Source organism: Cloacibacillus sp., assembly GCF_020860125.1.
Classification (GTDB): Bacteria; Synergistota; Synergistia; order Synergistales; family Synergistaceae; genus Cloacibacillus.
In genome coordinates this window covers 1-57,671 of record NZ_JAJBUX010000037.1, presented here as the reverse complement: position 1 = coordinate 57,671, position 57,671 = coordinate 1, and the positions used below count along the sequence as shown (strand labels likewise).

At 54.5% G+C, this 57,671-nt stretch carries 45 protein-coding genes and 2 tRNA genes; 36 read left to right on the top strand and 11 right to left on the bottom strand.

Features of this window, described 5'->3' with window-relative positions; all coding sequences use genetic code 11:
- Positions 1 to 42 precede the first annotated feature (42 nt).
- The 4 genes from LIO98_RS04880 to LIO98_RS04865 are packed head-to-tail and all read left to right on the top strand — an operon-like array spanning position 43 to position 2,791.
- On the top strand, positions 43 to 243 hold the full coding sequence (locus LIO98_RS04880) for a 4Fe-4S binding protein (RefSeq protein WP_066744806.1): 201 nt from the start codon (positions 43 to 45) through the stop codon (positions 241 to 243).
- Positions 244 to 245: 2 nt separating this feature from the next.
- Positions 246 to 1,376, top strand: coding sequence for a 2-oxoacid:acceptor oxidoreductase subunit alpha (locus tag LIO98_RS04875; protein WP_291953694.1), 1,131 nt, complete (start codon positions 246 to 248; stop codon positions 1,374 to 1,376).
- Positions 1,377 to 1,378: 2 nt separating this feature from the next.
- The gene (locus LIO98_RS04870; protein ID WP_291953692.1) at positions 1,379 to 2,209 is read left to right on the top strand and encodes a thiamine pyrophosphate-dependent enzyme; all 831 of its coding nucleotides are present in this window, start codon (positions 1,379 to 1,381) and stop codon (positions 2,207 to 2,209) included.
- Positions 2,210 to 2,221: 12 nt separating this feature from the next.
- A complete protein-coding gene (locus LIO98_RS04865; RefSeq protein WP_291953689.1) occupies positions 2,222 to 2,791 on the top strand; it encodes a 2-oxoacid:acceptor oxidoreductase family protein in 570 nt (189 codons plus the stop codon).
- 157 nt (positions 2,792 to 2,948) lie between these two features.
- Here LIO98_RS04865 and LIO98_RS04860 read toward each other — a convergent pair whose 3' ends face one another.
- The 3 genes from LIO98_RS04860 to LIO98_RS04850 all read right to left on the bottom strand — a co-directional run bounded on the left by LIO98_RS04860 (position 2,949) and on the right by LIO98_RS04850 (position 9,796).
- Positions 2,949 to 3,719, bottom strand: coding sequence for a C39 family peptidase (locus LIO98_RS04860; protein WP_291953687.1), 771 nt, complete (start codon positions 3,717 to 3,719; stop codon positions 2,949 to 2,951).
- A 94-nt stretch (positions 3,720 to 3,813) separates the two neighbouring features.
- Positions 3,814 to 8,112 (bottom strand): response regulator, encoded by a 4,299-nt coding sequence (locus LIO98_RS04855; RefSeq protein WP_291953684.1) that lies wholly within the window; start codon positions 8,110 to 8,112, stop codon positions 3,814 to 3,816.
- Complete coding sequence (locus LIO98_RS04850) at positions 8,102 to 9,796, bottom strand: diguanylate cyclase (RefSeq protein WP_291953682.1); 1,695 nt, start codon at positions 9,794 to 9,796, stop codon at positions 8,102 to 8,104. The genes LIO98_RS04855 and LIO98_RS04850 overlap by 11 nt, the downstream gene beginning before the upstream one ends.
- Before the next feature lie 526 nt (positions 9,797 to 10,322).
- Here LIO98_RS04850 and LIO98_RS04845 point away from each other — a divergent pair.
- Genes LIO98_RS04845 through LIO98_RS04835 form a run of 3 tightly spaced genes read left to right on the top strand, consistent with a single transcriptional unit; the run spans position 10,323 to position 12,692 of the window.
- A complete protein-coding gene (locus tag LIO98_RS04845; RefSeq protein ID WP_291953680.1) occupies positions 10,323 to 11,195 on the top strand; it encodes a hypothetical protein in 873 nt (290 codons plus the stop codon).
- A 57-nt stretch (positions 11,196 to 11,252) separates the two neighbouring features.
- A complete protein-coding gene (locus LIO98_RS04840; RefSeq protein ID WP_291953678.1) occupies positions 11,253 to 11,876 on the top strand; it encodes a histidine kinase in 624 nt (207 codons plus the stop codon).
- A gap of 3 nt (positions 11,877 to 11,879) precedes the next feature.
- Positions 11,880 to 12,692: a response regulator gene (locus LIO98_RS04835; protein ID WP_291953675.1), complete on the top strand. Its 813-nt coding sequence runs from the start codon at positions 11,880 to 11,882 to the stop codon at positions 12,690 to 12,692.
- Between the two features lie 5 nt (positions 12,693 to 12,697).
- Here the strand turns inward: LIO98_RS04835 and LIO98_RS04830 are convergent, their stop codons facing one another.
- Entirely contained in the window at positions 12,698 to 13,159 is a 462-nt protein-coding gene (locus LIO98_RS04830) for a signal peptidase II (protein ID WP_291953673.1), read from the bottom strand.
- 22 nt (positions 13,160 to 13,181) lie between these two features.
- Positions 13,182 to 15,281 (bottom strand): EAL domain-containing protein, encoded by a 2,100-nt coding sequence (locus LIO98_RS04825; RefSeq protein ID WP_291953671.1) that lies wholly within the window; start codon positions 15,279 to 15,281, stop codon positions 13,182 to 13,184.
- Positions 15,282 to 15,385: 104 nt separating this feature from the next.
- On the opposite strand from LIO98_RS04825, the gene rlmD reads away from it, so the two are divergent.
- The 23 genes from rlmD (at position 15,386) to LIO98_RS04710 (ending at position 40,072) form a co-directional block, all read left to right on the top strand.
- The gene (rlmD, locus tag LIO98_RS04820) at positions 15,386 to 16,756 is read left to right on the top strand and encodes a 23S rRNA (uracil(1939)-C(5))-methyltransferase RlmD (RefSeq protein WP_291953669.1); all 1,371 of its coding nucleotides are present in this window, start codon (positions 15,386 to 15,388) and stop codon (positions 16,754 to 16,756) included.
- 246 nt (positions 16,757 to 17,002) lie between these two features.
- On the top strand, positions 17,003 to 18,787 hold the full coding sequence (locus tag LIO98_RS04815; protein WP_291953667.1) for an alkaline phosphatase: 1,785 nt from the start codon (positions 17,003 to 17,005) through the stop codon (positions 18,785 to 18,787).
- 25 nt (positions 18,788 to 18,812) lie between these two features.
- The gene (locus tag LIO98_RS04810) at positions 18,813 to 19,331 is read left to right on the top strand and encodes a hypothetical protein (protein ID WP_291953666.1); all 519 of its coding nucleotides are present in this window, start codon (positions 18,813 to 18,815) and stop codon (positions 19,329 to 19,331) included.
- Positions 19,328 to 20,008, top strand: coding sequence for an ABC transporter ATP-binding protein (locus LIO98_RS04805; RefSeq protein ID WP_291953664.1), 681 nt, complete (start codon positions 19,328 to 19,330; stop codon positions 20,006 to 20,008). Before LIO98_RS04810 ends, LIO98_RS04805 begins: the two co-directional genes overlap by 4 nt.
- Positions 20,005 to 21,231 (top strand): ABC transporter permease, encoded by a 1,227-nt coding sequence (locus LIO98_RS04800; RefSeq protein ID WP_291953662.1) that lies wholly within the window; start codon positions 20,005 to 20,007, stop codon positions 21,229 to 21,231. Before LIO98_RS04805 ends, LIO98_RS04800 begins: the two co-directional genes overlap by 4 nt.
- A gap of 155 nt (positions 21,232 to 21,386) precedes the next feature.
- Positions 21,387 to 22,586, top strand: a complete 1,200-nt coding sequence (locus LIO98_RS04795; RefSeq protein ID WP_291953660.1) for an efflux RND transporter periplasmic adaptor subunit — start codon at positions 21,387 to 21,389, stop codon at positions 22,584 to 22,586.
- A 12-nt stretch (positions 22,587 to 22,598) separates the two neighbouring features.
- Positions 22,599 to 25,736: a multidrug efflux RND transporter permease subunit gene (locus tag LIO98_RS04790; RefSeq protein ID WP_291953658.1), complete on the top strand. Its 3,138-nt coding sequence runs from the start codon at positions 22,599 to 22,601 to the stop codon at positions 25,734 to 25,736.
- Entirely contained in the window at positions 25,737 to 27,236 is a 1,500-nt protein-coding gene (locus LIO98_RS04785; protein WP_291953656.1) for an efflux transporter outer membrane subunit, read from the top strand.
- Positions 27,237 to 27,296: 60 nt separating this feature from the next.
- Positions 27,297 to 27,372, top strand: a tRNA-Gly gene (locus LIO98_RS04780).
- A gap of 6 nt (positions 27,373 to 27,378) precedes the next feature.
- Positions 27,379 to 27,454, top strand: a tRNA-Thr gene (locus LIO98_RS04775).
- 661 nt (positions 27,455 to 28,115) lie between these two features.
- The gene (locus tag LIO98_RS04770; protein WP_291953655.1) at positions 28,116 to 28,775 is read left to right on the top strand and encodes a hypothetical protein; all 660 of its coding nucleotides are present in this window, start codon (positions 28,116 to 28,118) and stop codon (positions 28,773 to 28,775) included.
- Positions 28,776 to 29,035: 260 nt separating this feature from the next.
- Positions 29,036 to 29,863, top strand: a complete 828-nt coding sequence (locus tag LIO98_RS04765) for a DUF1848 domain-containing protein (protein WP_291953653.1) — start codon at positions 29,036 to 29,038, stop codon at positions 29,861 to 29,863.
- A 171-nt stretch (positions 29,864 to 30,034) separates the two neighbouring features.
- Positions 30,035 to 30,739 (top strand): histidine phosphatase family protein, encoded by a 705-nt coding sequence (locus LIO98_RS04760; RefSeq protein ID WP_291953650.1) that lies wholly within the window; start codon positions 30,035 to 30,037, stop codon positions 30,737 to 30,739.
- 72 nt (positions 30,740 to 30,811) lie between these two features.
- Entirely contained in the window at positions 30,812 to 31,417 is a 606-nt protein-coding gene (locus tag LIO98_RS04755) for a sigma-70 family RNA polymerase sigma factor (protein ID WP_291953648.1), read from the top strand.
- A gap of 44 nt (positions 31,418 to 31,461) precedes the next feature.
- Positions 31,462 to 32,076: a hypothetical protein gene (locus tag LIO98_RS04750; protein ID WP_291953646.1), complete on the top strand. Its 615-nt coding sequence runs from the start codon at positions 31,462 to 31,464 to the stop codon at positions 32,074 to 32,076.
- A 116-nt stretch (positions 32,077 to 32,192) separates the two neighbouring features.
- Positions 32,193 to 34,016 (top strand): POTRA domain-containing protein, encoded by a 1,824-nt coding sequence (locus LIO98_RS04745; RefSeq protein WP_291953643.1) that lies wholly within the window; start codon positions 32,193 to 32,195, stop codon positions 34,014 to 34,016.
- Between the two features lie 49 nt (positions 34,017 to 34,065).
- Positions 34,066 to 35,271 (top strand): hypothetical protein, encoded by a 1,206-nt coding sequence (locus tag LIO98_RS04740; protein ID WP_291953641.1) that lies wholly within the window; start codon positions 34,066 to 34,068, stop codon positions 35,269 to 35,271.
- A gap of 16 nt (positions 35,272 to 35,287) precedes the next feature.
- Positions 35,288 to 36,334, top strand: coding sequence for a UDP-3-O-(3-hydroxymyristoyl)glucosamine N-acyltransferase (lpxD, locus tag LIO98_RS04735; RefSeq protein WP_291953639.1), 1,047 nt, complete (start codon positions 35,288 to 35,290; stop codon positions 36,332 to 36,334).
- On the top strand, positions 36,321 to 37,139 hold the full coding sequence (lpxC, locus tag LIO98_RS04730; protein ID WP_291953637.1) for a UDP-3-O-acyl-N-acetylglucosamine deacetylase: 819 nt from the start codon (positions 36,321 to 36,323) through the stop codon (positions 37,137 to 37,139). The genes lpxD and lpxC overlap by 14 nt, the downstream gene beginning before the upstream one ends.
- A 45-nt stretch (positions 37,140 to 37,184) precedes the next feature.
- A complete protein-coding gene (gene fabZ / locus LIO98_RS04725; RefSeq protein WP_066744773.1) occupies positions 37,185 to 37,652 on the top strand; it encodes a 3-hydroxyacyl-ACP dehydratase FabZ in 468 nt (155 codons plus the stop codon).
- A 5-nt stretch (positions 37,653 to 37,657) separates the two neighbouring features.
- A complete protein-coding gene (gene lpxA / locus LIO98_RS04720) occupies positions 37,658 to 38,479 on the top strand; it encodes an acyl-ACP--UDP-N-acetylglucosamine O-acyltransferase (RefSeq protein ID WP_291953633.1) in 822 nt (273 codons plus the stop codon).
- Positions 38,472 to 38,948 carry an HAD-IIIA family hydrolase gene (locus tag LIO98_RS04715; RefSeq protein ID WP_291953632.1) on the top strand — a complete coding sequence of 159 codons (477 nt, stop codon included), beginning with the start codon at positions 38,472 to 38,474 and terminating at the stop codon, positions 38,946 to 38,948. Before lpxA ends, LIO98_RS04715 begins: the two co-directional genes overlap by 8 nt.
- Positions 38,949 to 38,974: 26 nt before the next feature.
- Complete coding sequence (locus LIO98_RS04710; RefSeq protein WP_291953631.1) at positions 38,975 to 40,072, top strand: LptF/LptG family permease; 1,098 nt, start codon at positions 38,975 to 38,977, stop codon at positions 40,070 to 40,072.
- A gap of 281 nt (positions 40,073 to 40,353) precedes the next feature.
- Here LIO98_RS04710 and LIO98_RS04705 read toward each other — a convergent pair whose 3' ends face one another.
- Complete coding sequence (locus LIO98_RS04705) at positions 40,354 to 40,827, bottom strand: Lrp/AsnC family transcriptional regulator (RefSeq protein ID WP_066744765.1); 474 nt, start codon at positions 40,825 to 40,827, stop codon at positions 40,354 to 40,356.
- Between the two features lie 209 nt (positions 40,828 to 41,036).
- Here LIO98_RS04705 and LIO98_RS04700 point away from each other — a divergent pair, with 209 nt between their 5' ends.
- Entirely contained in the window at positions 41,037 to 41,237 is a 201-nt protein-coding gene (locus LIO98_RS04700) for a hypothetical protein (protein ID WP_291953630.1), read from the top strand.
- 77 nt (positions 41,238 to 41,314) lie between these two features.
- Here LIO98_RS04700 and selD read toward each other — a convergent pair whose 3' ends face one another.
- Together selD and LIO98_RS04690 are read right to left on the bottom strand one after the other, a co-directional pair.
- The gene (selD, locus tag LIO98_RS04695) at positions 41,315 to 42,346 is read right to left on the bottom strand and encodes a selenide, water dikinase SelD (RefSeq protein WP_291953629.1); all 1,032 of its coding nucleotides are present in this window, start codon (positions 42,344 to 42,346) and stop codon (positions 41,315 to 41,317) included.
- A 14-nt stretch (positions 42,347 to 42,360) separates the two neighbouring features.
- On the bottom strand, positions 42,361 to 43,371 hold the full coding sequence (locus LIO98_RS04690; RefSeq protein WP_291953628.1) for a biotin--[acetyl-CoA-carboxylase] ligase: 1,011 nt from the start codon (positions 43,369 to 43,371) through the stop codon (positions 42,361 to 42,363).
- 99 nt (positions 43,372 to 43,470) lie between these two features.
- Between LIO98_RS04690 and prfB the strand changes: the two genes are divergently transcribed.
- Together prfB and LIO98_RS04680 are read left to right on the top strand one after the other, a co-directional pair.
- Positions 43,471 to 44,575, top strand: a protein-coding gene (gene prfB / locus LIO98_RS04685; protein ID WP_291953627.1) for a peptide chain release factor 2 whose coding sequence is annotated in 2 segments (ribosomal slippage) — positions 43,471 to 43,542 and positions 43,544 to 44,575 — 1,104 coding nt in all. Because the reading frame shifts where the segments join, the coding sequence is not laid out codon by codon here.
- A 17-nt stretch (positions 44,576 to 44,592) separates the two neighbouring features.
- Positions 44,593 to 46,734: a SpoIVB peptidase S55 domain-containing protein gene (locus tag LIO98_RS04680; protein WP_291953626.1), complete on the top strand. Its 2,142-nt coding sequence runs from the start codon at positions 44,593 to 44,595 to the stop codon at positions 46,732 to 46,734.
- Positions 46,735 to 46,853: 119 nt separating this feature from the next.
- On the opposite strand, the gene LIO98_RS04675 is transcribed toward LIO98_RS04680, so the two are convergent.
- Positions 46,854 to 47,213, bottom strand: coding sequence for a diacylglycerol kinase (locus LIO98_RS04675; protein ID WP_291953625.1), 360 nt, complete (start codon positions 47,211 to 47,213; stop codon positions 46,854 to 46,856).
- 203 nt (positions 47,214 to 47,416) lie between these two features.
- Here LIO98_RS04675 and ileS point away from each other — a divergent pair, with 203 nt between their 5' ends.
- Both ileS and LIO98_RS04665 read left to right on the top strand, forming a co-directional pair.
- A complete protein-coding gene (ileS, locus tag LIO98_RS04670; RefSeq protein WP_291953624.1) occupies positions 47,417 to 50,200 on the top strand; it encodes an isoleucine--tRNA ligase in 2,784 nt (927 codons plus the stop codon).
- Entirely contained in the window at positions 50,181 to 51,179 is a 999-nt protein-coding gene (locus LIO98_RS04665) for an RluA family pseudouridine synthase (RefSeq protein ID WP_291953623.1), read from the top strand. The genes ileS and LIO98_RS04665 overlap by 20 nt, the downstream gene beginning before the upstream one ends.
- 6 nt (positions 51,180 to 51,185) lie before the next feature.
- Here LIO98_RS04665 and LIO98_RS04660 read toward each other — a convergent pair whose 3' ends face one another.
- Both LIO98_RS04660 and mprF read right to left on the bottom strand, forming a co-directional pair.
- On the bottom strand, positions 51,186 to 52,850 hold the full coding sequence (locus tag LIO98_RS04660) for an NFACT family protein (RefSeq protein ID WP_291953622.1): 1,665 nt from the start codon (positions 52,848 to 52,850) through the stop codon (positions 51,186 to 51,188).
- Between the two features lie 478 nt (positions 52,851 to 53,328).
- Entirely contained in the window at positions 53,329 to 55,851 is a 2,523-nt protein-coding gene (mprF, locus tag LIO98_RS04655; RefSeq protein WP_291953621.1) for a bifunctional lysylphosphatidylglycerol flippase/synthetase MprF, read from the bottom strand.
- A gap of 651 nt (positions 55,852 to 56,502) precedes the next feature.
- On the opposite strand from mprF, the gene LIO98_RS04650 reads away from it, so the two are divergent.
- The coding region (locus LIO98_RS04650; protein ID WP_291953620.1) for an MFS transporter at positions 56,503 to 57,671 on the top strand (1,169 nt) is incomplete at its 3' end.

Here is a 57,671-nt window from a genome sequence, read left to right as displayed (position 1 = left end):
ACAGACAAAATCGATTAGATGTGTGGAAGGAAGGTGGGTCTTTTGGCGAAGAAGTTCAACATCGACGTTGTTGAGAAGTGGTGTAAAGGATGTGGCCTCTGTATCGCTATATGCCCCAAGAAGGTTCTGGAACTTAACGATCAGGTTAAGAGCGTAGCGGTTCGTCCGGAGGACTGCATTGGCTGCCGCCAGTGCGAGAATATCTGCCCGGATCTGGCAATCACTGTTAAGGAGTGTGAATAACCATGGCCCAGAACGAATTTTGGCAGGGTAATAAAGCCATAGCGATGGGCGCTATCGCCGCCGGCTGCAGGTTCTTCGGCGGATATCCGATCACCCCGTCAACAGAAGTTATGGAAGTTATGTCCGAAGAGCTCCCGAAGCTGGGCGGAAAGTTTGTCCAGATGGAGGACGAGATCGGCGGAATAGCCGCCACCCTTGGCGCCTCGATAGCAGGCCTCAAGGCGATGACGGCGAGCTCAGGCCCCGGAATCTCCCTCAAACAGGAGCTTCTCGGTTATGGATATATCGCTGAGATCCCGATGGTTCTCGCCGACATCCAGCGCGGCGGTCCCTCGACCGGGCTTCCCACGAAGGTTTCCCAGGCTGACGTAATGCAGGCCAAGTGGGGAACGCACGGCGACCACGCGACGATCGCCTACGCCCCCTGCTCGATTCAGGAGTGCTATACGATCACGATCAAAGCTTTCAACATGGCCGAGCGTTTCCGCCAGCCGGTTCTTGTCATGGCTGACGAAGTCATCGGACACATGCGTGAGAAGATCGTCATCCCCGAACCCGGGACCTATGAGGTCGTAGACCGCAAGAAGCCGACCGTATCCCCCGACGATTTCGTTCCCTATCGTCCCGATGCGGACGACGTTCCTCCGATGCCCGCCTTCGGCGACGGCTATCGCTGGCATGTGACGGGGCTTACCACCAACGAGTGGGGCTTCCCGACAAACGACGCTCCCGACATCGACCTCAAGGCTAACCGTATAATCCGCAAGGTTGACCGCTGCCGCGACGAGATTGTCGAATACAGAGAAGACTTCATGGAAGACGCCGAGATCGTGGTCATCTCCTACGGCTCTGTCTCCCGTTCCTCGCTCCGCGCGATCCGCGAGCTCCGCGAACAGGGCGTCAAGGTCGGACACTTCCGCCCGATCACACTCTGGCCCTTCCCGGATAAAGAAATAGCCGCGTTCTCGAAGAGAGTAAAGCACATCATCGTTCCGGAACTCAATGCCGGACAGATGGTGCTGGAAGTCGAGAGAGCCGTCAAGGCCAACTGCGAAGTACACAGAAAGAGCCTTATCAACGGCGAACTCTACAAACCGGCTGAGATTATGTCCTTCATCAAGGAGGTGGCGTAACTATGCCACGCGAAGATGTAAAGAAACTTCTGCGCACTAAGTTCATGCCCCATATCTGGTGCCCCGGCTGCGGACACGGAATCATCATGCACTCCATCCTCCGCGCCATTTCAGACCTGAACATCCCGAAGGAGAAGGTCTGCATTTCATCAGGTATCGGCTGCTCAAGCCGTATGCCCGGCTATATCGACGCCTGCACGCTCCACACGGCGCACGGACGCTCACTCGCCTTCGCGACTGGCGTTAAGATGGCCAATCCCGAACTCACGATCGTCAACGTCATGGGCGACGGAGACGGCACCGCGATCGGCGGCAACCACTTCATCCACGCCTGCCGCCGCAATATCGGCATCACCGCCGTCCTGATGAACAACAACATTTACGGTATGACCGGCGGACAGGCCTCGCCGACGATGCCGGAGGGCGCTTTCGCCGCGACGGCCCCCTACGGATCGATAGACCCGACGTTCGACATCTGCAAACTGGCAGCCGGCGCCGGCGCGACCTATGTCGCCCGCGCGACAGTCGCCAACCCAGTGATGTGCGAGCAGATTCTGAAAAAGGCGATCGAGCATCAGAAGAAGGGCTTCGCGCTCGTCGAGATCATCTCGTTCTGCCACACGCAGTTCGGCCGCAAGAACAAGCGCAGCCGCCCGACGGACAATATCAAGTTCCTCAAGGAGCATACGGTCCTCAAGGCGCAGGCTGACAAAATGACGCCCGAGGAACTTGAGGGCAAGATCGTTGTCGGCGAATTCGTCAACATAGAGAACGCCCGCGAATACACGGACCGTTACAACGACGTCATCGCGCGCGCGCAGGGAAAGGCATAGGAGGTACGGATCATGGGCGATCGTTTTGAAATTCGCGTTGCTGGATCCGGCGGACAGGGAGTCATTCTCGCCGCAGTGATCCTGGGTGAGGCGGCTGCACTCCGTACAGAGGGCCTCAATTCAGTACAGAGCCAGGCTTACGGCCCTGAGGCCCGCGGTGGCGCTTCCAAGTCGGAAGTCATTTACGACCGCGGCGAAATAGACTATCCTAAGGCTGCCCATCCCAATCTTCAGGTCATCCTTACACAGAAGGCGTGTGACACCTACAGCCATGATACGGCTAAGGGCGCGACCGTCATCCTTGACGACTTCTTTGTCACTGACCCCCCGAAGCTTGACGCCGAAGTCTACATGCTCCCCATCGTCAGAACGGCGCGTGAGAAGCTTGGACGCGAAATAGTCGTCAACATGGTGGCGCTCGGTACGGCGGCGAAGGTTCTTGAGGATAAGGGACTGACAAAGCCCCAGGCAATCAAGGACGCCATCCTCGCCCGCGTTCCCAAGGGAACCGAAGAGCTCAATGAAAAGGCCTTCGACGAGGGCTACAAGATGATGTCTGAGGCGGTAGCGGCGAAGAAGTAACTTCGCGGCGAAAGCTATAAAATAGCAAGAGAGGCTTCCTTCCGAGGAGGCCTCTCTTTTTAGTTTCAATATCATATGTGATAAGACAGGTGCCGTATAAATGGAAAAGCCTCCGCGCCGGTCAATGCGCGGAGGCTGCGTCCGTTTTGCGGATGGCTTATGGGCGGGCTGTGATCCACTGCTGCACGCATTCACCCTTCGGCAGATATTCCATATCCTTCCACGTGTAGAAGAAGCCCTCTGCGGCCTGCACGGCGTAGCCATCCTGGCGGTGGTCGAGCACGTCGTAACTGTCCATAAAGATGATCACATCATCGGTGGTCTTTTCCGTACCCATCGTATCGTAGCCGATGATTACGCGCCAATGGCCGCCCCAGTACATATTTTCCACCATCACCGGCACGCCCTCTTTAAGGTTCTTGAGGACGAAGTCTTTGAACTGCTGAGGATTTTCAAAGTCATAGCTCCTGCCCTGGGGGCGATCCAGGCTTGAGGCCACCTTCCAGCCGATGGACTTGAAGAACTTCACCATGCCGGAGGTCGATGTGCCCATTTCGCCGCCGTTCTTAGGTTCGTGCAGCGTCCCCATAAGGATGGAGAGCATATGTTCGTCATACTTTTTGTTCCCGAAGTAGTAGAGCACCGTGAGGGCGGCGGCCGGTCCGCAGGTGACCTCCGTCGTCTGCTGGTAGGTGGGAAAGCCGCTCAGGATGGTGAGTCCATTGGCGTTGCTCGTTAACGTGTAATAATCTTTTGATGGAAAGTAAGGGGAATCTTTAACATCGCCTGCGGCGCTATAGGAAGAGGCGCCCGCAGACTGGGTATCCAGCTCAGGCGGAAAGGGCACGACCCGTTCCGCCGCGCCTGCCGTCGCGGCACAGCATATTATCAGGGCAGTTATTGCGGCGTTAAATTGCAGTTTTTTCATGTAAGTGTGTCTCCTTTTTACTATAAACTTGGCAGCCATTAATTTATGGCCGGTTTCTTATATTCTGATAAAATCTCCCAAATATTTCAAGGGATTAAGACTCATTTGAGCCGCAGATGAGATTATAGAGCGTACGGAAGAGCTGCTCCGGCTCTATCGGTTTTGCGAGGTGCGCGTTCATTCCCGCCCGGCGGCTGTCTTCGATGTCGGACTCAAAGGCGTTTGCCGTCATCGCGATAATGGGGATGCTCTTCGCGTCGGCGTTGCTCAGGTGACGGATGTTGTTCGCCGCCTGCAGGCCGTCCATCAGCGGCATGCGGATGTCCATTAATATGGCGTCGTACCATCCCGGCTCCGATTTGCTGAAAAGCTCTATGGCCCGCAGGCCGTTCTCCGCATGTTCGACGGCGAAGCCCTTTCCCTCCAGCAGTTTTTTCGCCACTTCGACGTTCAGAGGATGATCTTCCGCCAGGAGCAGACGGTGCCCGTGGAAATTAAAGTCCTCCGTCCGCACGGCCTTTATAACCTCTTTTTCACCCAAGGCCCTCTCAAAGGCGGAGATGATGGAGCTCTTGTATAATGGCTTGCCCATGAGGAGGTTGACGCCGGCCAGCTTTGCCTCGTGCTCTATTGACGACCAGTCATAGGCGGTCATAATGATTATCGTCACCTCCGGACCGACTGTCGAGCGGATGCGTTTTGCGGTCTCGATGCCGTCCATTCCCGGCATCTTCCAGTCAAGGAGGATGAGGTCGTAGTATTTATTGTTTCGCCATTTTTCTTCGACGAGGGCCACCGCTTTTTCTCCGCTGTCGACCCATTCGGCCTGCAGCCCCATCTCTTTGAGGGTGATCACCGTATGTTCGCACACGGTGATGTCGTCGTCCACCACGAGTGTACGAAGATTTGTGAAGCTGCGGAGGCTTTTCTTATGTCCCTTCACATGCGACTCCTCTGTGATGCCAAGCCGGACCTCCACGGTAAACTCTGTTCCTACGCCCTTGATGGAGCGTACGTCAATGTGGCCGTCCATCATATCGACTATACTTTTGCAGATCGCCAGCCCGAGGCCGGTGCCTCCATAGAGGGAGGTCGAACCGCTGTACTCCTGCGCGAACGGCTCAAAAAGCCGGGGGAGAAATTCGTCGGAGATGCCGCAGCCGGTATCGTTGATCACGAAGCGGAGCAGGGCGCCGCCCTTAAATTTTTGGCGCTGTTCCACACTAAAGCCGACCCTGCCGCCCTCCGGCATAAATTTAACGGCGTTGCTGAGAATGTTTATCAGTACCTGCTGTAATTTCATCGCGTCTCCGACGTAATAATCCTCTGTGCCGTTCTTCACGAGACATTCATAATCAATTTTTTTCTCCTGAGCCTGTGAGTAGCAGATAGAATTGATGCCGTTGATAAATTCCTCAAAGGGGATGTTCTCATTTTTCAGCAGCATTTTGCCGCTTTCGATGCGGCTCATGTCAAGGATATCGTTTATGAGCGAAAGCAAATAACGCGAGGAGATACCGATTTTTGAAATGCAGTCGGCTACCTCGCCGTCGTTACCGATCGACTGCGCGGCGATGGCGCTCATCCCGATGATGGCGTTCATCGGCGTTCTGATCTCATGCGACATACGCGAAAGGAAGTTGCTCTTCGCGGTGTTTGCCTGCTCCGCGGCGGCAAGCGCGGCGGCGAGGATATCTTTCTGCCGCTGCTCCTCCTTATAAATGTCGGTTATGTCGCGCTCGGTGAGGAGTATTTTTTTTGTCTCCCTGTCGATATACGAGAAACAGAGTTTTTTTCTGCCATGCGAGCCGTCTTTTTGGACGGCGGTGTAGTATACCGTATATGTCGGCGCCTCATCAAGCTGGTGGCAGACATTATCCAGCGACTTCTCCGTAATTACGCGCTCCCGGTCGCCGGGGACCGCGCAGTTTTCGACATGTTCCCTGGCCGCCAGCGCGAAATCGCTGCAATGCGACGGAGGGAGCACGGCGCCGGAATTTTTGTTTCCAAAACAGGTGGCGTGTCCGCTGATGCCGTCGATGAAGGCGACATAGTCATAGTCCTGTTCGACGGCCTTGTCTATCAGGCTCTTCATGAGCCGCTCTCCTGTGATGTCTTCCGAATATAGGAATCCGTGGAGGTCGCCGCTGTTGGGGGCTATTTTCAGGCGGAAGGTGGCCCGCACGAACCTGATGCTGCCATCGGGGAAGACTCGGTGGTATTCCGCGGATTTTGAGTGTTCTCTCCTATTGAAATCGCGCAGCAGATTTCTCGCGGAATAAAATTCTCTCACCGTTTTGATATCGTCTTTACCTACGGCGAACCCTGCCATTTTGTCACAGAATTCGGAAAAAGTCTCTGTCTTATTGGTTTCGCCGATGAGGTACTCGGGGCGGGAACTCTTTTTGCTGATGATCCTGTCCTGCGTTATATTTATCCTGTAGTTGACCAGCGTGCTGGTTTCAAGTATCTCTGAGTAGGCCTTCTCTTCCTCATAGCGGGTTTCGAGCAGCTCCTGTTCAGTCACGTCGACGCTTGTCCCGATTGCGTGGTGAGGTCTGCCTGACCGGTCCGGGACCGTGGTATATGCAACTCTTTCCCAGCGGTAACTGTCCGTGTCGCCTTTTTTGACGCGGATGACCTCCGAAAGGGAACGCTCTCCGGCTTCCATCCTCTTATAGAGGCCGCGGAGTTTTTCAACGTCGTCCGGGTGCACGAGTCCGAGGGCGATAATGCTTTCGGGCGCATTGTCAATCGTCTGGTCCAATTTATAGGCGGTGTCAGGGGTGTGGCTCCGTATGATCTGTTTTTTTGCGAAGTCGTAACTCCAGACAGTCATTCCAGACTGTGAGGTGGCGACTTTAAACTGCTCTTCCAGATCCTTGTACTCATCAAGCGAGAGCGCGGTGGCGACAGATCTCAGAGGAGAGCCATGTTTATCGAAGATATTAGTGTAGTGTACCCTCATCCATTTATATGCGCTCTCACCGGTTGTGCGGACCCTCAAGTCGTGGACGACGTCTTTCTCCCCGGCCTTCATCTTTATGTGCATTTCACGGTATTTTTCACAGTCATCCTCATGGATGAAGCCGCTTTCGATTAGGCTCTCAGGAAAATTCTCTATTATTTCCGGCAGCGTACAGACGGAATGTGAAAAGTCACGGATGTAGGCTCTGTTTGCGGCAATGTCATACTCCCAATATTCGAGCCCAGCGTGATTGATTGCCGCCGCAAGCTTGATCCTGCTCTCTTCAAGCTCCTCTTCCGCCTGTTTCTGCTGAGTGATATCGACAAACACGCAGAAGAAAAATTCCTCACCGTTCTCATCTTTCATCAGTTCGCCGCGCAGATGTATCCACTTAACGCTTCCGTCTCTGCAGACCAGGCGGTTCTCGGTCACTATCGTCGTGTTGCCGCGGGCGAGCTGGGAACGCATTTTATCGTGTATCGCCGCGCCGTCCTCGGGATAGATGACGGCGGACATGCTGTTGCCCATTCGCATAAACTCCTCCCGTGTATAGCCGAGGAATTTGAATAGGCCGTCATTGGCGGATATGATCGTCCACCGATCGTCAAAGCGGCATCTGAACGCCGCGCCCGGGATGGAGTTGTATATCAGCGAAATCTCGTCAAGGCTTATGCGGAGGTTTTTGTATACGGAATCCATTTCCAGTCTTGCCATTCTCTCATCCGTTATATCATAAAAATATTCGACAAAGGCCTCTCTCCCGCGCCAATTCAGCTTTTTTCCGCTGACGGAAAAATATTTTCCCAATTTTTCAAGATGAAGTTCGCTTTTAGTGATCGCGTCGGCGGTAAACAGCCCGGCAGTACAGAAGCCACAGGGCGAGGCCTCGTCCAGCATATAGTCATAGCACTTTTTGCCCCGATAGTCGCCGGGCTCTTTTCCGGCCATTTTGTAGGCGGCGTCATTGACATAGAGTATCTCATAGCTTTCCGCGTCACAGACAACGACCGCGATATCCGACTGGTCCAATACCTCTTGAAATAGCTCGGTATTTTCTGCGCTGTACGGCGTGGTCTGACAGCCGGAGGCTGAGCGTGGGCGCCTCACATCCAAAGACGAAAGTTTGCCGCCGTTCGCCGTGGCTGCGAGCAAAAACGTCGTTTCGCCGCTTACAGCTTTAAGAAAGGCTGACTCGCCTCCGTTGGTTTCCATCCCATCATTAAATGAAACGGTCGCGGAGAAAGATTCCTTCGCGAAACTGGCTAACGAGCAGAGAGCGTCGTCCGAGCCCTCCGTCGTTACTCCTTCGATGGCCAGCACGAAGTCTTTTGACAGAGATAACTGGGCCGCCGTCATATCTCCGCCGTTAAAGAGCGCTCCGCAAAGGCGTTCCAGCAGCCTAAGCGCGGAATATTTACCGTTCATTATCAAATCGTCCCTTTTCCGTTTCCTCTGATGTGTATGGTATTTTCATTGCAGCCTCGTCCCAGAGGCAGCAGCAGTGCTTGCCTCTTCTTTTGGCCGCGTAGAGGGCCGCGTCAGCCTCCTCCATCAGTCTCTTCATATTCGGCTCGCCTCTGAATACCGTAAGTCCTACCGAACATGATATGGGGTCATCAAAACCGGAGCGGCATACCTTAGTGCAAAAATCGCTGCCGCGTTGGAGCGCCGTCTCTTTGGAGGGCAGATTTTTGAGCAGAACGACAAATTCATCTCCTCCAATGCGGGCTGCGATGTCGTATGTACGAAGGTTCTCTTTCAATGCGGAGGCAAAGGCCTTTATCGCGCTGTCCCCCCAACTGTGTCCCCTGGTATCGTTATACATTTTAAGATTATCCATATCAAGCATATAGAAGGCGTGGAGCATCTCTTTGTCGGAAAAATCTCCGGCGCGCAGGGTAGTTTCAAAACCGCGCCTGTTATAGATGCCGGTCAGGTAATCGAAAAACGCCTCTTTTATGATCTCGTTCCGGCCCTCGGTCTCCCGCATTTCCGCGCGCAGCCGCGCGTTTTCCAGGACGGTCTCGACTCTCTGCCGCAGGACGGCGGGAACATAAGGCTTGGCGATGAATTCATCCGCGCCCATCGCCAGCGCTCGCTCTTCGCTCTTTTCCCCCGCCACGGAGGTGATGATTATAGGGATATTTTTTAACGTCTCGTCCGCTTTGATGAGGCCCAGCAGCTCGAATCCGTCCATGACCGGCATCAGCAGGTCGAGCAGTATTATCTTTACCTGCTGTCCATGCCGTTTAAGGTATTCCAAGGCCGCTGCGCCGTTTTCCGCCTCGGCGGTGGCGTGGATGCCGCTGAACATCTTTGAGAGGATGGCGCGGTTGACCCATTCGTCGTCCACGATCAGTATCAAATTTTTGTCGGCGGATGTTTTGACGTCCCCTTCGGTAAGCTCCACCGTTTTCAGGGAGGAGGATAAGATATAGCCGTCATTATTGTCTTTCGCCGCCGCGCAGTATTTCAGATACCCCAGCATGGAATCCGCAAAGATTGATATTTCGCTGACGGAATCATATCCGGCGGTAACGCGGCTCATCGCGGCGGTGTGTTGGAGCAGGGCCATAAGCGTGTTGAAGAATACCGACGAGGCGCGTCCGATGTCTGTATCCTTCCGCACCGTACCCTCTTTGACGGCCATTTTATAGGACTCGGTGAGGCGTTCTCTTATGAGTACCATGCCGTCGGTATATTTTTTCAGCAGATGATCTGAGAGCTCTTTTCTGGCAAAGGCGCTTTCCAGCTCTCTGAAGAAGATAAAGATCTCAGGGCTGTCGGCCAATATCTTTTCCTGCTGTGTTATATAAAGACGCAGCCGTTCTAAGCCGGAAAGATTTGCATAGCCGGCGGAGTCACAGGACTCCTGCATCTGCCCGGCGGTATATTGAAAAACGATCTCCAGCAGAGCGGATATTACGTCCTCTTTTGTCGTAAATGGGCAGCGCCCGGCACCGGCGGTGTTTCCGCCGATGCTGGAGATTGTCTCCATTGATGTTAACGAAAGGCCGTCTCTTATAAACAGGACAAAGGCCCTTTCAAGAAATTCAAGCTCCGGCTCTTCAAAAGCCTGCCGACTGAATTTCAGGTCAAATATCCGCATTGAAGAGGCCTCCGTATGATTTAAGTTTCTCTGGACCCATTTATTTTGCGATCACAGTGTCTTTTTAACTTCTACCTTATAACATAAATGATAATAATTATCAACAACCTATGTTAATATAGAAAAGTCACCCCGGAAATGAATCGTTTGCCGTAAAAATGACAAAATTTGTTGGACTTTTGTTGGACTTTATATAATATCCTTTTATAACAACATTGCGCTGTGGGAGGCGGGTCATGTTCGAGCGACTGAGACTGAGATATTTTTTTACGGATAGGGCCCTATGTGTACTATTGATTACCGCTCTCGCGCTTCTTTATATTCTCGCCTCCTGGCTCGTGACGCAGGAGAACGCAAAACTGAGCCTTGATTCGCCTTTCTCTCATCTATATATCAAAGGTACTTACAGCGTTAACGGTGGCCCGAAAAAGGAGCTGCGCGAAGATACGCGCTTCGATTTAAGCGGTCATAGAAATATCATGGTGACGGGACGCCTCTCCGAGAACGTGGAGAAAAAGACTTTGTCATGCTGCGCATCACCGACCTGCGGATCAGGATATTCAGGAACGGTACGCAGATATACGGCTTTGGCTATGACCGCTCGACGGCGCCATATGTCAGAAGTCCCGGCAATGTGTGGCATTTTTTTGCCTCGCCTGGCATAACTAAGGACGACGATATCAGGCTTGAGATATCGAATGTTTATAAGAAGGTGCACTATAGCAGCGTAAACGTCCTGCTCAATGAGATGTACAGCGGCTCTCCCGACGCGCTCTACCGGATGGTTTTTGCAAAGCATGGCTTCTCTTTTGTGGTGGGAATATTCGTCTTTTTTCTGGGGCTGCTGGAATTATGCACGGCGCTGCTTCTGGTATTTTTGAAACGGCACAAGACGAAAGATCTCTTCTATGGCGCGGCCTTTACCATCAGCAGCGGCATATGGTTTTCCATCCAGTTCGACATCTTGCCGCTTCTAGTGCCCTATCCGGCCTTTATCGGGAGTCTCGATATGTACGGGCTGTATTTCATGGGGATATTTTTTACCCTTTATATCTCGACATACACCACCGGCAGACGCCGTATGACGCTGATGGCCTATTCGATATTTCAGGCCGCGAGCGTTATCTTCGTCGAGGCCCGCCAGCTGGCGGGCAAAATAGACGTCTATGACACATCGTTCTATGGATCGAACATACTGATGGGCGCGCTGGCGGTCTCGCTCCTGGCTCTGGTCTGCGAGCGGAGGAAGAGGCGGAGGAGCTTCAGCACTGCGGTACTTTTCTCCGTCCTGCCCGTCGCCGCCGGCGGATGTCTTGATATCCTGTTCTTTTGGGGAAATCATTATAACGCCAATCTGTGGACGCGCACGGGATTTCTCATCTTTGTATCGGTACAGTGAGGAATCGTCGTCTGGCAGTTTAAACGAAACGCTGACGCCGCCGCCGAGACACAATCGATGGAGAGGGCGCTCATCCAGAGCCGGGTGGCGATAATGCTTTCGCAAATACAGCCGCATTTCCTCTACAACGCCCTCGCGGCGATCAAGGCTCTCTGCGCCAAAGATCCGGAGACGGCGCGTGAGGCTATCACCCGTTTCTCAAAATATCTCCGCGGCAATATGGATTCACTCTCACACGAACCGCTGATAACCTTCGACCGGGAGCTTGCCCATATGAAAAACTATCTCTATATAGAAGAACTGCGCTTCGGAGATGACATCCGTGTTGAGTATGACATCACGGCAAGCCGTTTTCTGATACCGGTGCTCACCATCCAGCCACTTGTTGAAAACGCCATCCGTTACGGTATCACCCAGAAAGAGGGCGGAGGCACGATCGTTATCTCATCGGCGGAGACCGAGATGGGATACTTGGTAAAGGTCTCCGACGACGGCGTGGGGTTTGATCCGAAGAGAGCCACGAATGACGACAGAAGCCATGTGGGAATAGAAAATACGCGAAAGAGGCTGGAGACGCTTTGCGGCGGCAGTCTGTCGATTAGAAGCGCGGCCGGCGGCACTGTGGTGGAAATCTTTATTCCCAGACGTAAAGGCCAAGAACCGGGCGTTAGGAGTGTATAGGTTATGAAAATCATTGCGGTAGATGACGAAAAACTTGTCCTTGAGGATCTTGTGGAGCAGCTGATGTCGCTTCCCTATGTATCAAAAGTCAAGGGTTTCACAAAACCGGCGGAGGCTCTCAAATATATAGAGGAAAATAATATTGACGCCGCCTTCGTCGACATCAATATGCGCGGCATGGATGGACTGGCGCTCGCCACGGAGATAAACAGAATATCGCCCGCAGCCGCGGTTATCTTCCTCACCGGGTATTCCGAATATGCGGTGGACGCCTTTAAGCTCCGTGCCTCCGGATATCTGTTGAAACCGGCCTCTATTGAGGATATAGAGGCGGAGCTGGCCAATCTGCGCCTCTCCGTAGCAAAGGAAAGGGGATGGCGGCTGCGCGTCCAGACCTTCGGCAACTTCGAGGTATTCTCGGGCGACAGGCCCGTACATTTCAAAAGAGCAAAGTCAAAAGAGCTGTTCGCCTATCTGATCGACAGGCACGGGGCGGGCGCGACGATGGCGGAGATCGCCGCCATACTATGGGAGGGTAAAAACTATGACCGTTCGCTGCTCAACCAGATACATACCTTCATCTCCGACCTGATCGCGGCGCTGAGGGCTGAGGGCGCCGATGACGTCATTATCAAGGGGCGGAACAACGTGGCGGTGAATCCCGAGATGATAGACTGCGATTATTACCGTTTTCTGCAAGGCGAGGTCGCCGCGGTAAATTCCTTCACTGGAGAGTATATGAAAAACTACAGCTGGGCGGAATTTACGGTCGGATACCTTACAAAGGTCAGCGGGCGCGGGCGGAATAAAATTTAACCGGCCTATGGGCGGCTTTCTCGATTTTTCCAAAATGAGAAAATTATCATCGCCGCTCCTGTGGACAGAAAAACGTCCGCAGCGTTTATCCATAACCCGTCTTTGAAAAATATCTCCGCCATAGGGAGCGGAATCCAGTCGATCACCTGTCCGCAGGCCAGTCTGTCTGTGAGATTTCCGGCGGCTCCGCCGAGCATCAAAGCGCCGCCGAGACGGAAAAGCGGTCCCAGCCTGCGCGCGCAGCGTATACAAATAATAAATAATATCAAAATAATTACGGCATTGGCCGCCGTAACAGCGAAAGAACCGCTCTCGCTGAAGAGCCCAAAAGAGAGACCGGCGTTAAGACTGGTGTTCCATCCCAGCTTTAACGCCGCATGTTTCGTCAGCCTGTCGGCGAAGAGAGAGATAAGAAAAGCGGCGGCGGTACAGATTGGCGCTGCTTTAGAAGATATATATTCTCTCAATTCGCGTTCCTCCATATATATTTTATTTTTTGACGGCCTCCGGCAGCTTTTCAAGCGGCAGCGGCGGACTGAAAAGGTACCCCTGATATGCCCGGCAGCCTATCTCTTCAAGTGCCTCCATGATGGCCTCGTTCTCTACATATTCGGCGATGACCTTAAATCCGAGCGAGCGGGAGAGGCCCATAATGGAGGCGACTATCTCACGGCTTCTCTGATTGTGCAGGATATCTTTTATGATCGCGCCGTCGAGCTTTACCGTCCCAAAGATGCCGCTCTGCAAAAACTTGATCGACGTATGTCCCATGGAAAAGTCGTCGATCTCCAGATGGAAGCCTAAATCACATATCCTCCTGAGACGCTCCTCCGTCCGCGGGTCGGAGCTGAGAGCCATCTGCTCTGTTACCTCGAGGTTGATCTTTCCGGCGTTTATCTTTCCGCTGAGAGCGGCTTTTTTCAGGAACTGCTCAAAGGCGTCGGTCGCGATCGTCAGGCCGGACACGTTGACGCTCACGGATATCTCGCTGCCCAAGGCATTTTGCACAAGCGGCAGATCCTCCGCGGCACGTATTATTATATTCTCTTCCAATTTTGAGAGAAAGCCCTTTTCTTCAGCCAGTTTTATGATAAGCGGCGGATAGATGAAGCCGAAGCGGCGGTGGTTCCAGCGCAGCAGCGCCTCCGCGCCGATACAGCGCCTCCTGTCGTCAAACTGCGGCTGATAATAAAGCATCAGTTCATGTGAGAAAAGCGCATAATCGAGATCTTCCGCCAGCTCCTTCGCTACGGCGCCCATCGTTCCATAAAGCTCCGTCAGCATAACCGGAGAGCGTTTCGCCTCCTGTTCCTGCAGCAGCCTTACAAGGGCGCTCATCTGTTTGTTGGAGATAAGCTCCTGCTCTCTGTCTGAAAAAAGGATGAATGGGCGGTAGATGAGGACGCCGACTATCATATTTACCAACTGCAGCAGCACGCCGGCCATAGAGCCTGTCGAAGCGTAGCCGCCGTAGAGCACCGGTGTCGTCCATTCGACGGCGTTGACGGTGACGGGGAGCAGTTCAAAGTGGAAGGCGGCATATGAGATCAGGCAGGAGGTTATCGGCGTCAGGATAAAGGGGATCAGGAATATCGGGTTGAGCACCACCGGCAGGCCGATAAGCATGATCTCGTTGACATTGAAGATCATCGGCAGAAAAGCGAGCTTGGCGAGGTTGCGGCTGCTGGGTCTCTTTGAAAAAATAAGTACGGCGGCCAGCAGAGAGATAGCGCCGCCGCAGCCGCCCATATACACAAAGGTATCAAAAAAGGTCTTCGTTAATATCTCTCTGGGAACCAGCCCCACGGCAAGCATTGAATGGTTTATCTCTATGCCTGGGTAAAAGACGGTTTTGATAACATTGTCGAGCACGTTGTTGCCGTGGATGCCGAAGAACCACATCACTCCTGAAGATATGAGGAAGAGTACCGCGCTTTTCAGTGAACGCTCCCTGCCGCTGAAAATGTGCTGTCCGCCCTTTACCAATAGTTCATACAGCCCTGAGACGCCGAAGGTCTGTACGATAATATAGTTAAGCGAGGAGACGAAAAATACAGTCATAAAGAGCGGCAGCAGGGAACCGATCGCGAGGTTGAATATATAATCCGCCCCTTTGGTATATATCCTTCGCCTGCCGCCGAATCTCTTGACGAAGCCGAGATATGCCGGCGGTATGCATACAGCGCATAAGAGGGCGGTGAACATGCCGTTGACGCCGAAAGCCGCTATTGAGGGACGCCCGGAAAAAAAGCCGCATAAAATGACGAAGGATATCAGCGAAGCGATCGGCGCGCCGTAAAACATGAGTGGGTCAGAGCTGTTGTCCTGCGAATAATTCCTGCTCACCGCAAGCACCATATAGAGTGAAAATATCCCAAACGTCGCCCGGTGAGCTACGTCCAGAATATCACGCAGCGCGCCGCCGAGAAAAATCTCTAAAAAGCGCTGATAGGCCGGTATAGGAAAAGACTTAAGTATCAGCGAGAAGGAACCGATCATCAGGATGGGGATGGACATGACCAGGGCCGTGCGCAGCGCCCTTGTCATGGGTAAATTTTCTATCGTTTCTATGATATTGTCTATTTTCATTTATTTACTCTCCGTATACTACAGCGATATAGCCATATAATACTAAGGTATGGAAGAGGATTTTACCTACGCAAGAGGGCGGTTTTTAGTGTATAGTATCACCCATGATACAGGGAGATAAAATAAAGGTTACGATTTCAGATCTTAATAACGAAGGCGAAGGCGTCGTCCGCGCGGGCGAGGAACGTTTCGTCGTCTTTGTCACCGACGCCCTTCCCGGCGAAGAGGTGGAGGCACGTCTTGTAACAAAGAAGAAAAACTACGGGACGGCTAAAGTGCTGCGCAGGTTATCCGAATCGCCCGAGCGTATAACGCCGGCCTGCGGCCTATTTGGACGCTGCGGAGGCTGCCAGCTTCAGCACATATCCTACGGCGCCCAGCTGAGGATGAAGCGGAAGACGGTCGTTGACGCATTGGAGAGGATAGGCGGGATAGAGGCGCCGAATGTTCATGAGTGCGTCCCCTCGCCGGAGCTTTGGGGTTACCGCAACAAGGCGTCGCTGCCGGTACAGAGCCTTGGCGGCGAAAGTCTGCGCGCGGGATTTTACAGGCCGCGCAGCCACGATATAATCCCATATTCCGACTGTCCTGTGCTGCTGCCGCAGATAAATAGAAATATTCGCGGGCTTCTCGCGGCGCTGCGCGAAGAGGGTTTTTGCGGCGCGCGCGAGGGCAGGCGCTCCCTGCCGAACGAGCTGATCCGTCATATCGTCGTCAGACAGGCGCAGTTCGGCGAGGATTCGCTCTGCGCGGTGATCGGCAGACGGCCGCTTTCGAAAAAAGAGGAAAACAGTCTGCGCTCCGCCGCGCAAAAGATAAAGGGACTTTCGGGAATGGTATATAACATAAACAACTCTCCCGGGAATTTCATCTGGGGAAGCCGTACAACGCCCATATACGGCGCGGAGCTGATGAGCGAACGGCTGGGAAGATATAAATTCACCTTCGAAGCCAGCTCCTTTTTCCAGGTGAACTCCGCCCAGGCCCTCAGCCTTTACGATTACGCCGCGGGGCTCGCCCTCGACGGCGCGCCCGGTAAAATACTTGAACTCTATTCCGGCGTCGGCAGCCTCACCGCCTTCTTAGCCGCCGGCGGCGCCGAGGTGACCGCCGTTGAAAGCTGGCTTCCCGCGGCGAAGTATATCGCCGGCAACGCCGAACGGAACGGGATAAAAAAGATTGTCCCGCACACTGCACAGGCGGAGGATATCGCGGAGAGCCTAAGCGGCAGCCGCTGCGACGTCGTAGTGGTGGACCCGCCGCGCTCCGGCTGCGACGAAAAGGTAATCGCCGCGATACTGAAAACGGCTCCGGAGAGGATCGTATATGTATCCTGCAACCCGGCGACGCTAGCCAGAGATATCAGGCGCCTCGCGGAGGGCGGCTACACGCCGCTTGAGGCGCGCCCCTTCGATATGTTCCCGCAGACCGGGCATGTGGAGACAGTTACGCTGCTCGTTAAAGCCGGGAAATAAAATTCCAGCAAGAACTTAAAAAATTTTTCCTGCCTCACTGCAAGGGCAGTCCAAAACGTATCTTTTTAGGGACGGCCCGAATTTATCCCAATCAGCGCTTCGGCTCATCATAACCCCGCGGTGCGGCGCCATTTTTACAAATACTTAACATATCCTTACTTTTTGCTTAACATCTCCTACCTATAATGCACTCCAGGTACTAATGGAGAAATTATTGTCAGCAGAAAAGGAAGGATTGGTTTAAAAATGAATTTGTTCACGGACAAGAAAAAAGTCGTGGCGGCGGTCGCTCTGGGATTGAGCTGCGCGCTGACGGCCTGCATTCCAAACCCCGCTCTGGCCCGGTATTCCGCGCCGCAGGAAGAGACTGTCAGAGTTTTGCCGATCAACAGGGCAAAATTCCTTCAGGGGCAGAAATTTGACTTTGCTGTGGAGGTAAAGAACGGCTCCGCCTCCGGGATACAGGTGACGGTCAACGGCAAAGACGCGGCCGCCTTTTTTGGTAAGAAGGCCTCGACGTCGATGGAGGGTCCCATAGCCGTCTACCGTATCGACGACGTAAGTTTCCCCAAGTCAGGCAAGTACACCGTCAGCGTCACGGACGCCGATGGCAGGCGCAGCGTAGAGTACAGCGTCACCGACGAAAAGTCTAAAAAACGCGCGAAAAACGTCATCCTCCTGATAGGCGACGGTATGAGCGTACAGGCGAGAGAGATCGCGCGCATACTCTCCAAGGGTATTACCGAGGGCAAGTACAACGATCTGCTGAATATGGAAAAGATGCCCCACATGGCGCTAATCACGACCTCCGGCTATGATTCGCTCGTCACAGACTCCGCCAACAGCGCCTCCGCCTACGCGACGGGCCATAAGAGCGTCGTCAACGCGATGGGCGTCTATGAAAACTGCACAAAAGATCCCCTTGACGACCCCAAAGTAGAAAATATTATCGAGCTTGCGAAACGTACGCGCGGCATGGCGACCGGCATCGTCTCCACCTCCAACATCACCGATGCTACGCCGGCGGCGATGCTGGCCCATACTCGCCGCCGCGCGGAGCTCAACTATATCGCGCAGGATATGCTGACGGAACGCCACCGCCCGGACGTGATCCTCGGCGGCGGGTCGGCTAACTTCCTGCCGAAGAGCGTCAACGGCTCCAAGCGTAAAGACGACGTTAATGTGATCAAGGGTTTTGAAGACCTTGGCTACCGTTTTTCAAGCACGAAGAGCGAACTTGATAAGATTCCCGCCGAAGCCGACAAACTGCTGGGCCTCTATCACCTCAACCACATGAATGTCTATGTGGACCGCGCGATGCTGAAAAACCCTAAGGTCCTCGGCGGTTTCGATGACCAGCCCGGGCTTGTGGAGATGACCGACAAAGCCATCCGCGCCCTGAGCAAAAATAAGAACGGCTTCTTCCTGATGGTCGAGGGAGCCTGCATTGACAAGCAGCTGCACGTCCTTGACTGGCAGCGCGCCGCCTATGACAATATTGAGTTTGACCAGGCGGTCGGAGTGGCGCAGAAATTTGCCGAGAAAAACCCCGACACGATGATAGTAGTCGTCGCCGACCATGCCCATGGCGCGAGCATCACCGGCACCTACCACGAGCTTGACGGCAAGAAGGGCCGTGAAGCTGTGCGTACTTACGCCGACGCCAAATGGACCACCTTCGAGGACCTCGACGGCGACGGATACCCCGATGATCCTAATCCCTCCGTGACCCTCGCGGTACAGTTCGCCAACCATCCCGATACAAACGTCGATTACAGATTCAAGCAGGTTCCCACCGACCCGGCGATCATGTCAGGCGACAAGGCGGTTGCCAATCCCAATATCAAAGGTGAATTAGCTCCCGGCAACATTCCCGCCGCTGATTTGCAGGAGGTCCACTCCGCCGACGATATCCTCCTCAACGCGCAGGGCCCCGGCTCCGAATACTTCCGCGGCGTAATGGACAATACCGAGGTGTTCTTCGGCATCGTCAGGGCGCTTGGCCTGGACGGCAATAAGAACGTCAAATAGTGATTTTGGAAAGGGTTGAGCAAAAGTGCTGCTAAGGGTACTGGCTGTTTCAGCGATACTACTGACGCTCGCCCTCTCTTTCACCGCCGACACACAGCAGATAACGGCTTCCTTCGGGAAGCCGCTTTCTGCTGATTATGGCGCGGCGGCGGCCTGGGGGTGGGGAAAAGAGGCTACCAAGATCGGCTTTGACGAAATGTACAGCTCCATATCCTCCCGTGGAATCGTTATTTCCGATAAGTTGAAAAAGTCCGTCGGTACGAAAGTGAGCATGGTCGGCTTTATGGCGCCGCCGCTGACCCCGACTATCAACTTTTTTGTCCTTACCAGGGAACCGATGTCCATCTGCCCATTTTGCTCCAGCGACGCTGATTGGCCATCAGATATCGTAGTTGTGAAATTGAGCGAGCCGGTAAAGGCTCTGCCCTATGACAGGCCGATCAGGGTTACGGGCATCCTGGAACTGGGGACGGCGGTCGACGCGGAGACTGGTTTTGTCAGCCTGGTACGCATCGTCAGCGAAAAGTTGGAGGTCGTAAAGTGAACCTGCTTGAGATAAGCGGTCTTCAAAAGACCTTTTATGACGCCGGTGGCAGCGCGGCGGCCCATATCTCCGTGCCAAAGCTTGTGCTTGCACCCGGTGAAATGCTGATCCTCGAGGGGCCCAGCGGCAGCGGCAAGACCACTTTGCTTCATCTCATTTCCGGCCTCCTGAAAGAGGATGAGGGCGAAATTATATTTGGCGGCGTTTCCGTGACAGGTTTCACGGCGAAAGAACGCGACCGCTGGCGGGCCGCCAATATCGGCTATATATTTCAAAAACTTAATCTGCTCGAGGCTTTGACGGCGGAAGAGAATATTATTCTGGCCGCCAAATGGAGGGCCGGCCGCCAGCCGGACGAAGATCCGAGGCAGGCTGCCATCGCTTTATTGGAGCATATGGGGCTGGGCAACAAGGCAAAGGCGCGTCCCTCGAAGCTTAGTCTGGGAGAGCAGCAGCGCGTGGCGATACTGCGCGCCGTCTTCAACAGGCCGCGTCTTCTGCTCGCGGACGAACCGACTGCGAGCCTCGACCGCAGCAACGCCGATATCGTTCTGGCCCTTCTGAAAGAGCTGTGCGGCCGGTACGGGGCGGCGCTGCTCCTAAGCACTCACGACGATTATGTGAAGGCGCAGTTTGGCAGGCGCTACGATATACGAATAGGCAGGTATGCTGAATGAGCGATCTATTATTGCTAAGACGTTTTCTTATCTACAGATGGATGCAAAACTCTCTAGCGGCGGCGGTGATGGCGGTCAGTATCGCGCTCGCCGTCGTTATTTTGCTTCTGGCCGAAGGGCTGCACGGCGGGCTTGTTCGTGCGGCAAATCCCTTTCCGATGCTCATGGGGGCCAAGGGCAGCCCGAACCAGCTGGTGCTGAACGGCGTCTTTCTGCAGGATCAGCCTATCGGCAACATCGGCTACGATCAGGTGGAGAAGCTGCGCCTCAATCCCAATGTGGCCTCCGCCGTCCCCCTGGGCTTTGGCGATAACTATCGCGGTTATCGTCTGGTCGGCACGGAGCCGGATATTTTTAAAATCAGCAACGGTATCGGCGGCGGGGATAAGCCATGGCTCACTCTCTTGGGGGGATGTACTTTTCAGGACGCCTACGAGGCGGTGATCGGCGCCGAGGTGGCGCGCGGCTGCGGTCTGAAGATAGGCGATACATTTGCATCCATTCACGGTACGGTGAGCGCGGATGGCGGTGCGGCGCACCGCGAGAAATATACCGTTGTCGGTATTCTTGCTCCGCTGCACGGTCCATATGACGGCAGCATCCTAGTCGGTATGGAGAGCATATGGCTGGCACACTCCCACGGAGAGGCCGAGGAAGATCATGCGCGGTCGGAGGTCGAACACCATGATGGCCGCGAGGTGACGGCGGTCGTTATACGGCCCGCGGGCTACGCGCAGGCGATGCAGCTGGCGGGACAGTACGTTAAGGATTCCGAGGTGCAGATCGTCTTTCCCTCGAAGATAGTTGTTCAGCTCTTTTACATTATGGGCAATATTGAACAGATAATGCGGATATTCAGCTGGGGCGTCATTTGTCTGGCGCTGGTCATAATCGCCTGCTCTCTATATTGGTTTATCATCGGCAGTACGCGTGACCAGGCGATCATGCGGGCCCTTGGCGCTACCAGTGAGAATGTGTCGGCGCTCAACTTTGAAATGGGCATGGCCCTGGTTCTTTGCGGCTCCGTCCTCGGGATGATCCTTGGGCACGCCGCCTTCTGCGCGCTAGGCTCGATACTGCAGAGTAAGACGGCTGTTTACATTTCGGCGGGTTTCCTACCGGAAGAGGCGGCGCTTATGGCGATGATCCTTCTCTGCGGAGCCGTTTGCTCGTGGCTGCCCTCGCGCCTGCTGGGCAGACGGGATATCGTCGAGACGCTGTAGTGCGCAGGCGGGGGCATTACGGCATCAAGACTCCGCCATATTCAGTATTTCCGCTAAGGTATTGCTGCTATCACTGAGGCGGTGTCTTTCATTTTTATTTAGTATGTTATAATGAAATTTACTAAATTGTCCTTATGCGAGGAGTAGATGTATCCGTGGAAAACGAAAATAAGACAACGGAAATACAGAGCGAGCCCCAGAATGCTGAGAGCAGGAAATATATCATATATGTAATCATCGCATTCATAGTTATCGCCGCCGCCGCTGGCTGGTGGTATTTTAAGAACGAAGAAAAGAAAAAAGCCGCCGCGGCGGCCGCGGCAATGGTCCCGCCTCCCGTCGTCTCTGAAATGACGGTCAAGCGCTCCGACATGCCGATCACAATGGAATACACGGGGCAGACGGCTGGTTTCAAACAGGCTGAACTGCGCGCGCAGGTCGGAGGCATCATAAAGAAAAAATCATATAAAGAGGGCATGCCGGTAAAGGCTGGTCAGGTCATGTTCGTCATTGACCAGGCGCCCTACCGCGCCGCCGTCAACAGGAACTACGCCTCTCTGAAACAGAGCGAAGTGCAGATGAACCTGATGAAGACGGATTATGACAGGGCCTCGGCTCTTTATAAGAAAAACGCCGTGAGCAAGGCCGATTTTGACACGGCGGAGTCGAACTTCAAGGCGTCGAAATCGGCGGTGGACGCGGCCCGCGCCGCGCTGCGCCAGTCCCAGATAGATTTGGAATGGACGACCGTCAGGGCTCCGATCGCGGGTCTGAGCGGCAAAGAAAACTATTCCGTGGGAAATCTCATCGAGGCGGGAGGGCTTCTGACGACGATCGTACAGTCCGATAAGGTCTACGTCGATTTTGCGATACCCGCCGACACCTATCGTAAAAGCACGCTGCTCGCCGAACAGGGCTTCCTTAAAACAGAAGAGGGCGGTCCCTATGTGGAGCTGGCGCTGGGTGACGGCACTAAGATAGATAAAAAGGGAAAGATCGACTTCCAGAACCAGTTCGTAACGCCGCAGACCGCTTCGATCAACGCGCGCGCCGTATTTGACAATAAGGGCAATTCTCTCTATTCAGGGCAGTTTGTACGCGTCTATGTGAAAGGATATTATGTTCCCAACATCATCCAGGTGCCGCTTAAAGCCATTCTGCAGGCCAGCGAAAAATCGTTCGTTTATAAGCTTAGCGATGAAAATACTACGGAAAAGGTTGAGATAACGATCCTCAGGACGATAGACAATACCTGTCTTGTGGGCAAGGGACTCGAAGAGGGAGAGAGAATAGTGCTTGACGGCGTCGGCAAAGTGCGCCCCGGCGAAAAGGTAGCTATAGAGGGAGCAAAATAAATGTTTTCCATAATGTTTATAAAACGGCCCATTCTGGCGACCGTTTGCTCAATCGTCATCGTCATCGCTGGGATAGTGTCTATTTATACGCTTCCCATCGCGCAGTTCCCTGAGCTTGTGCCGCCTCAGGTCACCGTCAGCGCGCAGTATCCGGGAGCGACTCCCGAGGTCATTGCGCAGGTCGTGGCCGCGCCGCTGGAGACGCAGATAAACGGCGTAGACGACATGATATACATGAACTCCGTCAGCAACGGGCAGGGAAACATGGTCCTCACCGTCACCTTTGAGCTTGGGACGGACGCCGACCAGGCTACGATAAACGTCAACAACCGCGTGCAGATGGCCACTCCCTCGATACCGGCGGAGGTCCGCCAGTACGGTATCGTTGTGCAGAAGTCGTCGCCCAACCTGCTGCTCATCTTCTCGCTCTTCTCACCACAGGGAATATACGACACGACTTACATAAGCAATTACGCGCTGCTCAACGTCGTTGACGGGCTCAAGCGCATTCCCGGAGTCAGCGACGTCAATATCTTCACAAACCAGGATTACGCGATGCGCATCTGGCTCAAACCCGACAAGATGTCGCAGCTGGGGATAACTCCCTCCGATGTCGCCGCCGCGATACAGGACCAGAACAGCCAATACGCGCTAGGGCGCTTCGGCGACGCGCCGACGAAAGCAGATATACAGAAGACCTATATCATGACGACGACCGGCCGTCTGACGACGGAAGAAGAATTTGAGAATATCATCATTAAGAGCATCCCAGGAGGAGAGACTGTCTATCTCAGGGATATCGCGCGCGTGCAGCTCGGCGCGAAAAACTACAGCTTCTCGGGAACGCAGAACGGCACGCCCGCCGTCCCCGTCGGGGTCACCCTCGCGCCGGGGGCCAACGCAATACACGTATGCGACGAGGTCAAGGCTCAGCTTGCCGAGGCGCAGAAGAAGTTCCCCAGCGGGCTCGTCTACGATATCCCTTATGACACTACGACCTTCGTCCGTGTATCTATAGAGGAAGTCATTATCACGCTCATCGAGGCGCTGGTGCTTGTGTTCCTCGTCGTTCTGCTCTTCCTGCAGGACCTCCGCGCCACGATAATTCCCTGTCTCGCCGTCCCTGTCTCCATAATCGGGACCTTCGCCGGACTCAAAGCCTTCGGATTCTCGATCAACACGCTGACGCTCTTCGGCGTCGTCCTTGCGATAGGGCTGGTAGTCGACGACGCTATCGTCGTCATTGAAAATGTCGACCGTCATATGGAGGAGGATGGCCTGTCGCCGTTCGACGCGACCTGCAAGGCGATGGAAGAGGTCACGGCGCCGGTCATCGCCATCGTCCTCGTGCTCACCTCCGTCTTTGTGCCGATCGCTTTCCTTGGAGGGTTCACAGGTGAGCTCTATAAGCAGTTTGCGGTCACGATCGCGACCTCGGTTATAATTTCCGGCTTTGTGGCGCTTTCGCTGACCCCCGCACTCTGTGCGATGATCCTGAAACCCTCGGACCACAAACCGAAATTTATCTTATTTAAGTGGTTCAACTCCTTCTTTGACCGCCTCACATATGGCTTCTCATCTTCCGTGCGTGTGATGCTCAAGCACGGCATAGTCGTCTTCGTCGTCTTCCTGCTCTTTCTTGGAGCCACGGCGCGGATGGCGGTGACACTGCCTACCTCCCTGGTTCCCGACGAAGACCAGGGTATCATCATGGAATCTATGTCCCTGCCCGACGGCAGCGCGCTCAACCAGACCGAGGAACTGGCGAAGAAGGTCTCTGAGATAACATCCTCCATGCCGGAGGTGGAGACGGCGCTCGTTTTTGCCGGGTACAACATCCTCAACTCTTCCAACCAGTCTAACTACGGCGCGGGATTTATCCGCCTTAAAGACTGGGATCAGCGTAAGGGAGCCGGCGAGGATTCGTTCTCCGTGGCTAATAAAGTGATGGGGAAGGCCTGGAGCATTCCCGAGGGGCAGGTCTTTGCCTTTAATCCGCCTGCGATTATCGGCATGAGCACCACGGGCGGCGTCGAAGGCTATCTGCAGAGCAGGATCACCACGGACGCCGATGAAATTGAGGCCATCGTCCAGAAGTTCATAGAAGAGGCCGACAAGAGGCCGGAGATCGCGAGCGTGACGACGACCTTCTCAACAAAGGTGCCGCAGTACTACGTCTACATCGACAGGGTGAAGGCCAAATCGCTCGGTGTCAGTCTGGCGGACGTTTTTGGGGCGATGGGCAGCATCTACAGCAACTATTATGTGAATGACTTTGATAAGATGGGACGCACCTTCCAGGTGCTTATCTCTTCCGAGTCGAATTACAGGGACAGGCCGGACGGCATCAAGTATACCTACATTCGTTCGCAAAACGGCGACATGATACCGTTGGAGTCTCTGGTCGAGCTGCGGCCGACGACTGGACCGGACACGATGGAGCGTTTCAACGTCTTTCCCGCCGCGAAGCTTACTGGACAGCCGGCTGCGGGATATACTTCCGGGCAGGTCATAAAGGCCCTGGAGGAGACGGCGGCGACGCTGCCCGACGGCTATACGCTCGCCTGGACCGGCACGGCCTATCAGGAGAAGCAGACCGGTTCGGCAACGATGATCGCCTTCGTGCTGGGTATCATCATGGTCTTCCTCATTCTGGCGGCGCAGTATGAGCGGTGGAGTCTGCCCTTTGCGGTAGTCCTCTCCGTTCCCTTCGCGCTCTTCGGCGCCTTTGCCGCGACGATGCTGCGCGGCCTCTCCGACGACCTTTATTTCCAGGTGGCGTTGGTCACGCTGATCGGCCTATCCGCGAAAAACGCCATTCTGATCGTTGAATTCGCGCTGGAAGAGCACCAAAAGGGGGTGCCGCTGATGCAGGCGGCGGTAAACGCCTCGCACCTGCGTTTCCGTCCGATCATCATGACCTCGCTGGCCTTCATTCTCGGAGTCCTGCCGCTCGCCATCAGCACCGGCGCGGGCGCCGCCAGCCGGCACTCGATCGGAACGGGTATAATCGGCGGCATGGTGGCGTCCACTGTGATCGGTATATTCTTTGTGCCCTGTTTCTTTATGATGGTCATGCGGCTCTCTTCACATAAAAAGGATTCCGCAGCCGAAGATGCAGTTTCAACAGCGGAAGGGGAGGCGAAGTAGATGACTACCAGCGCGCTTTTAGCGGCACTTTTTATCGGTTCGTTCTTTCATATAGACTTGGGGCCGAAGATAACGTCCCCTCTGGCGTACGATATGCCGCCGGCCTATGTGAGCTCCGTCTCCGGCGACATTCAGACAGGCAGAGCTTCCGCGGTGGAAAAGATAGCGCCTGATACCGCTTGGTGGACGCTCTTTAACGAGCCTGTCCTAAATCAGTGTATAGACGAGGCCTTCCGGCGTAATCGCGATCTCGAAGGCGCCCTTGCCGCCGTAGCCCAGTCGCGGGCCGCCTTCAAGGTGGCGCGCGGCGAACAGCGCCCCTCTTTGAACGCCCAGCTGGACGCTTCACGCTCATATATTCTTGGCGGCGCGGACGGAAAACGCGATGAGACAAACTTGCTTGAACCCGCAGGCGGCGTAAGCTATGAGATGGACCTCTGGGGCAAGCTCCAGAAGGCCACCCGCGCGGCGAGAGAAAACATCCTTGCGACCGAAGCGGCGAAGAACACGGTCCGCCTGTCATTGGCGGGCGAGGTGGCGAAGAATTACTTCTCGCTGCGCGCCGCCGACCGGCAGATACAAATCGCCCAGGAAAACCTCAAATCACAGCAGAGGACGCTTGACCTGAGCAAGTACCAGTACGAACAGGGACAGGTCAGCGAGCTGGAGGTGCGGCGCAACGAGGCCCTTGTCGCCTCCACGGCGGTGCAGGTCCGGCAGCTGCAGCTGGCGATGACGCAGTACGAAACTTCACTGCTGCTGCTGATGGGACGCGACCCCAAAGAGTTCGCCGCGCGCGAAGTGCCGCGCGGGGCATACATAGCGGAACTTCCGCCCTGCCCCTCCATTCCCGAGGGACTGCCCGCGGAGTTGCTGACTCAGCGCCCCGATATACTGCAGGCGGCCTTCAACTACCGCACGGCGCTCGCGAACATCGGTTCCGCGAAGGCGGCGCAGTATCCGACGATATCCCTCAGCGGCCTGATCGGAAACGTCAACAACTCCGTGAGCGAGATGCTGGACGGCCCTACGGGCTGGGCGGCGGCGGCTGGGATCGTAGCGCCGCTTTATAACGGCGGCAAACTTGAGGCAAACGTGAAAAAAACCGAGGCGGCGGCCCAGCAGGCGCTTGCCCAGTACTATAAAACTGTGCAGAACGCGATGAAAGAGACTATTGACGCCATCAACGCCAACGAAAAGAGCGAAGAGGTAATAGCCCTGGAGATCAGGCAGGAAGAGGCCCAGCGCAGGGCCTTTGAGCTGGCGCAGAGCCAGTACCTTGACGGAATGACAAGCCAGCTTGACCTGCTTGACGCCCAGCGCAGCCTGCTCGCCGTACAGCTGCAGCTTGAGGGCAGCCGGGCAGATCGTCTCAATTCGGCGGTTGGTCTTTGCCTCGCTCTTGGCGGAGGCTGGCAGTACCGCGCGGGCGACGATCTTGAGACAAAAGAGCTGCCTACTCCCTGGAAAGATAAAAAAGAGGCGGGAAAAAAGCAATAATTTTTCAAAAGGGGCTGGCATACTTCGGGAAGTTATGCTATTATATTTTCCGTTGATTGCGCGGATATAGCTCAGCTGGTAGAGCATTAGCTTCCCAAGCTAAGGGTCGCGGGTTCGAATCCCGTTGTCCGCTCCAAAAGAGGCCAACGTGGCTCAGTAGGTAGAGCAGCGCACTCGTAATGCGCAGGTCTCCGGTTCGAATCCGGACGTTGGCTCCATTTAACAAGTCAGGCCCCTTTTAGGGGCCTTTTTTTATTGCTTGTTACGCTTGTTAAGGTTGTTAAAAGCCTGTTATAATCAAGCGTAACGGGCTTTTTTGATTTTTGGCAGGTGCCGAGGCTACCAAAGTTTTTTAAGGCCTGTTAAGCTAAAATCAGCACTAAGTTGTTTGATATTCAGCACTAAGAGAATGATTTTAGTGCTTAACAGGGAGGGAATGCAGTTGCTGACTGAATTATCCGTGCAGAGTCTAAGGCCTAGGGTACAGCGCTTTATGAGGGCTGATCGGGGCGGTTTGTATATTGAGGACTGGCCTGCTTGGCAAGTATATTGGTAGTATGTTCCGCCAAAGGCCGACAGTCAGTCGCTTTCGTAGATATCGGAAAAGTTGCATAGGTCAGATCCGCAGGAGGTTTTTTCTTAGGGCTAACGAAGTGTGCGTTCAGTACTTATTAAGATGTCTTCTTATATTTTAACTGGATTAAGTTTAAAATATAAGAGTATCGTATCGCCAACAGTAAGTGTAACTTTTTGTTGGAACATAGATTGGAGCTCTGTGAATTAAAAATAATTTGAATTTAGTAATATTGCTTTATATGTAATTAACTATTAGAATTATGTTAGTTCTTATTTTGCACAAATTTAATAGGAGGTATTGAGATGAAACAGATTCAAGAAAGTCATCGAAAACCGTTTGCTTTAGCTCGTCTATCCACGGTAGTATTTCTTTGTCTTTTAGTTTTTGCAATGTTGCCCTCATCGGTTGCGTCTGCCGCATGGACGCTAAATGGAACATGGGATTATACGGCGAATGTACCGGCGCAGAGGATAACTATTGGCGGCAATCAATTTGATTTTCGTGCGTCCGAAAATGGCGTTATCGTAATGGACACTGTCTTTGTTGAGGATAAGGAATTTTTTAACACATATGTTATTTCAGGTACCGGGCATGGCGCGTATAAGCTTCCAAGCAATTCCTCTTGGACTGAGGATACTTATAATTTTGGCCCCGCTACTATGCAGATGAAGAATGAGCAGTATGATCCCGCTAAGGAGTTAACTGTTTCCTTGCAGGATCCTATTGATGTATGGGGATACAAGGTGAGCGAATGGCTGGTGTTGAAACAGACCGGCGAAAATACCGTGAGCGGCACGATTTATTTGGATTGTTCCGGAACTCTGGTAACAGGTACAGTCAGCGCGACGCGGCGTGGCGCTCCATCAGACAGCGGCGGCGGCGGTGGCTGTAACGCTGGTGTTGCGGGTATTGGTTTAATGCTTGCTTTGGCGGTCTTAGCGGTGAAAAGAAAGTTCTTATAGAGAATAGAGAAGAACGAGCCCCGCTTCGGCGGGGTTTTGTTTTGCTAGTGTCAATAATCAGAGAAAAAGTCACAAAAATAGATCTCTTGGAAAGCAACAGCTTCTTTTATTTTTCGATATGATTCATATCAAATTCAATATTAAATCCGTCACGCGGTGAGTTGTTAGGAGTGTGTGCCATTTTCATAACAGTAGTCTTGCTATCCTGAGCTTATGGCTAAGGGGCGGGAAGAATAAGTCATTACTCTAACAGGAATCCGATGAACAGGGTAAATATTACGCCTGACGCCGTTGACGGAATAGTATTTTGGACCAAAAATCCCACGCCGATGCTGCCAAGGCTTGGAGAGCTTGCGCGGTATCATTATTACTTTCAATTTACCCTAAACTCATACGCCGCCGACGTGGAGCCGAGGATGGACTCGAAAGCTGAACGCATCATTCCTGCGTTCAAAAGGCTCTCCGATATGATCGGCCCGGAACGCGTGATCTGGCGTTATGATCCGATATTGATAAATGAAAATTACACGGCCGCCTACCACATAAAATACTTTGAGCGTCTTGCCCGCAGTCTGCGGGGGTATACGAAAAAATGTGTTTTCAGCTTTATAGACCTTTATCGCAGCACGCGGGACGGCCTGGCGGAGTTTGCCGTCCATTCTCCTATGCTGGAACAGAAGTCCATGCTGGCAAAATCCATATATGAGATTGCTTCCTCCTACGGGCTGGTTTTGGAGAGCTGTGCCGAGGATATCCCGCTGGAGGAGTACGGCGTCGCTCATGGACGCTGCGTGGACGCCGATTTGCTGGGGAAAATCTCCGGCCGCAGGATTGAGGCTAAAAGAGACAAAAATCAAAGACCGGCGTGCGGCTGCGCGGAAAGCGTCGATATCGGGATGTACGGCACCTGTCCCAGCGGCTGTAGGTACTGTTACGCGAACCATAGCAAGAGAAATGCCGCGCAAAACGTCGCGAGACATGATCCAGCCTCACCGCTGCTGTGCGGAGAAATCGGATATGGGGACAGGATAACAGAGCGGCGGACGCCGCCGCTCCGCGGCTGTCGTCAGGGCAATATATTCAGTTGACTTTGCGTGATGCGCGCAGGTATTTTACGTATCGTGCCGGGCTGACTTTTACCGCCGCCATATGATAAGATATTTCAGATGCCGCGATGCGATTTGGACGGGGCATTTTTATTGTGGATAATTAGACATAGGCTCTATAAAGTCTGTCGTGTATAGAGAGAGGGCATATTATTGGATAAGCAAAATATGGTAAACGAGGCTCCAGGGCTCAGCGCGCCGATCGCGGGCAAGAAGGTTTTTTTTGTACGCCATGGAAAGACGGAATGGAACAACCTGTTTCGTTATCAGGGCGTCACCGATATCCCGCTATGCGAGGAGGGACGCGAGCAGGCCCGCAAGACGGGGCTGCGCTTCGCCGGCGCGGAGATAAACGCGGTGATCAGCAGCCCGCTCTCCCGCGCCTATGAGACAGCGGAGAATATCGCGGCACACCACGCGGGCATTAAGGTTGAAAGGCTGAATCTTCTGGAAGAGGTAAACTTCGGCGAGTGGGAGGGACTTACAGTCAAGGAGATAAAAGAGCGCTTCGGCGAAGAGCTCTTTTATAAATGGCGCAGCAACCAGCTGCATGTCGACGCGCCCGGCGGAGAGAGCATGGAGAAGCTGTATGAGAGGTCCGCGCAGGTTGCAAAAATACTGCTGGAGCGGCCAGAAGATAATATCGTCGTCGTCGGCCACGGTGCGATGCTGCGCGGGCTGTTCTTGCCGATGCTTGGACTGCCGCGGTCAAACATATTTTGGAAAACACGCATCGATAATTGTTCTATATCAGCGTTCAGCGTGGAGGCGGGAAACAGATTCGTCCTCGCCTATCTCAACGATATGCTACATCTGAAGATGAGCGAGGCCGTGGTAACTTCAATGCCGATATTATAGAGTCAATTTACATATAATGTGGTAAAATGTCTAAAATTGGTTACCTTGTCTCTGTGAAAAGAGTGTGATGAGATGAGTACAGGTGCGGAACGTAACATTGATCAACGGCGCGACGACTCCCAGTTATGGAGAGAATGTGCGGCCGGAAGCGAAGAGGCGAGGGAAGAATTGATCCTTGCCAATCGTCCTATGGTCTATTGGCTTGCAAAGAAATTAAAGGTCCCCTACAGCACATATCAGGATCTCATTCAGGAGGGGATGCTAGCTCTGATAAATGCCGTCGATTCTTTCGATGTTGAAAGGAATATCCGCTTTTCCACATTTGCCTATTACAAAATTCGCGGAAGAATGATCAACTTTCTCCAGCGCGTTGAGGCCAAAGCGCCGATTCCTGTTGAAGAGGCCGTACTTATTGATGAGAGCGCGGATAATTCCCTGCTTTATAATGAGTCGAGCCGCAGCGAATGGTCTATAGATCTGGAAAATGCGCTTTCGCAGCTTTCAGAGAGGGAATCCGAGATCATCAACGCCCTCGTCATGGAGGGGCGTGTCGCCCGCGAAGTGGCGGATGAGAAGAACATCGACATCAGCCATGTCTACCGTATAAGAAGAAAAGCGCTCGCGAAGCTAAAATCGTGGCTGGGAATAAAAGAATCCGAGGCCACATCGGGGATATAAATCGGGATAATTCTATTATCTTGAATTTATGAGGATGGATGCTGATGAAACAGAAGACAGCCAGACTTCAAAGATGGCTCGACCGGCTTACGGCGGCCTGTGAAAATCATAAATGGAAATCGGCGGTTGCCGAGGCCGACTGTCTCTCTGCTGAACTTAAGCAGGTGAGGGAGGAGCTTTGGGATCAGGCCGAAAATGAAGCAGCGCCTCGGCCAGCCTTTTTTCGGCTTAGGAGCTACGCCTCCTTTGGCGCTAAATCATTCGGTATCGCAATAGTCATAATCTGCCTTTCGACATTCCCCATCGCCGTAGAGAGCGGAAACCCGCAGCGTATGGCTGCTCTTGCCACCGGCGCGGAGAGTCATTTTGAAGAATTCGCCCTCGTCACGACGGAGGAAAAGGAGCTTCTTCAGCTTCTGCGAAAAAATCTCAACGAAAGTAATATCGCCATTAAAACTGCGGAGGAAAAATCTCCCGGGCTTAAGAAGAATTTTACAGCCAGAGCTGTGGAAAAGCCTGCGGTGCAAATTTCCGCCGAACGTCCCACTGTCAAGCAGAGGGCCGAAGATAAGATAAAGGCCGAAGATCTTCTTACGCTTATTCAGATAGGCGAGAAGAGTCTGAGGGGCAGTGAGCCTGCGATCAAAATCGTCAATTAATTTTTAGCCCTTGTATTTGAGGAGTGGTGTGTGTGTTAAAACGAGCGAAACCTTTTGCTCTGGCATTGATTATTGTCGCCTTCGCGGCGACTTCCGCATTATCAGCCGAAGAAAACGTGCTGGAGAATGCGGTGGAAAACATCCCTTCGGCGCAGACTGAGACGGTATCTCCGGATAAACCGCAGGAACCGGCCCCCGCTCCTGAAGAGGAGGACCTTACCGGTCCTGTCATCGTAAGTATGGACCTCCAGGGCAATCAGGAGGTCAACCACGACCATATAATGAGCGTGGTAACCTCGAAGGTCGGACAGCACGTAGACGAAGAGAAGCTGCGAAAGGACGCCGAGGCTATCTTTGAACTCGGTTTCTTCAACGCTACGGACTATAAGGTAACCGACGAAGGCGACGGCGTAAAGGTCACTTTCCTCGTACAAGAAAACCCTAAAGTCGGAGAGATCAAATTTGTCGGCAACACCGTCTATTCCGAGGATAAGCTCAAGAGCGCGATCTTTACGCAGCCGGGCATGATATTCAACAGGACCTTCTTCCGTAACGACCTCCAGAGAATTAAGGAAAAATATCAGGAAGACGGCTATGTCATGGCAAACGTGAAGGATGTGAAGATTGACGGCGATGTCATCACCGTTGAAATCATTGAGCCTAAAATATCCGAGATCGTCATACAGGGAAACAAAATCACCAAAAAGAAGATCATCGAACGTTATCTGAAGATAAAGGTCGGCGAGCTTTTTAATGCCAACAAGCTTCGCCTGACACTGAACCGCCTGCAGGGGCTGGGATACTTCAGCGACGTCAACGTTAACTTCGAGCCGGGGGAGAATCCCGACGACGTGATAATCGTCCTTACCGTTGAGGAGGCGCGTACCGGCAAGCTAGGTTTCAACGTGGCCTACGGTACGCAGAGCGGTTTCGGCGGCGGTATGAGTTATGAAAACTTCAATATCGGCGGCGCAGGTCTGAAGCTCAGCGTCGGCTTCGAGCTGGGAGACAGAGAGGAATACTGGCTCTCCTTCGAACAGCCCTACATGAGCGGCAAGGTCGCAGCCTGGAAGGTCGGCATTTATAAACGGGCCTGGGACGATGTCTACTATTATGATAATGACAAACAGTACCTAGAATATGACAGGGATAAATATGGAGCCTTTATCGGCTTCGGAAAAAAGTTCAGAGACGAATCCAAGTATAACTGGTATATGTTGCTAGACTGGCATAATACGAAGAACGACAACGTTAGGGAGAGAGATGGTTTCCGTGAAGATTTCCCTAATGATGCCAAACGAGCCCAAGAGTTGAAAAGGATTAAAGAAGAAGAACTTGGTGAAGGTACTTACTATTCGGCAACGCTATCCTTCCGTAGGTTCAATATCGATGAATACTTACCATATACACGGGGAGACGTGGAAAGCCTCAGCTTCCAGTTCGGCAAGGCCAACGTTGAAGATACGGATTACACCTACATGAAATACTGGCTGGAGAGTAAATTCTACTTCCCGGTGGGTAATTTCCTCAAGGATATCTTTGAGACGACCTTCCTCAACGGTTATGAGGACAAGCCGGTGCTCTTCGCCGCACGCCTGATCGCAGGATCGTCTACTGGCGATGTTCCATATGATGAAATGTACACCGTCGGCGGCGATACTACACTGCGTGGATATGACGATGACTATTACCGCGGACGCAACATGGTCCTTGGCAACTTCGAGCTGCGTATTCCAATGCAGAAGATGCTGAGCTTCGTGTTGTTCTACGATGTAGGTCGTGCTTGGGATATGGGATCCTATAATTCAAAAGGCAACGACGACTGGGGTTCATCTCCCGGTATCGGTATCCGCCTGAATACCCCTCTGGGAAATTTGCGTCTTGACTACGCGGACGGCGACGAAGGCAGGTTCCATTTTGGCTTCGGAGAGCTGTTCTAAGAAGACAACAAAAGAACGTATAAAAATAGTTGCGGCAATTTTAATTGCCGTGACTTTTATTGTGCTCTCAAATTTCAAGGAGGCCTCCGCGTCGGTTCTTGTCGAGGGGCTGCCTCTTTGGCAGAGTACGCTCGCCGAGCAGAGCCTGAAGGCCGTTCATGACAGTATGCCCACGGGACAGAGGCCCGACTATCAGGCGGAAATTTTGAAGACTGTAGCCTCGAGGCTCTTCTCCGGCTATAAGATAGATGCCTCTGCGAGCGAGGATGATAATATAACCGTCCTATTTTCTCCCGATGGAGAAATAATCCCATGGAACGTGGAGGTCAGGACGCCGCAGCTGCAAAACCCGCCGTTAGAGTGGTTCAACGAAGATGTCCAGTATCTGCGCGGAGAGACGATGATCCTGCTGCAAGGGGTCCCTCTAGAATCTCTTAGCTGGTCTGATAAGGCACTGCAGGAGGAAATAGAGAAACTTGCCGGCGCAAAACTACCCGGCTGGTCTCCCTCTCTGTTGCTGACGACGAAGGATGAGCGGCGTATTTTGACGATAACCTTTGCGCCTCAGATGCCGATGATATTGGCCGTTAATCCGACGCTGGTCTCCAACTCTCTGCCAACGCTCCTTCACGGAGAGCTGCGCGAGGGGCTGATGGGGCAGTTCGCGCCCTTTATTGGGATCCCCGTCATCTGGGCTTCGAAGCATTCCGCGGACATGAGCCGCTGGGCGGAGGATTATATAAATGAACGCCGTATAACGGAACGCTCCGCCTCGAAGGCCGAGGCGGAATTCCAGCCCTCGCAGATATCGCAGCTCAACGTCAGGGTCGAGAGCCGCTATTACACCATTGGCGCCTGGGCGGCGATATATGCCGGAACTTCGGATAAATCCGCGGAGCTGGGAGTACACCTTGGCCGTAAGGTCGAGCTTTTCCCTGATGTCGATATGGAGGCTTACGCCGAGGGTATCCTCGGATTACAAGAGTGGAATATCAACGGCCGTTTTGGCCTGCGCTGGCGGTCGATCCGTGATTTTTGGATCGGCGGTGAATGGGATACGAAGGACGAGATGATGTGGGGAAAGCTTTCCATGGACCCGCAGCTTCGTAAGCCCTATCTCTGGCTCAGATTCAGGGAGGACGGCAAATTCAACGGCGCCATTGGCTGGAGGGCGACGGAGAACATATCTTTTGAGGTTGAATATGATGCCCGCGACAATGATCGTTGGAGTCTTAAAATGCTTGGCAACCTATAGCATTCTATAGAGAGGATTGAGTACGATAACAAAGAGCATTACGCTTGGCCAAATTGCGGAGATGACGCACGGAGAGGTGAAGGGTGATCCGAATATAAAGGTCTCCTGTATCTGCGCGCCGGAAAAGGCCGGAGAAAACAGTATTTCGCCGCTTTGGGAGAAAAAATTTATTTCGCAGGTGAAGGAGGGCACCGTTCTCTTTACTAAGAGGGGATGGATTGGCGACAGTTGTGCCGGCGTGGAGGTGGATGATCCGCGTGTGGCGCTGATCGCGCTGCTCAGCTATTTTGACGATACTCCCGCGCGCAGAGCCGGTATATCGGACCGCGCGCTCATCGCCGGTTCCGCGCAGCTTGGAGACAACGTCTCGGTGGGAGCGGGCACGGTTATACGCGATAACGTAAAGATTGGCGACGGTACTGTAATAATGGAAAACGTCGTCATTGACGAGTATACGGAGATCGGCAGCAGCTGCCTTATCGAGCCAGGCACGATGATATATCACCATACGAAGATTGGCAGCAGGTGCGTACTTCATACAAATTCCGTCATCGGCTGCGAGGGCTTCGGTTTTGTCCCCGATCCTAAAGCGGGTCTGATAAAGATTCCCCAGATAGGCATCGCTCACCTTGACGACGGGGTGGAGATAGGCGCCTGTTCGGCGGTTGACCGCGCGACCTTTGGAGAGACCTATATCGGTCCGTATGCAAAGATTGACAGCCATGTGAAGATCGGCCATAACTGCGAGATCGGCGCCTATACGATTGTCGTCGCGCAGTCCGGCATCGCAGGCAGCACGAAGATTGGCAGGGGCGTTATCATGGCGGCTCAGTCCGGCGCCTCGAACCACGCTACTATCGGGGACGGCTGTACGGTAGGCGGGCGGGGAGGCGTATCCTCCGATATCCCGGCGGGCTCCGTCGTATCGGGTTTCCCGGCGCAGGATCATAAAAAGGAGCTTCGCCAGCAGGCCGCCGTGAGACAGCTGCCGGATTTTATGCGCAGCGTAAGAGAGCTTGCGAAAAAGATCGAGCGCCTTGAGAGAGAACATGAAGACGCTTAAGAATGAGATCAAGATAGGCGGGGTTGGACTGCACTCCGGCGAGGAATCTACGCTGTGGATGCGCCCATGCGGGGCCGCCGGCATCTATTTTCGCAATAACAGGGGCCTGTCTCCGGTGACGGAGGCCGTTGTGGAAGAGGACAGCCGCCTGACCGGTTTCTCGCTTCCGAACGGTGCCGTCGTGAGGACGGCCGAACATCTGCTTGCGGCAATCGCGGGAATGGGACTTGAGGCCGTTGAGCTCGAACTTACCGGCAATGAGGTTCCTATCCTTGACGGGAGCGCTTTCCCCTTTGCCGAGGCGATCAGGGATTGCGGTTTTGAAGAGATCGACGGAAAACGGAAGAAGCGTGCCATCGCGGCGCCTCTCTTTCTGGAAGAAAACGACGGCGGACGTCTGCTTGCCGCGGCTCCCGCGGAGAAGCTGACGGTCACATATATAATTGATTATTCGGGAACGCCGATCGGCACCCAAAAAGTCAAATATGATATCACAAGCAAGACTTTTTATAATATAATTTCTAAGGCCCGTACGTTTGGGCTTACCTCTGAGCTGGACTATCTGAAGCAAAACGGACTTGCGAAAGGCGGGACGCTGGATAATGCACTTGTCTTTGATGAAAAGGGACTGGTCGGCGGACAGCGGCTGCGTTTTCCGCTTGAGTGCGTGACACACAAGGTCATTGATTTGCTTGGAGACCTGACTTTAGCGGGAGAGATACCTACGGCCCATTATGTGGCCGTCGCGGCGGGGCACAGCATCCACGGGAAGCTGACGCGCCGTATAAAAACTTTGTTTCCCTAATAGGCAGTAAAGATTTGAAGAGAGATAAATAAGGAGGAAAAATCAATGCAGATACACATCAATCAGATAATGGAGCTTCTTCCGCATCGTTATCCCTTTCTGCTTGTAGACAGGATCGAGGAGATCATCGACACAGGCAAATTAAAGCAGGTTACCGGCTATAAGAATGTATCTTTCAACGAACCGTTCTTTCAGGGACATTTTCCCGACGAACCGGTGATGCCGGGAGTCCTCATCCTTGAGTCGATGGGGCAGGTGGGAGCTATGCTCCTTAAGTTGCAGCCGGAATTCCAGAACGGCGACAGAAAGCTAGTATATCTGACATCAATAGACAACGCCAAGTTCCGCAAACCGGTGAAGCCTGGCGACCAGCTCCGCACCACCGCGAAGCTTAAACGCCGCCGCGGAAATATGGGCAAGTTTGAATTTGTCGCCAAGGTCGACGATGAGATAGTTGCCGAAGCCGAAATGGGTTTCGTCATCGCCTCCGGGTTGACGCTTGAGGCGGAATAGAGAAGATGAGCGTCCAAATACATCCGACAGCTATTGTGGACAAAGACGCGGAGTTAGGCGATAACGTAAATATAGGTCCTTATTGTATCGTCGACGCGAAGACAAAGATCGGCTCGGGAACAATACTAAGAGCCTTTTCCAGGGTCTGTGACTACACAAAACTTGGCTCTGACTGTGTCATCCATGAACACGCCGTGATCGGCGGCATACCGCAGGATCTCAGCTACAAGGGCGAGGAGACCTGGGCCGTCATCGGCGACAGGGTCGTCTGCCGCGAATATGTCACCATCAACCGCGCCGTCGGCGAGGGCGAGTCGACCACGGTGGGAGACGGCTGCTTCATTATGGAGGGGGTGCACTTCGCCCATAACGTCCATGTAGGCAGAGAATGTACGGTCGCAAACAAGGCCGGCCTATCGGGGCATGTGCATGTGGGAGATTACGTCGTTATCGGCGGCATGACCGGTTTTCATCAGTTCACGCATATCGGCTCATACTGCATGGTCGGCGGTCTTTCGCGTATCACGCAGGACGTCCCGCCCTATTGTCTCGCCGCGGGGATACCGATGCGCGTCTATGATATCAACAAGGTCGGACTGCGCCGCCGCAATATAGACATTCAGACGCGCCGGAAGATACGTGATATGTACAAGCTGATCTATAATTCAAAGCTCACCGTAAGGGAGGGGCTGCGCCAGGTACAGGAGAAATATCCTGACGACCATGAGGCGCAGATGATCCTTGACTTTGCGGCGAACAGTACAAGAGGCTTCACTCCGCGTATGACTCAGGACTGGCATCATAAGACAGAGGATAAAGTTGATTAAACTATTCGCGATGGACGTCGACGGCACTTTGACCGACGGCGGCATTTATATGGACGGCTCCGGCAACGAACTGAAACGTTTCGACGTTCAGGACGGGCAGGGGATAGCGCTGCTCCTGCGGAGCGGGGTCAAGGTCGTCTTTATCAGCGGCCGCTACTCGGCGCCGACGCAGCAGCGCGGCGACAATCTTAAGATAACGCGCTGCATCAACGGTACGGACGACAAGCTGCGGAACCTTCGCGCGCTCGCCGCCGAATGGGGGATAACCGCCGCGGAGACCGCCTACGCGGGAGACGACACGCCGGATATCGAATGTATCAAATGGTCCGGAGTTGGTTTCGCCGTCGCTAACGCCCATCCGTCGGTAATCGCATGCGCGGATTACGTCACGGACCGGTGCGGAGGCAGAGGCGCCGTGCGTGAGTGCGCGGACAGGATAATCAGGCTGAATAGTGGAGAAGACCGTTGAATAGTTCTGATAAATTTTCTTTTAGAATGAGGGCGCTCGACCGATTTATCCTGGGAGAGCTCAAGGCGCCCTTTTTCTTCGGGCTCATAGCCTTTACCATAATTCTTGTAGCCGGTGGCCTGCTCTTCCAGATGGCGGATCTTATCATCCAGAAGGGCGTCTCGATTGATATCGTGATCAGGCTTTTCCTGTACTACATGCCAAGACTCGTCGTCTTTACTATCCCCATGAGCTGCCTGCTCGCGGCGCTGCTGGGTTTTGGCAAACTTTCGGCGAACTCCGAGCTCGTGGCGCTTAAATCAGCTGGGCTCTCTTTTCAGCGTATCGTGCGTCCTGTGGTGATCGCGGCCTTCTTCGTCTCAATATGTGCCTTCTTCATCAACGAAAGCATTGTGCCGATGAGCGAACGTGCCGCGGCTAACGTGATGAAATACGAGGTCCTGCGCGAATCGGCGCCGATCTTTACGCAGAAGGTTTTCCTTAAAGAGGAGAGCGACGGCGTGATAAAGCGCGTGATCTACGTCGACCAGATGGATAATTCCACCAAGGACATGAAGGACGTGACGGTGGAAGAGTTTGAGGACGGCCGCCTCGCGCGGATAATATCGGCGCAGCGCGGCAAATGGGTGGACGGCAGCTGGTGGCTTGAGGACGGCGCGGTCTATGAGATAAAGAAAGAGACCAAAGAGGTGGGACTGCTCTTTAAGTTCAACCGTCAGGCGCTCACTCTCAATCTCGGACCGGACGAGATCTCCACCAAGTCCAGCTCTCCCGATGAGATGACGATCCCGGAGCTGGTAACCGCCGTGAAGCTCAAAGAGAAGATGGGCGAGGGTACTGGAGACCTTTGGATGGCGCTTCAGCTGAGGATCGCCGTTCCCTGGGCCTGCCTGATATTCGCGATGCTGGGAGCCGCGCTCGGTAGCCGGCCGCAGCGTTCAAGCTCGGGTGTGGGACTGGGATATAGCGTCATTATCATCTTTGTCTACTACGTGATAATGTCGTTCAGCCGGGCCTTAGGCGAGAGCGGCACGCTTCCGCCCTTTGTCGCCGCCTGGACGGCCAACGCGGTATTCCTTGTTATCTCCATCTGGCTCTGCTCACGGGCGAACAGGCTGGGATAATAAAGTAGGATACAAAAAACAGAACGGCATAAGGACGTCCCCGGTACATCGCGGCGGACGTCCTCTTTTTGCATAGACTGCATTCAGTGAGAAGAAAAAATTTTTGACAGCGGCAAAAATTAGATTTTCAGCGGGGCTGGCTACTTGAAAAATGCCTGGGCAGGAAAGATAAACAACCGTATAAGGTCGCCCGTGCCGATCAAATATTGAGAGCCGTGAGCGGCAGGGCTATTTTCTATTCCTTCAATTCATATTAATGGCCGTTATATAAATGCTCTGTGTTAAAGTTTGCGGCAGTTTCTCTCTCCCGTATCCTCAAGTACCATATACGTTACGGTGAGGAAGCCCAGCCTGTTAAGCTCCACGAGTATCGCGTCAAGTTCCTTCATCGTTGCGGTGACGGCCTCTATTACGCACTCCGTGTCGCCGGTCACCAGCCAGGACCTCAGCACACCGGGAATATCCTTAAAAAGGCCGAGCTGCGAAAACTCCGAGCGCTCCGCGGCGCGTGAGGCGCTTTTGTATTTAAGAGAGATCAGCGCGTGCAGCGGACGACCGAGAACATTGTAGTTGATGACCGGCCTGTATCCCGCGATCAGCTCTTCGTCCTCCATACGCCTGATCCGCTCTCTGACGGCGGGAGCGGTGAGCCCTACGATCTGCCCGATCTCCGTGAAGGTGGAACGGGCGTTATCCTGCAGCGTCTCAAGTATTTTCCAGTCTGTCTCGTCCAGCGTTATCTGTCTCTCTCTCATTTTGCCTCTCCAATCCCGAATAAACAACATCTTTGTGCGATTATACCAAAACTGAAGCGAAAATAGCGAACTGATTTAGTTTTTTTAGTAAAGCTGCCTAAGTTCTTTCAGCTCTCTATGGCTGAAAACGACCTCTTCTGCGAAAATATAATCACAAAGAAAGAGCGGCACCAAGATAAAAAATACAACAGATACAGGAGGATACGAAGATGAAATTCACACTCAGAACGCCGGTTTATCTCAAGAAATGGTACGACATGGACGGAAAAGAAAACCTCTCCACGAACTGTGGTTACAGGGAATTCAGCGCGGATGATAAGAAGAAGGCCGGACAGGTCAACAACATGCTGATGCTCGGACTTGCGGCGGTCGCCTGCGTCGCCGGCGCGGTAATGTACGTTATCGCCTAGAACAATGAGAGGGCCGCAATTAAAAAGGGTGAGCTGACGACAATAGGTCAGCCCACCCTTTAATTTTTTCCCAAAACTTACTTTAAGATCAGCTTTTCTTCACCCTTGACGAACCTTCCGATCAGCGCCGTCTCCGCGAAACCGTTTTCCCTAAGTATCGCGGCGATTTCTTCCGCCTCGCGCGGCTGGACCGCGAGCAGCAGTCCGCCCGATGTCTGCGGGTCAAAGGCGATGTCCTCGGCAAAACGTCCCATAGGCGAATCGTTTACGACCTTAGCGCCGATATATTTCTTGTTCTCGTAGGAACCGGCCGGTATCAGCCCCATATCCGCCATCTCCGCTATCCCGGGCAGCAACGGGACCCTCGCGCAGTCTATCTCCAGCGAGACGCCCTCCGAGGCGAGGTCAAGCGCGTGGCTGGCCAGTCCGAAGCCCGTAAGGTCCGTACAGGCGTTTACCGCCATACGCAGCCTCTTGGGCAGCAGCGGCGGCACCGCGTTGAGCCTTGCCATATTCAGCTCCGCCGCCTCGATGTTCTCCGGTGAAAAGAGTCCAGCCTTGATTGCCGTGACGGCAATCCCAGTACCTATCGGCTTTGTAAGGATGAGCGAGTCGCCCTCCTTGGCGCTGCCTACGGTCCACATCTCGTCGCTATCCACCTCGCCAAAGACGACGAGCCCGTATTTCGGCTCTTCGTCCTGCACGCTGTGGCCGCCCGCCAGCATCGCCCGCGCCTCGATTATCTTGCGCGCGCCGCCCTCCAGGATATCCTGCAGCACGGAGATCGGCTCGCAGGAGGTGGGGAAGCAGACGACGTTCAGCGCGATTATCGGCCTGCCGCCCATCGCGTATACGTCGCTGAGAGAATTCGCCGCCGCGATCTCGCCGAACCTCTTCGGGTCGTCGACCACCGGGGTGATAAAATCGATCGTCAATATCCCGATCCGCTCATCGGTTATTTTCCAAAGCGCCGCGTCCTCGCCGTGATTCCAGGAGGCGAGCAGCTCCTCCGAACGAAAGACAGGAAGATCCTTTAATATACTGTCAAGCTCCGCCGGAGCTATCTTCGCAGCTCAGCCGCTTGTGCGGGCGCGTTCCGTCAGCCTCATCCGATACTCACTCCTTATGCCATGCGCAAATGGTGAACATCCGCCGCGGCAAATATTTTTTCTCCCTCGCCGGTCTGCACGACAAGCGCGCCCTCTGGCGTGATATCCGTCGCCCTGCCGGTGAATACCTCTTCGTCCTGCATCACGCGGATATCCTTCCCTATCGTATCACAGCCCGTCCGGTAAAGCGCGAGCAATTTCGCCGCGCCGCCGCGAGAGGTAAGAAGGGACATGAAACCGGCAAAACGGTCGAGAAATTCCACCAGCAGCTTCCATCTGGCAAACTGTCTTCCGCTTTCGATACAGACGGAGGTGGCGACTGCGGATATATCGTCGGGGATGTCGGCGGATTCCATATTGACGTTGATACCGATGCCCGTAACCGCGTAATATATCCGGTCCGGCTCGCCTGAGGCCTCGCTGAGGATGCCGCAGAGCTTCCTGTCGCGGCAGAGGATGTCGTTAGGCCACTTCAGCTCCGCGGGAATGCCGCAGAGCTCCCTCAGCGTCTCCTTAACGGCGAGTCCGGCGGCGAGGTTGAGCAGCTGCACCTCGCCAGGCTTCAGCGCCGGACGCAAAAGCATGGAGAACATCAAATTTTTCTCGTCGAGGCTCTGCCAGCTTCTGCCGCGGCGTCCGCGCCCCTCGCTCTGCCGCTCCGTGAGCGCCAGGACGCCAGCCTCGGCCTCCTGCAGCGCGAGCTTCTTTATCACCTTCTGCGTGGAGTCCGTCTCCCTCATATAAATACATCTGTTAAAAAGGGGATTGCCGCGCAGGAAATATTCTATCATCGTCGGGCTGAGTTTTTGGAGATCCTCTATCCCGTCGAGGCGGTAGCCCCTCTGCGGAATCGATTCAACGGGGACGCCCTCGTCCCTGAGGGCGCAGACGGCCTTGAATACCGCCTGGCGTGAAGATGAGAGCTTTTGTGTCAGCAGCGAGCTGGGGATTATCTCCCCCGGGTTTTCCATCAACATCTCAAATATCATTGCGCGGCTGGTAGCCTCGTCATTTGTCTTTGCCATTTTGCCACTTCCCTCGGTCGACTTCGGTAAAATTATATACGATTTTGTTCTTTTGCGGTTATAATAAAAGTTGATTCGTATTTTCAGGAGGGGTTACTGATGGTAGTGTTGCCCATATCGACCGTCATGACGGACCTGCGTTCATCGTTTGATGAGCTGCGTGAAAGTCTTTGACCTGCCTTCCATCGAGGCAAAATTAAAGGAACTTCATAAGATAACGGAAAAAGAGGACTTCTGGGGTTCGCCGGAGGCCCAGGATGTATCGCGTGAATTCTCCCGCTGCCAGGCGCGCCTGGATAAGGCGTCGGAGATGAGGGGCGAGTTCGAGGATATTGAGGCGATCGCCGAGATACTGGCCGAGGCAGAGGACCCGGAGCTTGAGAAAGAGTTCTATTCCCGCGCCGAGAAGCTCGAAAAGGTCATCGAAGAATACCAGACGCTGATCCTGCTTGACGGAGAGTATGACGCGGGCGACGCGATAATGACGGTCCACGCCGGCGCCGGCGGGCTGGACTCGCAGGATTGGGCGCAGATGCTCTACCGCATGTACATGCGCTGGGTGGAAAACCGCGGCTATACGGTGAAGCTTATAGACGAGCTTCCCGACCAGGAGGCCGGCATAAAGAGCGTCACTATATCGGTATCGGGAGATTACGCCTATGGCTATCTCAAGGGTGAGCAGGGCGTCCATCGGCTTGTGCGCATCTCTCCCTTCGACTCGGCAAAGCGCCGTCATACGAGCTTTGCCTCCGTCGAGGTCATGCCGGTGCTGCCGGAGAGCGTCGAAATAGAGATCCGTCCCGAAGACCTCAAGATGGATACCTTCCGTTCCAGCGGCGCGGGCGGCCAGTACGTCAACATGACCGACTCGGCGGTGCGTATTACGCACATCCCCTCGGGCATCATCGTCAGCTGCCAGACCGAGCGCTCACAGCACATGAACAGGGCGACCGCGATGCAGGTGCTCCGTTCAAAACTCTTCGAGCGGACGCTGCGGGAACGCCAGGAACAGCTTGACAGCATACAGGGAGAAAAGCGAAGCATAGCGTGGGGTAGTCAGATACGTTCATACACGCTGCAGCCCTTTCAGCTGGTCAAAGACCACCGCTCAGGCTGCGAGATCGGAAACGTGCAGGCGGTGCTTGACGGCTCGCTCGACGAGCTGATCATGTCGTATCTTAGATTCCTCAAAAACGAAAAATAGCGCAGGTGGAGGATAATATGAAAAAAATCATAACAGCCATAACAGCGGCCGCCGTTCTCGCCGCCCTCATCGCGGGCGCGGCCGCCGCCGCGGGTAAATTTGTACCGAGCGATCCGGTGCTGCCCCTTTCAAAAATAAAGCCCGGCATGACGGGTTACGCGCGGACGGTGCTCTCAGGTACCGAGATAACGCCCTTCAAAGTTACGATACTGGGAATCGTTCCCAAAAAGACGAGCCCCAAAAACCTCATCCTCATCCGCGTAGAGGATAAATATGTGCGCGAAAACGGCGGTATCGCCTCTGGCATGAGCGGCTCTCCAGTCTACGTGGACGGCAAACTGATCGGCGCGATCGGCTACGGCTGGTCCTTCGCCGACAACAATCTTGGCCTTGTCACTCCAATAGAAGAGATGTCAAAGGCTATGGACTGGCCGGAAAAACTGCCCTGGTTTGATATCCCAGAAGTTGCGGCGGAGCATCCGGCGAGCGATGATAAAAAAGCTGCCGAGACATCCGGCGACAAGACCGTATCAGAGGATAAAAAACCGCTGTCAGGCGATGCTGAGGCGCTGTCAGCCGACGGCGCCGAGGTGGTATCGGGCGAAAAACTTGAAAAAAAGATGATGCCGCTGACCGTGGACGGTATCAGCGACCGCTACGCGAAGCGTCTTGAAGAGAAACTGGGCCTACGCGTCGTCCCGCTCGGCTCTTCCGCCGGGGGCGACAGTCCTGTAAACCTAAAATGGGAGCCCAAGCCCGGCGCGGCGATGGGAGCGGCGCTTGCCTGGGGCGACTTCGTGGCCGGCGGTATCGGAACGCTGACCGCGGTTTCCAAAGACGGACGTTTCGTCGCCTTCGCCCACCCGATGTTCAATCGCGGCAGCGTCTCCTACGCGATGATGGATGCCAGCATCTTAAAGATAATCCCCAGCATGGAGAGCTCCTTCAAACTTGGCTACCTGGGCAAGATCACCGGCCTTGTGACGCAGGACCGCCCGGAGGCGATCGGCGGCACTCTCGGCCAGCTTGCCGCCGCCTCAAGCTACACAGTAAACTTCCGCGACGTCGAGACCAACAAGAGCGAGACAAAGCGTTTCCAGACCGTCGCCGATCCTTATATCGGGCCGGAAATCGGCACGACAGGCGTTTTGGGGATAATCGACAGCCTCTGGGCCCAGCGCGGTTCCGGGACGGCGCTGGTCTCCTATTCGGTCTCAGGCGGCAACCTTTCGCCAGCCTGGACGCGCCGCAATATCTTCTACTCCGATAAGGACGTCGTCAAATCCCTCCAGAAGGAGATCGAGGCGATGGGCAAGGTGATGTCGCTGAACCCTTTCCGCGAGATCAGTCCCTACGGCGTGCAGGTCGACGTTGAGATGACCAAGACCCCGCGGATCGTCTTTATCGAAAAGATCGAGATCGCCGATGAGAAACCCTTTTACAAGCCCGGCGACAAGGTAAAGGTGGACGTCACCTTCCGACCCTGGAGAAAGGCGCCTCTGGTAAAGAGCTTTGAGCTGACCGTGCCCGAGGACGCGATCTCCTTCTGTGAGATCACCGTGCGCGGCGGCGGCATCGAGGAACCGACACAGGAGCCGCTGCTGACCGGTACTCGCGCGATAGCGACTTTCAATGAGCTGCTGAGCGAACTCAAGGCCAAAGAGACCAACAACCAGATAATCGTCGAGATCGACGGTCCAGAAAAGGACGCGCTGAAAAAGAAAAAGGCCAAGACGACGACCGCCAAGGAGAAGGAAAAGATCGCCGAATCCTCCGCCGTCAAGGGCGGCGGCGCGGAGGCGAAAAAGCCTGAACCTGGACGCGGGCCGCAGCCGCCCAAGAAGGGCGACAAAGAATCGTTTACCCCCGGAGACCTCCTTGAGGACCGCTTCGTAAGCGAGATCAAAGCGGAGCGTATAAAAGAGGGCGCGATGGTGATTGCCGATACCAATTATTACATCGAGGGCGTGCTGCGTAAATTCATTAAAATAAAGAGCGGCCTGCCGATGGATATGATCAGCGACGACGAGCTGGCGGAGATCATCGCCTCAAAGTCGGCGGAAAGCGACGCCGGCGACGATGAGGAAGAGGAGACGCCGCCGGAAGACGACGGCGGAGAAGAAGACAGCTTCTCCATACTGATGCCGAAAGGCCGCTGAACGCGAAAGACACCATCTGTTTACCGATGACAGGGACATAGGAAAAAGAAACAAAAGCCGCCCCGCATGAAACAACAGCGGAGCGGCTTTTTGTCAATATAGGAAGAGCCCTCCTGTTTTTATGGAAAGAAAATTATCCTGATACAGAGGCCATAGCCGATGATAAGGCTCAGGAAGACGGCGGCGGAAAGCGTATCCTTCTGGATGCGCACCTCTTCGCGGTAGGCGGGGCCGAAGTGTGTGTCGATGATCCTCTCGACCGCCGTGTTTATCAGCTCAACGGTCATCGGAAAGATTGAGGCGAGAAAGACGCATAGGACGTCGCTCCAGCCGCGTTCCATAAAGAGCGCGAGGCTTACGGCGACGACCACCCCCAAGCTTTCGTGGCGAATAGCCTTCTCTGTCAGGAAGGCGGTTCGCAGGCCGTTCAGAGAATAGATAGTTTTTGCAAAAAGTCCCTTATTTTTCCACTGTTCCACGCTAGGTCACCCATTTTCGAAATTCAGTCTGCCAATAATTATATATCAGAGAGGCCGTCTTTGATATTGCGTATCCGCTAAACCGCGCCGTCTGTCCGAAGAGGCTTCATTATACCAATTGCCGCTTTTCTGCTATAATACTCAAGTTGTACATTATGGAATCCTTCACGGAATTCCGTTCAGTTTATATGGAGGTTATTTCAATGGCGAACGATTATAAGGATACCCTGTTTCTTCCCAAGACCGATTTCCCCATGCGCGCCAACCTGTCGCAGCGGGAGCCGGAATTTCTGAAGTTCTGGTACGATATTGACGTTTACGGCGAACTCAAGAAAAAGAATAAGGATAAGCCCTCCTTCATTCTGCACGACGGGCCTCCCTACGCGAACGCCAGCATCCATATCGGTACGGCGACAAACAAGATATTGAAAGACTTCGTCGTGAAATATAAATGGCAGCGCGGCTATTTCTCCCCCTATGTGCCGGGCTACGATACGCACGGGCTTCCCATCGAGCTCAAAGTGCTCAAGGAGCAGAGCCTCAACAAAGACGATATCGACCCGGTGGAGCTTCGTGAGAAGTGCGCCGCCTATGCCCGTTCGTTCGCCGACATACAGACGGGGCAGTTCAAACGCCTCGGAGTCATCGGCGACTGGGACCACCCCTACATGACGCTTGTTCCCGCCTACGAGGCGACGCAGATCGAAGGCTTCGCGGAGATGGTCGACAAGGGGCTGGTCTATAAGGGACGCAAGGCGATCTACTGGTGCACCGACTGCCAGACGGCGCTTGCGGCGGCGGAGATCGAATACGCCGACGAGACTTCGCCCTCGATATTTGTCGCCTATAAATACACCGACGCGGCGAAGGTATTCCCCGAGCTCGCCGGTAAAGATGTGGACGTCATCATCTGGACCACGACGCCCTGGACGCTGCCAGCCTCGATGGCGGTGGCTGTCCATCCGCGCTACGATTACGGCTTCTATCAGGTCGGAGATAAAATATACCTCATCGCGCAGGGGCTCAAAGCTGAGGTGGAGAGGGCGACGCAGCTTGAATTCGGCGAGCCGATACTCTCCTGCAAGGGCGAGAAGCTCGAGAATACTCTCGCGCAGCATCCCTTCTACGACCGCGTCACCCCCTTCGTCCTCGCCGATTACGTCACCCTCGACTCCGGCACGGGCTGCGTCCACACCGCTCCCGGCCATGGTACGGAAGACTACGAGACCGGCGTGCGTTATGGCTTAGAGATCTATAACCCCGTTGACGAGACGGGACACTATTATAAAGATACGCCGATATTCGGCGGCATGTCGCTCGCGGAGGGGGAGAAGAAGGTTTTTGAGCTGCTCGGTGAATCAAAGCGCCTGCTTGGCAAGCTCAAGATCACCCACTCCTATCCGCATTGCTGGCGCTGCAAGAAGCCGGTAATCTTCCGCGCCACCGATCAGTGGTTCGTCTCCGTCGCCGATTTCCGCGACGAGGCGCTCAAGTGCATCGACGAGGTGAAATGGGTTCCCGACTGGGGTAAGGACCGCATCACGAATATGGTGCGCGACCGTTCCGACTGGTGCATCAGCCGCCAGCGCACCTGGGGCGTGCCCATCCCCGCCTTTTACTGCGAGGACTGCGGAGAGGTCATCCTGACGGGAGACCGCGTGCGCCGCATTGCCGATAAAATCCGCGAGCACGGCAGCAACTGCTGGTGGACGATGACGCCGGAAGATCTCATCGGAGACCTCGCGGTCTGCCCGAAGTGCGGACATACCCACCTGCGCAAGGACTCCGACATAATGGATGTCTGGTTCGATTCAGGCACAAGCCATTCGGCGGTACTCGACAACTGGGAGGACCTCAGCTGGCCCGCTGACATGTACCTTGAGGGAAGCGACCAGCACCGCGGCTGGTTCCAGACTTCGCTGCTCAACAGTGTGGCGACGCGCGGCACGGCCCCCTACCGGACGGTCCTCACCCACGGCTTCATCATGGGGCCTGACGGGCAGAAGATGTCAAAATCTCTCGGCAACGTAATGAAGCCCGAGAACATCATCGATAAGAACGGCGCGGACATCCTCCGCCTCTGGGTAGCCTCCTCCGATTACCGCGGCGACGTGCGTATCTCGGAAGAGATATTCCGCAACCTTATCGAGTCATACAGAAGGATACGCAACACGGCACGCTTCCTGCTCGCGAATCTCGCGGGCTTCGATCCCGCGAAGGACATGCTAGCGCATGACGAGCTCGCCCCCGTCGACCAGTACATAATGCTGAAGCTCGAGCGCCTGCGTACGCGCGTAACGACGGGATTTGACGAGTACGAGTTCCACCAGCCGATGACGCTTATCCACCAGTTCTGCGACAATGAACTTTCGTCGTTCTACATCGACGTGAGCAAGGATAAGCTCTACGCCGACGCCAAGGAGGCGAAGAGCCGCCGCTCGATATGCACCGTCATGTGGCAGGTGCTGCGGGCGGTGACGCAGATGATGTCCTCCGTCCTCTCCTTCACGGCGGAAGAGATTTGGCAGAAGATGCGCGAGATGGACCCGACGCTGCCGCAGAGCGTACTGCTCGCTGACTGGCCCGGCAGCCTCGCCGAGGGTATAGACCCCGCGGTGGAGGGGGAATGGGACATGCTCATGCTGGCCCGCCAGGGTGTGCTGCGCGGCCTGGAATCTGCGCGCGGCAAGGGAGTTATCGGCCACCCGCTCGACGCGGATGTGCAGATAAGGCTCAGCGACTACTACCGGCCGCTTGCCGGCAGGATATGCGACGAGACGTGGGAGAACGTCCTCATCGTCTCCTCCTGCAGGGTAGTTGACGAGATAAGCGGCGCGGAGATCGTCTATGACGATGAGACGACGGGGCTGCGTATCGGCATCAACCGCTCGTCAGCCGAAAAGTGCCCGCGCTGCTGGAAGAGACGTCCCGAAGTTGCGGAAAAGGGCCTCTGCGACCGCTGCCGCGATGTGCTCAGCGCCCAGTAGTATAGACAGAGAATATATCAACGAAGAGGGGGAGGGGCTGCTTGCCGCCCCCTCTTCTTCTGCCGTGCAGAATTTTACGGTCGGCGCGGAACTCGCCGGGCACCGGCTGGATTTTGTCATTTCGCGTCTTCTCGGAGTGAGCCGCGGCTATGCCCAGAAACTTATAAAAGAGGGGCACGCTTCTTTGACGCCCGAGCGCCGCGTGAAACCCGCCGTGAAGGTGGAGGAGGGGGATTCGCTGGCGGTGGTGATCCCGCCGGCGGAGACGCTCGATCTTGAGCCGCAGGATATAGATTTTGAAACGGTCTATGACGACGAAGACCTGATCGTCGTCAACAAGCCCGCGGGATTGGTCGTGCATCCCGCACCGGGGCACTGGAGCGGCACGCTCGTGCATGGCCTGCTCTTCCGCTATCCCGACCTCGGCACGCTGAACGGCGTTCGGCGGCCGGGGATAGTCCACCGGCTCGACGCGACTACTTCGGGGCTGATGGTGGTGGCGCGGAACGGGCTTGCGCAGGAGGGGCTCTTTAAGGATTTCAAAGAGAGACGGATCAGAAAAGAGTACCTCGCCCTCTGCTGCGGCATGACGCCCTCCGAGCGTGGTTCCGTCAAATATCCGATCGACCGCGATCCCTATAACCGTCTGCGCATGGCCTGCGTTGAGGACGGCAGGGAGGCCTGGACGGACTATGAGAGGCTCTGGAACGTAAATAACTACTCCCTCGTAAAGTGTACCCTTCACAGCGGCCGTACACACCAGATACGAGTACATATGCAGGCGGTCCGGTGTCCCTTGGTGGGCGACCGGCTATACGCGCCCTCAAGACAATCCCCATTCGGTCCGGAGCGGGTCTTTCTTCACTCGTGGAAGCTGGGCTTCAAACATCCGCGCAGCGGCAAAGAGATGCTCTTTACGCAGCCGCTGCCGCGGGAGCTTGCCGATTTCCTAAAAAAAGTGAGGATGGGAGCGGCTTAATTTCTCCTATAACTTTGCCTGGCCGTCGGCTTGGTGGCTCTCCAAAAAGCTCTGCCAGCTGTCGGGCGACGCCGTCAGCGAGGAAAATTCCTTATAGGTGACGTTGGCCTCCCCGCCGCGGATGGGGCTGACATATCTCCTCCGCGTATAGTCGACGCGCTGGCGCGGCGCTTCGCGAGCCTTGCTGTAATACACCGCGAGCGAAGCGCAGAAATCTTTTAGCTCCGTAAGCTCCTCCTCGGAGAGCGCCGTGAGCGTTCTCAAAATAACATGAGAGCCGGGCACTCCCTGCGCGTGGAACCAGAGATCGTCAGAGAGGGCCAGCTTGAAGGTGACATATCGATTGCCCTTTGAGGAAAGCCCGGCGAAGATAATGGCCCTCTCGAACTCAAAGCGCCGGTGCGGCGGCAGCTGCGGTTCCCTCTTTCTGCCTCCGCGCCTCTGAACCGGCGTCTTGGCAAGACCAAGCTCCTCTTCCAGCATCGAAAGAGACTCCGTATCGCCGATGGAACCGGCGAGAGCAAGCGCTTCGCGGTGGTCGTCAAGCTCTTCTCTGACAGAGGTCAGCAGCGCCGCCGCGCGCTCCTGCGCCGCCGTTATCTTCTTATATTTCGCAAAATACCGCGCCGCGTTCTGTGAGGGCGAGAGCCGCGGGTCAAGCGGCACCTCTTGGACAATCTCCTCTCCCTCGCCGTCATACCCCCTGAGCTCAGCCTCGGAGGCGTTATGCCGTATCTGCCAGAGATTCGCGATGATCAGCTCGCCATACCGGCGGTAAAGCTCCGCGCGGCTGTCGGAGAGCAGCGCCTCTATATCCGCCTGCTGGCGTTCCCTGCGCGTGATCTCCTTTTCGATGAGCTGAACGGCCCGCCTGCGGCGCGCCTCAAAGGCGGTGTCGCGCAGTGGCGCGAGCGCTATCAGCCTTCCCGTACCGGTATCTTCCAGGGGGTCGGCACCCGGCAGCAGCTTCGGCAGAGAGGTGATATACCGGCCTAGCTTTTGCGGAATAAATGTAGAGGTGTCGCCGTCGTTATAAAAACGGCTCAATATTCCGGTGGCTTTTTCAACTCCGGCCTCGGAGAGGGCCTTAAGCAGCGGCTTCCCGAATCCGGCGATTCTCTGAATGGACAGCTCATCCGGCGCGGCAAGCCAATCTTCAAGCGCAACCCCCTCGAAGGCCGGCGGCAGGTGGTAGGGGAGTCCTGGAAGGACGGTGCGGAAACTGTTGTCCGCGGGATGAATATGCTTGGCGGTCTCGATGATATTTTCCTCCTCGTCCGTGAGAAGGATATTGCTAAAACGTTCCATTATCTCAATTATAAGACAACGCTTGGCGGTAAAGCCCGCGCCAACGGTTTTCTGAAAGGTAAATTTTAGAATGCGGTCACGGCGCAGCTGTTCGACGGCGGTAAGTTCGGACCCCGCCAGATGGCTGCGCAGCGCGTTCGTTATCGGGGGTGTCTGCGTTACGGAGGATAGGAGCGACTTTCGCTCCTTTTGCGATATCAAAACCACGCCGCAATTCTGTGCTCCCCACGACAAAAGCAGCTCCGAAGCGCCAAAGGAGAGCACAACGGAATTATTGCCACCGTCCACCCGCTGTACGCGTCTGCCGCTGCAGGCGCCCAGTTCTCTGCTCCAAATCCATATCAGTTCCGGTCCGAACGACAAATCAATTCCTCCATGCTGTAAGTCATATCATACTATTATACCCAATTATCCAGCGCCGCGCACCGCAGTTGACAACGCGGTGTATGGCAAACGCATTAATACGATAAATCGGCGTTTATCAAAAACGGCGCGAATAAGCACCGTATGCGTCATAAGCCGGTCCCTAAGTGTCCTGCGGCAGACGCATCCGCATGCCGCGGCAATACGGATAATTTGAAAATGTCCCAGCCCTGCGGCGGGGACATTGCCTTGCAATCGCCGTATGAACAATACGGCTCCAGTACTTAGGGACCGGCTTATTTAGCCTACGGCACTTCTTCGCGCCGATTTTCCTGTTATCATGTAAAATTCACAAAACCTATTTACATTTTTTATAGGAAAAAGATAAATAGCGATTTATCTTTTTCCCTAACAAAGCCAAATCGGCGTTTATTGATACGTTTGCCACACGGTAAAGGGAGGCAGCGGCCACGTTATCTCATCTGCCGCCGGCGGCATGTTTCTTTGATATCAGCCTCACCAGCTGCGAGGCAAGCAGCGGCAGGGCCGCCCTGTCTTTATAGACTATGTAGCGCGGCTGCCACTCCGGCTGGAACTTTTCTTTGTACTGCCGCAGCCCTTTAAAGTTGTAGAAGTGCTCCCCGTGCTGGTAGATGAAGTTTCCCATGCGCTCCCAGAGAGAATTCTGCGGGTCAAGATTTGAGAGCGGGGCCATGCCGAGGCGGAAATATTTATAGCCGTGACCGCGGCCCCAGATCATCGTCTCGATGAAAAGCCAGCTCATAATGTCGCGCGGGGCGCTGTCGGTATACCTCATCAGATCCACGGAAAATTCGTCGCCGCCGCCAAGCCACAGGCTGCAGAAGGCCAGCGGTTCTCCTTCTTTTAAGGCGACGGCCACAGGGAAATTCTTCAGATAGTCCTCGTCAAAGAAACCGAGAGAGAACCCCTTTTCCGTGCCGTGCACCTTTCGGAGCCACTCGTCTGATATTCCGCGCAGCTTCGGCAGCATCTTATCGCGTTTATCTCCGTTGATAAGGCTGTAGGTGAGCTCATCGCCCTCCATATGCTTTCTTATGCTGCGTATCTTCCGCCACCGCGCCCCGTCAAGTGAGCTGGTGATCGTGGAGATGTCCACGCGGGCGTCTTCGCCGATCGGCGCGGCGCTAAGCCCGGCGTCTCGGTAAACTTCAAGCCATTCGCCGCCGGTCTCGTAAAAGGCGGCGCTTGCGCCGCGGCGGTCCGCCTCCTCGCAGAAATCCCAGATAAGCTCGGCCATGCCCTCCTTTTTACCGATGGGGTCTCCCATCGAGACCCAGAAAGAGCCGGCTGTGGAATAGATGACCGCGGATTTTCTGTCCTGTGACATAAAAAACCTCTTATCTCCAAGCAGCGCCAGGGCGGCGTCCGCCGCGTAGGAACCGGCGACGAGCGCTTTTACCTCGGCGGCTGAGGGCTGCGCGGCGGCTGGACGCGACGGCCGCAGCCAGAGAAAGAGGAATATCAGCAGCGCGGCAAAGGACATTCCAGCGGCGGCGCGCAGAAAGCGGGGAGCCGCGGAATCAAAGGCGAAGGTCCACCAGAGGTCGTTAGCATACTCGACGTGACGGTAGGCAAAAAACCCCCACCAAATTACGGCTCCGACGGCGGTGAGGATCGCCATGCTCCATTTCAAATCAGGCGCGGAGAAAAAGGAGAGCCGGTAAAAACTGCGCCGCGAAAAAAGAAGCACAATCAGCAGCAGCAGGAAAAATGAATCCCTAAAAGGAGTGATATCGTTTGGCAACGAAAAAATCAGCGACACGGAGAGCGTCAGCAGAGTCACCGTCCACGCAGATTTGAGCCGCTTTGCGAGCCCCCAGGCCAGGAAGAGGAGGAATGTGCCCGCCACGCTTTTGATAAAGTGCGAGGCCTCGAACAGAGGCAGAGGCAGCAGCGCCCCCAGCCTGCTCCAGCCGCCGCTGAAGATCGGCGCGGCAGTGGAGAGAAGCAGCCAGATGCCGGCCATGAAGGTCCATATGGCGGCGGCATCTGGGAGAAAAGACTCCAGCCTGCCGAAGTAGCGGGAGAGCCTTCCGCTCAATTCGACCGCAAAGAGTATCGCCGTCGCGCAGACAAAGGGGATTATGTAATAGATAAACCTGTAAAGGAGGATCGCGCTCAGCATATCGGCGTGGCGGTAAAATGGCGAAAGCAGCATTATCAGAGTAACGTCAAATACCCCAAGGCCTCCAGGCACCTGGCTCAGCGTTCCGGCCATCATTGATACGACAAAGGCCGAGACGAAAATAAGAAGCGGCGCGCTGTGATCGGGCAGCACGGAGTAGAGCACGAGGGAGGCCGTCGTGACGTCAAGAAAACCTATCGTAAACTTGAAAAGCATGGCGCGCGGACGCGGCAGGGAAATCTTTATCCCTTTGACGGCAAAAACATGTCCGTGCGCGGCCGCCGCTCCCGCGCAGAGGGCGATGGCCGGAGCCAGGGCGCAGCCGAGGGCGATGAGATAGCGGACATACTGCGGCCAGCCAAAGTGCGCAAAGATCGTGTCGGGGGCGAAGAAAAACGCCGGTGCGGCGACCAGACAGGGACCGAAGAATAGCGATATCTGATTGAGCGCCACTATGCGCCCCACCTGCCCGCCGTCCAGTCCAAGAATGGAAAATAGGCGGTATCTGACGGCCCCGCCTGAGATGGCGGAGGCGCCAAGGTTAAAGCCGATGGCGTTGCTCACGAAGGAGATCACGCCGACCTTAGGGTAGGGGAGCCTGACGCCTATCTCATGAGCGGAATACATGTCGTTAAAGGAGAGAATTATATAATTAACCGCCACGATCAGCAGTCCGAGAAATACCCCTGAAATCGGAATCAGGGCAAAGGCTTTCCGCAGATCACGGAAGGACATATGCGCAAGCTCCTTATGCAGTGTATATATGGCGAAGGCAAAGAGCATGATCCCGATAAAGGGTAATAACTTTTTGACCTTTTCTAACGTTTTCTTCATTGCTTGACCTCGTTTCTCATTATAAGAGGATAACTTTATCTCACCTATAGTGTACATAACAAAAAGTAAAAAATACACGGCGGATAGTGCTTAATTTTAATATAAAAAAGGCGGAAAGGCGTTACGCCGCAGCTAAATATCCTTTATTTTTCATCTTTTAGCGAATGCCCGATGAAGAAAAAGATGGAAATCTGCGCGAAGATGTCCGCCGCGTATGTCAAAGAGATACGGTAAATGGCGGCATCTCTGCGGATAATTCTCTTGAATAGCTCTTTGATTCTGGAAACGGCAGATTGTGACAGCCTAAAATATAATGGTGAAAGCGGTTTGTTTCTGATAAAAGCAAAGCATAACTTGTTAAAAACGGTATTATGATATAATATAAGATAGTTGGCCAAAGCTAACTGCACTCTGCAAATTCTCTGCGTCGGTGGAGCGGCTATTCAATAAATTCCTTAGCGGGCAACAGGCATGGAGCCAATTGTTAGTGGGTAATAAACCCACCGGAAATCTGTCTGGTTTCCTCTTGGAATAGTCCCGACAAAAATAACCGGCGGCGCGCGGCGCCGCGCAGAGAACGGCGGGAGAGCTTTGTGCCGCTGGAGTAGACGCGCGCGCTATAAAAATCATACTATGAGAGGGTGTATTCCGATGTCTTTACTTTTGAAAAATAAGGATAAATTACTGATTGCCGGTATTATCCTGCTCGCCTGCAATTTACGTTCTCCGATTACGGGCGTGGGGTCTCTGATATCTTATATTATGAACGATTTACACCTCTCCGGTTCAATGTCCGGACTGATCACGACCGTTCCGCTGGTTGCCTTCGCCGTCGTATCCCCGTTCGCGGGAAAGCTGGCCATACGGTTTGGTACGGAGAAAACACTGACGGTCAGTCTGCTTATTTTGGCGGCAGGCATCGCCCTGCGGTCCGCTGGCGGAACCTGCGCCTTTTTTTGCGGCACCGCCGTCATTGGAATCGGCATCGCCTTTGGCAATGTGCTGCTGCCCAGCATCGTCAAGTCCGCGTTTCCCACCAAAGTGGGCGTCCTCACCGACGTTTATACCACCAGTATCGCCCTTTCCGCCGGGCTGTCATCCGGAGTCAGCATTCCTATCGCAAATGCGAATCCTTTCGGATGGCGCGGCGCGCTGGCTGTTTGGCTGATTTTGGCTATAGCCGCCATTCTGCTCTGGGTTCACCTGTGGGGCTACCGCGTGGTTTCATCGTCCGCGCAGGCTCCTGTCAGGTTGGAAGCCATGTTTAAATCGCCCATTGCGTGGAATGTGGCAATTTACATGGGCGTACAGTCGCTGCTCTTTTACAGCTTTGTGGCGTGGCTGCCGGCGATTCTCCAATCCAAAGGAGTATCGCCGGATACCGCGGGATATTTTGCGTCGATCTACCAGTGGATCGGTATCCCCGCGTCCTTTGCCATACCGATGTGGGCCGGCAGGATGAAGGGGCAACGACTTCTGGCAAGCGTGATCGCGGGAATTTACACGGTTGGCCTTTTCCTCTTTTTGTTGGAGGATTCGTATTCTGCCCTTCTGCTCGGCGTGCTGCTCTGCGGCTTCTGCACAGGAGCATGCCTGAGCCTCTCTATGTGTCTGATGGGACTTCGCACAAGCAACGCCGCGCAAACCGCGGCCTTATCAGGGATCTCGCAGTCCTTCGGTTACGCCCTGGCCGCCGTCAGTCCGGCGCTTCTGGGCGCTTTATATGATCAGGCAGCGTCGTGGACTATGCCCGTTATCTTCCTGCTATCCATTACCGTGGTGCTGTTTTTATTAGTCATCTTCGATGGTCGGCAGCGTAC

What these genes read in the sequence shown, in the direction of transcription:
- mprF (WP_291953621.1), bottom strand. Translation starts at nt 55,851, where the DNA reads ATGAAGAAAACGTTAGAAAAGGTCAAAAAGTTATTACCCTTTATCGGG.
- fabZ (WP_066744773.1), top strand. Translation starts at nt 37,185, where the DNA reads ATGCAGATACACATCAATCAGATAATGGAGCTTCTTCCGCATCGTTAT.
- LIO98_RS04700 (WP_291953630.1), top strand. Translation starts at nt 41,037, where the DNA reads ATGAAATTCACACTCAGAACGCCGGTTTATCTCAAGAAATGGTACGAC.
- LIO98_RS04770 (WP_291953655.1), top strand. Translation starts at nt 28,116, where the DNA reads ATGAAACAGATTCAAGAAAGTCATCGAAAACCGTTTGCTTTAGCTCGT.
- LIO98_RS04665 (WP_291953623.1), top strand. Translation starts at nt 50,181, where the DNA reads ATGTGCTCAGCGCCCAGTAGTATAGACAGAGAATATATCAACGAAGAG.
- LIO98_RS04845 (WP_291953680.1), top strand. Translation starts at nt 10,323, where the DNA reads ATGCTGCGCATCACCGACCTGCGGATCAGGATATTCAGGAACGGTACG.
- LIO98_RS04680 (WP_291953626.1), top strand. Translation starts at nt 44,593, where the DNA reads ATGAAAAAAATCATAACAGCCATAACAGCGGCCGCCGTTCTCGCCGCC.
- LIO98_RS04835 (WP_291953675.1), top strand. Translation starts at nt 11,880, where the DNA reads ATGAAAATCATTGCGGTAGATGACGAAAAACTTGTCCTTGAGGATCTT.
- LIO98_RS04825 (WP_291953671.1), bottom strand. Translation starts at nt 15,281, where the DNA reads ATGAAAATAGACAATATCATAGAAACGATAGAAAATTTACCCATGACA.
- LIO98_RS04705 (WP_066744765.1), bottom strand. Translation starts at nt 40,827, where the DNA reads ATGAGAGAGAGACAGATAACGCTGGACGAGACAGACTGGAAAATACTT.
- LIO98_RS04765 (WP_291953653.1), top strand. Translation starts at nt 29,036, where the DNA reads ATGAACAGGGTAAATATTACGCCTGACGCCGTTGACGGAATAGTATTT.
- LIO98_RS04855 (WP_291953684.1), bottom strand. Translation starts at nt 8,112, where the DNA reads ATGAACGGTAAATATTCCGCGCTTAGGCTGCTGGAACGCCTTTGCGGA.
- lpxC (WP_291953637.1), top strand. Translation starts at nt 36,321, where the DNA reads ATGAAGACGCTTAAGAATGAGATCAAGATAGGCGGGGTTGGACTGCAC.
- lpxA (WP_291953633.1), top strand. Translation starts at nt 37,658, where the DNA reads ATGAGCGTCCAAATACATCCGACAGCTATTGTGGACAAAGACGCGGAG.
- LIO98_RS04750 (WP_291953646.1), top strand. Translation starts at nt 31,462, where the DNA reads ATGAAACAGAAGACAGCCAGACTTCAAAGATGGCTCGACCGGCTTACG.
- rlmD (WP_291953669.1), top strand. Translation starts at nt 15,386, where the DNA reads ATGATACAGGGAGATAAAATAAAGGTTACGATTTCAGATCTTAATAAC.
- LIO98_RS04875 (WP_291953694.1), top strand. Translation starts at nt 246, where the DNA reads ATGGCCCAGAACGAATTTTGGCAGGGTAATAAAGCCATAGCGATGGGC.
- LIO98_RS04710 (WP_291953631.1), top strand. Translation starts at nt 38,975, where the DNA reads ATGAGGGCGCTCGACCGATTTATCCTGGGAGAGCTCAAGGCGCCCTTT.
- LIO98_RS04690 (WP_291953628.1), bottom strand. Translation starts at nt 43,371, where the DNA reads ATGGCAAAGACAAATGACGAGGCTACCAGCCGCGCAATGATATTTGAG.
- LIO98_RS04800 (WP_291953662.1), top strand. Translation starts at nt 20,005, where the DNA reads ATGAGCGATCTATTATTGCTAAGACGTTTTCTTATCTACAGATGGATG.
- LIO98_RS04815 (WP_291953667.1), top strand. Translation starts at nt 17,003, where the DNA reads ATGAATTTGTTCACGGACAAGAAAAAAGTCGTGGCGGCGGTCGCTCTG.
- LIO98_RS04865 (WP_291953689.1), top strand. Translation starts at nt 2,222, where the DNA reads ATGGGCGATCGTTTTGAAATTCGCGTTGCTGGATCCGGCGGACAGGGA.
- ileS (WP_291953624.1), top strand. Translation starts at nt 47,417, where the DNA reads ATGGCGAACGATTATAAGGATACCCTGTTTCTTCCCAAGACCGATTTC.
- LIO98_RS04850 (WP_291953682.1), bottom strand. Translation starts at nt 9,796, where the DNA reads ATGCGGATATTTGACCTGAAATTCAGTCGGCAGGCTTTTGAAGAGCCG.
- LIO98_RS04755 (WP_291953648.1), top strand. Translation starts at nt 30,812, where the DNA reads ATGAGTACAGGTGCGGAACGTAACATTGATCAACGGCGCGACGACTCC.
- LIO98_RS04840 (WP_291953678.1), top strand. Translation starts at nt 11,253, where the DNA reads ATGGAGAGGGCGCTCATCCAGAGCCGGGTGGCGATAATGCTTTCGCAA.
- LIO98_RS04860 (WP_291953687.1), bottom strand. Translation starts at nt 3,719, where the DNA reads ATGAAAAAACTGCAATTTAACGCCGCAATAACTGCCCTGATAATATGC.
- LIO98_RS04870 (WP_291953692.1), top strand. Translation starts at nt 1,379, where the DNA reads ATGCCACGCGAAGATGTAAAGAAACTTCTGCGCACTAAGTTCATGCCC.
- LIO98_RS04785 (WP_291953656.1), top strand. Translation starts at nt 25,737, where the DNA reads ATGACTACCAGCGCGCTTTTAGCGGCACTTTTTATCGGTTCGTTCTTT.
- LIO98_RS04790 (WP_291953658.1), top strand. Translation starts at nt 22,599, where the DNA reads ATGTTTATAAAACGGCCCATTCTGGCGACCGTTTGCTCAATCGTCATC.